The organism is Streptomyces sp. NPDC001530, assembly GCF_042894545.1.
In the GTDB taxonomy this organism is placed as follows: domain Bacteria; phylum Actinomycetota; class Actinomycetes; order Streptomycetales; family Streptomycetaceae; genus Streptomyces.
Genome location: NZ_JBIAVS010000042.1, coordinates 1 through 52,750, shown reverse-complemented (window position 1 = coordinate 52,750; position 52,750 = coordinate 1). Strand labels below are relative to the sequence as shown.

The window sequence follows — 52,750 nt, the reverse complement described above, 5'->3', positions numbered from 1 at the left end:
CGGTGAACGGCGCACTACCGAAAGCGTTTGAGGTGTCGCTATCCCTCCCCCAGCCCGAATGTGAACCGTCGCCGGCCATCACGGAACGAAGCGCGTCGGTGGAGACGGCCGGCCGGCGGCAAGGGCGTTGAGACCCGCATGGGCCTCTTCCACCATCTCGGACGGGATACGGCCTTCGAGCGTGAGCACGGTGTGGTATTCGACAGCGGCCTCGGCGCCTTCACTGAGGTGGGCGAAGGGCGTGGGCCAGGTGGAGGTGGACCTTGCCTGCCTGCCGGTCGAATCCGCGGGCGTCGAGTTGCCCGCGGATGGGACGCAGAACCTCGACCGCGTCCCGCCAGTTCCTTGGTCGAGATGGACAAACGACAAGCCACGGGGGTGAAGTCGTCTTCGGGCCCGAACGGAGCCGACGGTCGCCGTGTTCAACTCGCAGTCCTTGCGCGCCGCGTCCACCCTCAGGCCACGGGCGGCGCTCCAACCGAGGCACCTGACAGATCGAGGTGATGAACGCTACGATCACCCGTGATGATGACTCATTCTGTTGACAGATTGGGGGTCCCATCCGCGCAAGGTGAGTGCTGATGCTCACTCAGACCGCGAACAGGGATTCCCGCCTTTCCTTCTGGCTGCGCGTGCGTGAGTTCGCCGTGCCACCCTCCATGATCGAGACTGCGACCGCCCGCCGCCGTGTCGGGGACTGGGCGGGGGCGAGCGCCGCCGCAGGCATCGATGTCGACCTCAATCTGCGTTCCGTGGCGCGTACGCATGGCCAGGAACTCGCAACCCACATCCGGGCCGATCTCCGCCATCTGGCGCCTGACCTGCTGCGCTGGCACATGCCGAGGATCGCTCCTGACGGGCTCCTGCGCCCAGGTCTGACCATCACTCTGGCTCGGTACGACGCTGCGGGACGTGACGGCGCATGCCCAGTGCACCTCGTGGCCCGGACTCCCCCGGCTTGGGCGGATGCCGGTCAGCGGATCAGCCTCGCGCTGTGGGACGGATCCCACTCCGAGCCCGGCGCCTGCCGTCATCCGCATCCCCATCCCAACCGGCGCTTCCGCCTCGACCTGCACCGCCACCTGTGGGATGCGCGCAGGTCCGACGAGCTGCGGATCCGGTCGGGGGCCGATCGGCCGGCCGCCGACGGCCGCCCTGTGCCGGCCCCGGAGCTGCTGGCGATGGTGCCGCAGGGGCACCGCTGCGCCGTCGACCGGTGGGCGGCCGAGGCGGGGATTCTGCTCCACGCCGAAGGGCGGTCCACCGGTACCGTCTCCGTGCGGTTCGGGGCCCGGCAACGGCTGGTCTTGGACCAGGTCGCGGACAAGAACGGCGTAGCGCCGCCCGCACTGCGGATCGCGGCGGCCTCCACAGATGGCGACGCCTCCACGCTGCCCGTCCTGCCCGACGCGGCGACCTGGGTGCTGCCCGACCTCGAACTGATCCGCACCGGTTCGATCGAGGCCGATCGGCTGCACCCGCTGGTCGCCTCGGCACTGGTACCGGATCATTCGCCGGCCGCTCCTTCCCGGACTCCGGACCAGGCAGGACAACCGCGTCTCGTGGAGTGCCGCGGAGCTCAGCACCGGATCGGCCTGGTCAACGGGGTCTTGGCCCCGCTGGACCACGACCCGGCCGAGCTCCGGCGCGAGGAGCTGCTGGCCGCGCTGACCGGCACTCCGCTTCCCTGCCTGCGGGCCATCGACGAGGCGCACCGACATCCTGACTGCCTCACCGGCGTCCGCGAACGCCTGGTCCACGGCGACATCGCCGGTGCGCTCGCCGTCGTCGAGGGTCTGCTGGGCCCCAACGCACTGCTGCGCGACGGCGCGCTGCGGGACGAACTGGAGGCGGCCACGCTGCGGCGGATCACCTACGGGCTGTACAGGTCGGGGCTGATCGGACCTGGCCCCGGCCGCTACCGACCGGATCGTCGCCGTACCCGTGACCGCCGCACGCACCCGCGCCACGCGACCTCTCGCTGACCAAGGGACCTCCGTCCCCTCCCACTCGGCTCACCACGAACCCAAAGGTGATCAACCATGCCTTCACGCACCCCTTTCGCCGCAACCGGCACCACCTCCGACCTGGCCCACGCCTCCCAACTCGATGTCTCCGGCGAACTGTTGGCCCTGCTGCGCGACGTCACCACCGAACCGCGTCCCGACACACAACTGGAGGCCCTGACGCTGGCCGTAGCAGCCGACCTGCCGGTACTCCTGTGGGGTGAGCCGGGGATCGGCAAGACTGCCGCCCTGACACAGCTTGCCTCCGCCCTGGACCTTCCGCTGACCACAGTGATCGCCAGTGTGCACGAGCCGTCCGACTTCTCGGGCCTGCCGATCATCGGGGACGATCCCGCGGAGCACGGTGTCCCGATGGCCCCGCCGGACTGGGCCGTGCGGCTGGTACGGGCCGGCCGAGGGCTGCTGTTCCTGGACGAGCTGTCCACCGCACCACCAGCCGTTCAAGCCGCCCTGCTCCGCCTCGTGCTCGAGCGGCGAATCGGCGCCCTGCAGCTGCCGCCCGGGGTCCGGATCGTGGCTGCCGCCAACCCGCGATCCTCGGCGGCCGACGGCTGGGAGCTGAGCCCGCCGCTGGCCAACCGGTTCGTTCATCTTCAGTGGACCCACGACCACGAGGTCGTCGTACGCGGCCTCGGTGGGACCTGGCCCCGGGCAACCCTGCCGCGGCTCGCCCCGGAGAAGTTGTCGGAGGCGGTGCACTTCGCTCGGCGTGCGGTGTGCGGGCTCCTCACCGGTCGCCCCAAGCTCGTGCACCAACTGCCCAGCAATGAAGCGCGCCGGGGTGGCCCTTGGCCGTCACCCCGAAGCTGGGAGAAGGCCCTGTGCCTCATCGCCTTCGCGACCGCGGCCGGCTCCTCCCGCGACGTACTTTCCCTACTGGTCAGGGGCACCGTGGGAGACGGTCCGGGGCTGGAACTGCTGGCGAGCCTGGACCGGATGGACCTCCCGGACCCCGAGGTGCTTCTCGCCGACCCCGCGGGGGCCGCCCTGCCCGAGCGCGGGGACCTGCGCCAGGCCGTGCTGGACGGTGTGGTGGACGCGGTCCGCAAGCGGCCGGAGAAGTCCCGCTGGGACGCGGCGTGGGCGCTCCTGGTCCGGGCGGTGGAGACCGGAGCCCCGGATCTGGTGGTCGTCCCCGCGACCACCCTCGCCTCACTGCGTCAGGAGGACTGGGACGTTCCGGCATCGATCGAACAGCTCGCCGGAGTGGTGTCCCTGTCCCGGCGAGCGGACCACGCGGCGGCCCGGGCCGCGGTCGCCACGAAGGCCGGCCGATGAGCCCGGACACACCGGGGACACTGGACCTCGGCAAGCTCTTCGCCGCCCGGCTGCACGCCGCTCGGGTCCGGCCCTACTTGGCGACGGCCCTGTTCGCCCTCCACACCGTCGAGTCGCGGCGGGTCCCGACGATGGCCGTCGACCGGTACTGGCGGTGCTACGTCTCGCCGGCCTTCGTGGACCGTACGCCGGTGGAGGAACTGGCCGGGGTATGGGTGCACGAGGTGTCGCACCTGCTGCGCGACCACCACGGGCGCAGTGACCGGGTCGCGCGGGAGCGCGGGCTGACCGGCCCCGGCGAACGGCTGCGGATGAACATCGCCGCAGACTGCGAGATCAACGACGACGTGTTCGGTGACGGGCTGGTCCGGCCCGAAGGTGTGGTCGAGCCGGCGTCCTTGGGGCTGCCCGAGGGGGAGCTCATGGAGGACTACCTGCGCCAGTTCCGGCTCGGGCCGCGTATGCAGGGCGCGGCCTGGCTGGACTGCGGCAGCGGCGCCGACGGACTGGACAGGGAGTGGGACCTGGGACCGGACGGCGCGCACGGCCTCAGCGAGCAGGAACGGGACGCGGTCCGGTTCCGGGTGGCGCAAGGCATCACCGCCCGTCCGGGGAACACCTCGAAGGGGTGGCAGCGGTGGGCGGAGGAGGCGTTCCACCCGCCGCAGCCGTGGCGGGAGTTGCTGGGAGCGGCGGTCCGCTCGGCAGCCTCCGGCCCCGGCGCGGGCGAGGACTACACCTACGGCCGGCCGTCACGTCGCTCGGCCGGGGTGCCCGGCGCTGTTCTGCCGAGCCTGCGGCGCAGACCGCCTCGGGTCTCCGTGGTCATCGACACCTCCGGCTCGGTCAGTGACGCCGAACTGGGCAGCGCGCTCCTGGAGGTTGCCGCGATCTCCCGTGCCGTGGGCGGCCGTCGCGACCTGGTCACCGTGCTGCCGTGCGACGCGGCGGCGCGGATCGTGCACCCGCTGTGCCGTGCCGAGGGAATACCGCTGGTGGGTGGCGGGGGTACGGATCTGCGTACGGGCTTCGCCAGGGCCCTCCGAGCGCAGCCCCGCCCCGATGTCATCGTGGTCCTGACCGACGGCCAGACGCGCTGGCCGGGCATACGACCACCGTGCCGGACGGTGGTGGGTCTGTTCCCTCGGCAGCACGCGGCCCGGTCGTGGGACGAGGACGATCCCGATTACGTTCCGGACTCACCGCCCGCGTGGGCACGAGTGGTTGACATCGGGTCCTCCTCCGCTACTCGGTAGCCCCCTCAGGACGGCGCGAACAAGCCCTGAGTCTTGTGGTTGGCCCGGCCATGGTCACATGGCGCTGGGGTAGCCCTGCTGAGCGTGAAGGTTGGTAAGGAGACACGATCCCCAGCGAGGCCGGCACGCCAAGCCCCGACACCTTCACGCCGATAAAGCCTACGACGTCCCTCACCTGCGTAAAGGGCTCCGGGGCAGACACATCGGCGTGCGCATCGCGCGGCTCGACGAGCTGGGATCTCGCGGAGAGCTGGACTGGACGAGGTGCGCGATCGACTCGGCGAACATGCGGGCACTGAAAAAGGGGGACCTGACAGGCCCGAATCCTGCAGATCGAGGCGCCCCGGTACCGCGTTTCGTCCAGGATGCTGCGCGGTCGATGGGCGACTAGCATCTACTGGTGAGGGCCGCAATGTGGGGTACGCCCTCCGTAGGCGTCATCCCTGTTGACCAGGGAACCGACAGCCCCGCTTCTTGTACTCAGGCGGCAACACCTACGACCGCGCCGGACTTTTCGCCCTGCGGCCGCGGCCATCCGTCTCGTGCCTCGAAAGCGGCACGTGGGGGGTGGAAGGAAGGTATGTCCATGAATGCACAACGCGCGAGGCGTCTCGTCGCGGTGTCCGCGGTCGGCGTTCTCATGGCCGGCGGTACCGCGATCGGCGCAGCAGGTACGGCCTCGGCAGCCGTCCCGACCCAGGTTTCCAACGATTTCCACCGTAACTGTGGTTACGGTGGCTGGTGGAACGACTGCGACTACGACTACGACTACGGCTATGGCTACGGCCACCGGGGCGATCGTGGAGACTTCTACCGCACCAACTTCGACAACGTTCCCGTCATAGTGATCGTGGTGGGCTGAAGGCGGTACGACGGAGCATGGCTGAGGGCCGCCACCTGCACGTTTCCAGGTGGCGGCCCTCACCGTTGCACCTAACGGGAGGCTTTTGCAGGTCATCTCACTGTCGATGACTGGAGTCGGTACCCTTGCGAGGGATCCGCGGTGTGATTCCGCGGTTGCGTAACCATCGCCGCAGGTGGTCGTGGTCGTAGCCCTTGTCGCCGCGGAGCTTGGCCGGTCGTCGACGCCTCGTCCGCGGCGGCAGCGGATGGGCGGACCAGAGCGATGCTCCTGGCCCCCTTCGGCAATGCCAGGCGAATGCCGCGCTGCCGGGCCAGGCGCCGGTGCGTGTTGTGGTCGTAGCCGCGGTCCGCGAGCAGCGCGTAGGGCGGCCGACCATGGGGGCGGCCGATCACGCCGGCGACCGCGGCAATACCGTCGAGCAGGGGCAGCAAGAAAGGTCACCGTGCCCGGGGCGATCCCGGCCAGCGCCGGATATGCCGCGGCCAAGGCCGCCGAATGGTCGGTGACCAACGCCTTGTGTATGTGGCCCTTGCGGAACAGGGCACGCAGGTCACCGCCCTGCACGTCAGCCAATTGCCAGGACATGGCCGCGAATGTGACCGTTACGCAGTCCGATCCCGCCGCGGTGGCCCGCGCGACCCTCGACGGTGTCGAGGCCGGCCTGCACGAGGCTCGCCGACGACGTCAGCAAGCAGGTCCGGCAGCGCTGGCCGCGGGCCCGGAGGCGCTGTATCCGCAACTGACCGACCGCTCGATGCCCGGCGCGAGGAGCGGGGCGCGGCGGAGGTGATCCCCTTGACGAAAAGGATCGAGCACACTCTCGGAGTCACAGGCAGCTTGAAGTTCTCTCCCTCGTAAGCGAGAGAGATTCCTACCTACCTTGCGGTGGCGGGCTTGACGCGTCTCCGCGCCTGACGACTGCGCCTTCCGGCAGCCGGGATCGCCACGTGGCCGATCCGGTACAGGTGCAAGATGTTCCGGGCTGCGCTGTGGTCGGCGTTGCCCGACCATCCGCAGTCCGGGTTTTTTGGTTACCAAATACCGGCGTGCGGCATTCACCGACGCCAAATGCTGACCCGCACCGAAGAGATCAAGCGGTTTGTGTGACCCATCGCGCGGCGTGCCTCACCGTCTCCCCCAGGTTCGCGATGAGGGCGGGCAGACCCGGGTCGGCGCTTGAAAGCAGGACGTCTTGGTGTCTCGGGTTGCGATCCCAATCCGAGTGCCACAAGGCCCTGTTGCCGCTGTTGTACGCGCTCGTGTCCGCAACTCGCTTGTTTCGGCGAGTGATTGCCTCGCGCACGGATACGGGAACGCGGCCGACCGGCCGGGGCGGGTGCGGCGGTACCCGTCGGACATGACGGACACGGAGTGGGCGGTCGTGCGGCCGGTGCCGGCCTGGCTGGAAGGTCGGGGCGTGCAAGTCGGAGGGCTACTGCCAACGCTTCACGCGCGAGGACCCCGCTTCCCGAAATTGTCCCGCTCCGCGCGACGGACGCGCCGCCCTTCCCCGTAGAGCAGACGACATCAGCTCACAGGGAGGGGACTGCGACGTGGCAGGGCACAGAGTCAGAGGCACCAGGGGTGCGGCGATCGCGACGGCGGCCATGGCGGCGCTGACCGCCTCACAGGCGCCGGGGTCTGTCCCGGCACGGGCCTCCGTACCTCCACGGGTGTCGCCCGCCGAGCACGGGCCGAGCGTGTCGGGCGACACCCCGTACCGCACCGACCTCCCGCCCCTGCGGACCCGGGAACGCGAGCAAGGGGCACCGGTGGCGGGCGCCGCGCTGCCGGCGAGCGTGTTCGCCGCCTACCGGCACGCCGAGGCGGAGCTCGCGCGCACCGCTCCCGCATGCCGGCTGCGATGGCAGCTGCTGGCCGCGATCGGCCAGGTGGAGTCCGGACAGGCGCGGGGCGGTCGGGTGACGGCGGACGGTACGACCCTGGCGCCGATCCTCGGGCCGCGGCTGGACGGCGGCGCCTTCGCCGTCGTGCGGGACACCGACGGCGGCGCCTACGACGGGGACCCGGCCTACGATCGGGCGGTCGGACCGATGCAGTTCATCCCGTCGACCTGGGACCGCTGGGGCACGGACGGCAACGGCGACGGGCGGGCCGACCCGGCCAACGTCTTCGACGCGGCGCTCGCCGCCGGGCGCTACCTGTGCGCGGGCGGGCGGGACCTCTCTGACCCGGCCGGACTGGACCGGGCGATCCTCGGCTACAACCATTCGGAGGCGTATCTGCGCACGGTCAGGGCCTGGTACGCGTACTTCCTGGAAGGGCACCGGGTGGTGCCGGACGGCCCGGCAGGGTCCTCGGCGCGCCCCGAACCGTCGCGGCCGAAACCCACGCCGAAGCAGACACCGTCCCCCCGCACCAGCGCCTCCCCGTCCCGGACACCATCCACACCCGCCTCGCCGGTCCCCACCAGCTCCCGTCCGGCAACCGGGGCCGAGGAGACGGAGGAGCCCCAACTCCCCACGCCCGGCGCGGACATCGAACTGCCTGGCGACGACCTGCTGCCCAGCGGCGGTCCGCTGACCAGCAACGGTGCGGACTCGATGGGCTCCACCCCCTCCACAACCGCGGATACTGGGCGGTAATGTCGCCACCCGCCGGACGGCACGGGGCCGGCGGATGAGCGCAAAGGGGCCCTCATGGCGACTGACATGCCGGACATGCCTGCGGAGATACAGGCGGCCCACGACCGTTGGCAGCGCATGTGGAGCCACCGCGAGCAGCTACTCAAGGTGGCGCGGCGCAGGTCGATGAGCCTGGAGGACGCCGAGGACGCGGTGCACGAGGCGATGCTGCGCGCCGCGGAGCGCCCCGACCTGGACGACGAACGCCTCGGCGCCTGGCTGACGACCGTGACCATGCGGCTGTGCGTCGACCGGTACCGCCAGGTCAACCGCGAGGCCGAGGTGCGCGACAGCCCCAGGCTCACCGCGCCGGGTCCCGTGCCCGTCGAGGAGGCGGTGTGCGACCGGGCCGAGGCCAGGTGGCTGGCCGTGCGCAGCGGGGAGCTGCCCGCGCGCCAGGCCGAGGCGCTCCGGCTGAAGTCCGAGGACCTCGATGTCGGCCAGGTCGCCGTGCGCATGGGGCTGAGCTACCGGACCGTCGAGTCGCTGCTGGCCCGGGCCCGGCGCACGCTGCGCAACTCGCTGGCCGGAACGCTGGGCCTCGCCCTGTTCCTGTGGGGGCGCGGCAAGCTGCGCGCGGGCGGGCACGCGCAGGCCGTGGCGGTGGCCTCGACGGCGGCAACCCTGGTGGTGGCCGGGTTCGTGCTGCCGTACGTCCACGACGGGGACGGGCAGGGCACGGCTCCCCGTCCCTCCGTGTCGCGTATGGTCCAGGCGACCACGCAGAGCGTCCGACCCGACGGCGCCGGCCTGGCAGCCACCCCGAACGCCCGCGATCTGTCGGCCGCCTCGACGTCTCCCGGAGCGACGCCGGCTGTGCCGCCCGGCGATCACCACCAGTCGCTGCTGCCGCTGTCGGTGCCGCCGCTGCCGGAGGCCTCGCTTTCACCGGTGCCGTCCGTCCCCGACGTCCCCGGCGTGTCCGACCTGCCGAGCGTGCCCGGCGTCCCCGATCTGCCGGCCGCGTCCACGGTACCGACGGCACTTCCCGACCTCCCGGACACTCCGGCCACGCCCTCCATCCCGGTCGACGTACCGACACCGGCCGCGTTGCCGTAGCACCGCCGAAAAAGGCGCTGCCGTAGTACCGCCGGTACACCGCCGTAAGCACCCCGAAAAAAATCCGCCTCGGCCGCGACGGACGCCCCGCCCCTCCCCGTAGAGCAGATGTCGGAGCTGCTTCACGGCCGAAGGGTGGACCGGATGGGTGTCGAGATCTGTGTGGAAGGGCTGACCAAGTCCTTCGGTCACCAGGTCATCTGGCAGGACGTCTCGCTGACGCTGCCCGCCGGGGAGGTCTCGGTCATGCTCGGCCCCTCGGGCACGGGCAAGTCCGTGTTCCTCAAGACGCTCGTCGGACTGCTGAAGCCGGAACGCGGTTCCGTGAAAGTCGCGGGTCGTGACATCACCAGGCTGCGCGAACACGAGCTCTACGAGGTGCGCAAGCTCTTCGGCGTGCTGTTCCAGGACGGCGCGTTGTTCGGCTCGATGAACCTGTACGACAACATCGCGTTCCCGCTGCGCGAACACACCCGCAAGTCCGAGAGCCAGATCCGGCGCATCGTCCTGGAGAAGATGGACATGGTCGGGCTGATCGGGTCGGAGGGGAAGCTGCCCGGCGAGATCTCCGGCGGCATGCGCAAGCGCGCCGGTCTGGCGCGGGCCCTGGTCCTCGACCCGGAGATCATCCTCTTCGACGAGCCGGACTCGGGCCTCGACCCCGTGCGCGTCGCCTATCTCAACCAGCTGATCGTCGACCTCAACGCGCAGATCGACGCGACCTTCCTGATCGTCACGCACGACATCGCCTCAGCCCGCCAAGTGCCGGACAACATCGGCCTGCTGTTCCGCCGCGAGCTGGTCATGTTCGGGCCGCGCGAGCAGCTGCTGACCAGCGACGAGCCGGTCGTACGGCAGTTCCTGAACGGCCGGATGCAGGGGCCGATCGGCATGGCGGAGGAGAAGGACGCCGCCCAGGTCGAGCAGGAGCTGGCGGCGCTCGGCGACGGGGAGCACGCACAGTCTCCCGGCAGTCAGGCTCTGACTCCCCGCCTGCTGCCGGGTCCAGGCATCACCCGCCCACCCCGCTGGGAGGCGATCGCGAGACGTGAGGCGGAGCTGCACCGGAAGGAGGTGGCGGACGTATGAGCCTGTCACCGACCGGAGCGCTCAGGCACTCGGGGCACCTCTTCGCCATGGCCCTGGACGTCGTCCGGACCATACCCCGACGGCCGTTCCAGGCGCGGGAGTTCATCCAGCAGGCGTGGTTCGTGGCGAGCGTCACGATCTTGCCGACGGCCCTCGTGTCCATCCCGTTCGGCGCGGTCATCGCGCTGCAGATCGGCAGCCTGACCCGGCAGCTCGGCGCCCAGTCCTTCTCGGGGGCCGCCTCGGTGCTCGCGGTGCTGCGGGAGGCCTCGCCGATCGTCACCGCGCTGTTGATCGCGGGCGCCGGCGGCACGGCCATCTGCGCGGACCTCGGGGCGCGGAAGATCCGCGAGGAGATCGACGCGATGCAGGTCCTGGGCATCGACCCCATCCACCGCCTGGTCGTCCCGCGGGTCCTGGCGTCGATGGTCGTGGCGGTGTTGCTCAACGGCCTGGTGTCGGTGGTCGGTGTGGCAGGCGGCTACTTCTTCAACGTCATCCTCCAGAACGGCACACCGGGCGCCTATCTCGCCTCGTTCACCACGCTCGCGCAGCTCTCCGATCTGTGGGCGGCCGAGATCAAGGCGCTGGTGTTCGGGGCGATCGCGGCAATCGTCGCCTCGTACAAGGGACTTACGGCGAAAGGCGGACCGAAGGGCGTGGGCGATGCCGTGAACCAGTCGGTGGTGATCACCTTCATGTTGCTGTTCGTGACGAACTTCGTGATGACCGCGGTGTACTTCCAAGTCGTCCCGCAGAGGGGTTAGCCGATGCGACTTCTCCAGCGACCACTGCGCTCTCTCGAAGAGCTCGGCACCCAACTCTCCTTCTACGGCCGCTCGTTGGCCTGGACCGGCCGCACCCTGCGCCGCTACAAGAAAGAGATCCTGCGGCTGCTCGCCGAGGTGAGCTTCGGCCGCGGCGCCCTCGCCGTCGTGGGCGGCACGGTCGGCGTCATCGCCTTCCTGTCGTTCTTCACCGGCACGGAGGTGGGCCTGCAGGGGTACGCCGCGCTCAACCAGCTCGGCACCTCCAACTTCGTGGCGTTCCTCTCGGCGTACTTCAACACCCGGGAGATCGCGCCCCTGGTGGCCGGGCTCGCGCTGTCCGCGACGGTCGGCGCCGGGTTCACGGCGCAGCTGGGCGCAATGCGGATCAGCGAGGAGACGGACGCCCTCGAAGTGATGGGCGTGCCCTCGCTGCCGTTCCTCGTGACCACCCGGATGATCGCCGGGTTCGTCGCCGTCGTCCCGCTGTATGTGATCGGGCTGCTGTCCTCGTACCTCGCCGCCCGCACCATCACCACCGGCTACTACGGGCAGTCGGCCGGCACTTACGACCACTACTTCCAGCAGTACCTGCCGCCCGTCGACGTGCTGTGGTCCTTCGGGAAGGTGCTCGTCTTCGCCGTGCTGATCATCCTGGTGCACTGCTTCTACGGCTACTACGCCAGCGGCGGCCCGGCGGGCGTCGGCGTCGCCGTGGGCCGCGCCGTGCGGACCTCGATCGTCGCGATCAACGTCCTGGACTTCTTCCTGTCGCTCGCGATCTGGGGCGCCAACACGACCGTACGGATTGCGGGGTGAGCCGTATGAGGGTGCTGAGACTGCGGTTGTACGGCGTGGTGTTCCTCGCCGTGCTCGCTCTGCTGCTGTCCCTGTCCGTCGCCGTCTACCAGCAGGTGTTCACCCCGGCGGTACGGATCAAGCTCGAGGCCGACAGCCTGGGCAACCAGCTCGATCCGCGGGCCGACGTGAAGCTGCGCGGGCTGCTGGTCGGCGAGGTGCGCGCGGTGCACGCGGACGGGACGAAGGCGACGCTCGACATCGCACTCAAGCCGGAGTACGTCGCGTCCATCCCCTCCGACGTGCACGCGCGGCTGCTTCCCAAGACGCTGTTCGGCGAGAAGTACGTCGACCTGGTCGCGCCCGCGCACTCCCCCGCCCGCCCCATCCGAGCGGGAGACGTCATCACCCAGGACCGCACCCGCGTCGGCATCGAACTCCAGCAGCTGATGAACGACCTGCTGCCGCTGCTGCGCACCGTGCAGCCCGGCAAGCTCAACGCCACGCTCTCCGCGTTCGCCACCGCCCTCGAAGGGCGCGGCGACCGGATCGGCGACAACCTCACGCGCGTGGAGGACTATCTGCACCGGCTCAACCCTCACCTGCCGTCCCTCACCGAGGACTTCGCACGCCTGGCCGATGTCGCCGAGGTGTACGGCGACGCGGCCCCCGACCTGATGGAGATCCTGCGCAACACCGTCACCACGAGTCGCACCCTGGTCGAGCAGCGGGAACGGCTCGCCTCCGCACTCACCACGACGGCCACGGCAGCGGGCACCGCGGACGACTTCCTCGACGCGAACGGCCAGCGGCTGATCACTCTCGGCCGGGTCTCCCGCCCCACGCTCGAACTCTTCGCCCGCTACTCCCCCGAGTACCCCTGCCTCCTCGCCGGCCTGGTCCGCGAGGAGCAGGCCTCCGAGCAGGCGTTCCGGGGCGGCAAGATGCACATCACACTCGAAGTCGTCCGCCAGCAGGGGGCGTACGAACCCGGCGAGTACCCCCGCTACGGCGAGCGGTCGGGTCCCGACTGCCGCGACCTGCCCCACCCCCCGGTGCCCGCGCCCGGGGTCCACCTCAACGACGGTTCGAAGAAGGGAAGTTCGTCCAGTCCGGTCGGCGTGTCCGCCACCCGGGCCGAGCAGCGCGCCGTCGGCTCGCTCGTGGCGCCCGTCATGGGCGTCTCCGCCGACGAGGTGCCGCCGGTCGCGACCCTGCTGTTCGGACCGATGGCCCGCGGGACGGCGGTGAGCGTCGCATGAGGACCACAGGAGCCCGGCGGGCCGCTGCCCCGCTGATCAAGTTCAGTCTCTTCGCCCTGGTGACGATCCTGGCGACGGCCCTGCTCGCCGCCACCATCGTCAACATCTCCCTCACCCCCGAGCTCACGTATCGCGCGGTGTTCAGCGACGTGACGGGCCTGGAGAAGGGCGACGACATCCGGGTGGCCGGAGTACGCGTCGGCGAGGTCGAGGGCATCAGGATCAAGGACCGGACGCTGGCGGAGGTCACCTTCACGGTCGGCGCGGACCGTCCGCTGCTGAACAGCACCGGCGCCGTCATCCGCTACCGCAACCTGGTCGGACAGCGGTACGTCGCCCTGACCGAGGGCGCGGGCGACGGTACCCGAATGAAACCCGGCACCACGATCCCGCTGTCGCGCACGCAGCCCGCGCTGGACCTCAACGCGCTGCTGAACGGCTTCAAGCCACTGTTCGCGGCGCTCAGTCCGCAGGACGTCAACCAGCTCGCCACCGAGATCATCCGGACACTGCAGGGCGAGGGCGGCACCGTCAACAGCCTGCTCATGCACACGGCTTCACTCACCACGACGCTGGCCGGCCGCGACAAGCTGATCGGGTCGGTGATCGACAACCTCAACACCGTGCTGGAGACCCTGGACAAGCGCGGCGCCCGCTTCTCCGGGCTGCTCAAGCAGTTGCGGCGGCTGGTTTCGGGGCTGTCCGCCGACCGCAAGCCCATCGGAGAGTCGCTGGTGAGCATCGGCGACCTGACGGACGCCACCTCGGGGCTGCTCAAGGACGCGCGTCCGCCCCTGAAGGACGACATCGCCGAGCTGACCGATCTCACCGGAACGCTGAACAAGAACGAGAACACCGTGGAGGGCGTCCTGAAGCGGCTGCCGAACAAGCTCAACGCACTGACGGGGACGGCGTCCTACGGCTCCTGGTTCAACTTCTACCTCTGCGACTTCGACGGCCGGATCGTGCTGCCGAAGACGAAACAGGTGCTCACTCCCGAGCTGCACGTGGCGAGGGCGAGGTGCGGCGCATGATGAAGCGCTCCCGTCAGCGCCGCCCGGAGCCGCTGGTCAAGGTCCGCATCGACCCGCCGAAGCTGCCGAAGATACGGCTCCTGCCACGCCGGGCACCGCGCCCCCGCCGCCCGGAACCCCTGGTGAAAGTCCGCATCGACCCGCCGAAGCTGCCGAAAGTACGGCTGCTTCCGCGCCGGGCACCACGCCCCCGCCGCCCGGAACCCCTGGTGAAGGTGCGCGTCGACCCGCCGAAGCTGCCCCGTATACGGATACGCCGCCCGCGCCTGATCCCGTTCCGCGAGCGCAACCCCGTGGTGATCGGGGCCGTCGGTCTCACGGTCCTCGCGCTGCTGGCCGTGGCCGCGTTCAACGCCGACAGCCTGCCGCTGATCGGCGACGGCAAGACGTACAGCGCGGCCTTCTCGGAGGCGGGCGGCCTCAAGCCCGGCGACGAGGTGCGGATCGCCGGGGTCAAGGTCGGCAAGGTCGAGGACGTCGATCTGGACGGTGACCACGTCAAGGTCACCTTCAAGATCAAGGGGGATCCGGGGTTCGGCACGGAGACCGGCGCCTCGATCCGGGTCAAGACCATCCTCGGTGCGAAGTACCTCGCTCTGCATCCCAAGGGACCAGGGCAGTTGAAGCCCGGCAGTGAGATCCCGCAGAAACGGACCGTTCCCGCGTACGACGTCGTGCAGGCGTTCAGCGATCTCACCACCACGACGGAGAAGGTCGACACCGACCAGCTGGCGAAGGCTCTGGACACCATCTCCACGACCTTCCAGGACTCGCCCGCCGAGGTACGGGCGTCCATCAAGGGCCTGTCGAAGATCTCCCGGACGGTGGCCTCGCGCGACAAGGCGCTGGGCGAGCTCCTCGACCACGCGAACGGTGTCACGGGCGTGCTGGCCGAGCACTCCGGGGACTTCTCCGCGCTGGTCAAGGACGGCGACAAGCTGTTCAAGGAGATCAGCAAGCGGCGCAAGGCGATCCACAAGCTGCTCAAGAGCTCCGCCGCGCTGGGCATCGAGCTGTCCGGCCTGGTCGAGGACAACGACAAGGAGATCGGGCCCGCGCTCAAGGGCCTGGGCCGCGTGGTCGAGATGCTCGAAAGCAATCAGTCGAGCCTCGACCGGAGCGTCAAGCTGCTCGCGCCGTACGTCCGGCTCTTCAGCAACACCCTCGGCAACGGCCGCTGGTTCGACAGCTACGTCCAGAACCTGGTCGCCGCTCCGGTGGTGCCGCGCACGGGAGGCGCGCAGTGAACAACCTGAAGAGGCGCGTGGCCATGCTCACCACACTCGCCCTCGTCGCCGCGCTCACCTACGTGCTGTGGCCGCGCTCCGAACCTGTGCACGTCACCGCGTACTTCCCGCGCACCGTCGGCATCTATCCGGGCTCGGACGTCCGCGTCCTCGGCGTCCGCATCGGCGAGGTCAAGAAGATCAAACCGCAGGGCGACCGGGTGCGGGTGGAGCTGGAGTACGACGCGGGCCGCAAGGTCCCGGCCGACGCCAAGGCCGCGATCATCAACTCCTCGGTGGTCAGCGACCGTTACGTGCAGCTGCTGCCGGTGTACCGCAGCGGGCCGGCGATGCGGGACGGTGACGTCATCCCCGAGACGCGGACGGCCGTACCGGTCGAGCTGGACCGCATCTTCGACAGTCTGCACACGACGGCCGACGCGCTCGGCCCCAAGGGCGCCAACAAGGACGGCTCGCTGTCGCGGCTGCTCGGGGTGAGCGCGGACAACCTCGACGGCCAGGGCGAGAACCTCAACCAGACGGTCGAAGACCTCTCGCAGGCGGTCACCACACTGTCCGACGGCCGCACGGACCTGTTCGGCACGGTCCGGAACCTGCAGGTGTTCACGGCGGCGCTGGCCGCCGACGACACGAGCGTGCGGTCGTTCAACACCAGCCTCGCCAAGGTCGCCGGGCAGCTCGCGGGCGAGCGCAAGGACCTCGCGGACGCCCTCAAGAACCTGGGGACGGCGCTCGGCGATGTGTCGGACTTCGTGAAGAACAACAAGAAGTCGCTGACCTCGGACGTGAAGGGCCTGAGCAAGGTGACCAAGGTGCTGGTCACCCAACGAGCCGCGATGGAGGAGCTGTTGGAGGTCGCCCCCACGGGCCTGTCGAACCTGAACAACGCCTACAACCCGTCCGCGGGCACCCTCGACACCCGCAACAACCCCGACCAGCCACAGGATCCGGCCTCGCTGCTGTGCTCCGTCCTGAGGACGACCGGCGACGAAGGCGGCAAGAACCCCGACTGCAAGGAGCTGAAGGAGCTCTTCGACTCCCTGCCGAAGGTGCCTCAGGGCTCCGCGGTGACGGGAACGGCCGACCGGACGCTCGGCGGAATCCTGGGGGCGAGCGCATGAGCGCACTGCGCAAGGGCGGGGCCCTCGCCTGGGCGGCCGTCGGCACGTTGCTGCTGTCCGGCTGCGAGTTCAACGGCTGGTACGACGTCCAGCTGCCCGGCGGAGCCGCCGCCGACGGCCACGCTTACCACGTCACCGTCGAGTTCCGCGACGTCCTCGACCTGGTGCCGCAGTCGGCGGTGAAGGTCAACAACGTCACCGTGGGCGCGGTCGAGAAGGTGGAACTCGACGGCTGGCACGCGCGCGTACGGCTGCGGGTCGCCGACTCGGTGAAGCTGCCCGCCAACGCGGTCGCCGAACTGCGGCAGACCAGCATGCTCGGCGAGAAGTACGTCGCACTCTCCGCCCCCTCCGGCACGGCCCCCGTGGGCCGGCTCGGCGACGGCGACCGCATCCCGCTGTCCCGCAGCGGCCGCAACCCGGAGATCGAGGAGGTGCTGTCCGCGCTGTCCGCACTGCTCAACGGCGGCGGAGTGGCCCAGCTCAAGACGATCACCGTGGAACTGAACAAGGCCCTGGACGGCCGGGAGAACCGGGTCAGGTCGCTACTCAAGGAACTGAACACGTTCATCGGCGGTCTGGACGACCAGCGCAAAGACATCGTCCGCGCCCTCAAGGCCGTCGACCGGCTCGCGGGGCGGCTCGGAAAGGAGAAGAAGACCATCGCCCAGGCCGTCGACACGATGCCGCCCGCCCTGAAGGTCCTCGCCGACCAGCGGCGCGACCTGACGAAGATGCTCACCGCCCTGTCGAAGCTGGGCAAGACGGGCACCAAGGTGGTCACCGCCTCGCACGACGACACGGTCGCAAACCTCAGACAGCTGCGGCCGATCCTGCAGCAGCTGAACAAGGCGGGCGACGATCTGCCCAACTCCCTTGAATTGCTGACCACTTACCCGTTCCCACGCAACGCGGTCGACGCCGTCAAGGGCGACTACGTCAACCTCGACATCACCGCCGACCTCGATCTGTCGGACCTCTACGGGAACCTGACGGGCGGATCCGGCAAGGCCGGCAACGGTGAATCCCAGGAGCCCGACACCCCTGACGTACCCGATCTCCCGGACCTGCCGAGCGTCCCGACCCCCACCGCGCTGCCCAGCACACCGAGCCTGCCGTCGTCCCCCTCGGTGCCGTCGGCTCCCTCGGGCGGCGGCGGTCCGCTGTGCCCGCCGGTGTGCACCAGCAGCTACACCACCGAAAGGGGCCTGCCCGAGGGGATCGACCTCGCGCTCGCAGAGCTGATGCTGAAGGGGGTTCAGCCGTGATCACACGTACGGTCAAGGCCCAGCTACTCGCCTTCGCCACCGTCACCGCCGTCGGGGTGTCGTACGTCGGCGCCGAGTACACCGGCCTGGTGGACGACGTCCTGGGCCGCGGTTACACCGTGCAGGCGGACTTCGCCGACTCCGGGGGCATCTTCCCCGGCGCCGAGGTCACCTACCGCGGGGTGCCGGTGGGCCGCGTCGGCGCGCTGCAGCTGACCGGCTCCGACGGGGTCTCGGTCTCCCTCGACATCAAGGACGGTGCGCCGCGCATCCCGGCGGACACCCTCGCCGTGGTGGCGAACCGTTCGGCGGTGGGCGAGCAGTACGTCGATCTGCAGCCGCGCAGGGCGGGCGGTCCGTATCTGCTCGATGGCAGCGCCATCCCGCGCGACAGCACGCGCGTGCCGCTGCCCACGACGGACCTGGTCCTCAGCCTGGACCGGCTGGTGAACTCGGTCGGCAAGGACGATCTGCGAGTCACCGTCGACGAGTTGGGCAAGGCCTTCTCCGGCACGGGGCCGAACCTGAGCCGACTGGTGGACTCGGGCAACGCGCTCGTCGAGTCGGCATCCGACTCGCTGCCCCAGACGATCTCGCTGATCGAGGACTCGCGGAAGGTCCTCAAGACACAGGCCGACCAGGGCTCGTCCATCAAGTCGTTCGCGCACGACCTGGCGGCGCTCACCGCACAGCTGAAGTCGAGCGACGGGGACCTGCGCAAGCTGATCGGCAACGCGACGCCGGCCGCGCAGCAGGTGAACTCGCTGCTGAAGTCGACCGGGCCACGGCTGTCGGTCCTGCTGGCCAATCTGATCAGCGGCGGCCAGGTCACGCTGGCCCGCCTGCCGGGCGTGGAGCAGGCCCTGGTCACCTTCCCGGCGCTGGTCGCGGGCAGCTACACGGTCGTCCCGGGCGACGGCACCACCCACTTCGGCCTGGTGGTGAACGCCGACGACCCGCCGCCGTGCACCCAGGGCTACGGCACCGCACGGCGCGACCCGGCGGACACCGGCACGCGCGAGGCGAACACCGACGCGCGCTGCACCGCCCCGCGCGGGAGCAAGACGTCGGTGCGGGGTGCGCAGAACGCCCCCGGCGCGCAGGGCGCTGCCGGCGGTGCGAACCAGACGGCGTACATCACGCCGTACGACCCGGAGACCGGCACCGCCACCGGCCCGGACGGAAGGGCCGTCGAGATCGGCTCGACGGGCGGCCAACAGGCCGTGTTCGGAAAGGAGTCGTGGCAATGGCTGCTCGTCGGACCGATGGCATGAGCGCAAGCGTGCCCGTCAGGCGCGGACGCCCCCTCGCGCGCGCGGGGAACTCCAGGGCGCTCACGGTGGGGCTGGTCGTGGCGACCGTCCTCACGACCGCGCTGACGATCTGGCTGAGCCTTGGCCTCAACGATCGGCGCGAGGCGGAGCAGCGGCGCCAGGACATCCTGGCCGCGGCCCGCCAGTCGGCGCTGAACTTCACCTCGCTCGACTACCGGCACTACGACCGGGACAGCGCGAACGTCCTCGAGGACGCCACCGGCGACTTCAAGAAGCAGTTCGCCGCGCAGACCGAGGAGCTGACCAAGCTGGTCGCCGTGAACAAGTCCGTGTCCGAGGGCCAGATCCTCGAAGCGGGCATCGTCCGCTCCGACGAGCACTCCGCCCGCGTCCTGGTGGTCGCCGACAGCAAGGTGACCAACACCGCCGTACCCAAGGGCGAGGCGCGCACCTATCGGCTGCAGCTCGACCTGGCGTACCGGGACGGCCGCTGGCTGACCTCCGACGTCGAGTTCGTCGGCTGACCGCACCCTCCCCGCCGTACCACCCATGAGGAGTAAGACCGTGGCGAAGACGACCACCCGAGGCCGAGGCTCCGGTCCCGGCACCCGGCGCACCATGACCGCGGCCGCCCGAGCGGCGGCCAAGCGCACGGAGCGCGGCCACCGCGAGCCCGGCCGCCCGGCTGCCACCGACGAGGAGGCCCCGGGGCGGCCCGAGGAACACCGCTCCGGACGCACCGTGCTCATCGAGGCCGAGAACGAGAACGGCTGGGACGACCCGCCGGAGCCCTCGCCGGAGTCCTTCGATGCGGACGCACCGCAGGAGGAGGACGAGCCCGGCCCCGCTACCGCGCCGCGGCGCGGTCGCCGTCGGCTGCTCATCGCCGTCCTGTGCGTCCTGCTCGTGGCCGGCGTGGTCGCGGTGGCCGTGCTCGGGTGGCGGTACCGGGAGGGGGTGCGGGCCGAGCAGGCTCGAGGGCAGGCGCTCACGGCCGCACGGCAGGCGGCGCCCGTCGTGCTGTCGTACGACTACCGGCATCTGGACCGCGACTTCGGCGCGGCGCGCGCCAGGCTCACCGGGCACTTCCGCGACGAGTACCACAAGACGACCACGACGGTGGTCGGGCCGACGGCCAGGAAGTACCACGGGGTGGTGAAGGCGACGGTGGCGGAGCCCACCAGTGGCTCTCCGGCGGCGTCCGTGGTCTCAGCCTCGGCGGACCGGGCCGTGGTCCTCCTCTTCGTCAACCAGGTGACCACGAGCACTCAGGTCTCGGGCTCCCGCGTCGACCTGAACCGGGTGCGGATGACGCTGACCCGTACGGCCGACGGGTGGAAGGTGAGCGGCGTAGACGCGCTCTGACATGCCGTTCTCTCCGGGAAGTCCGTCGTGCCGACCCCGACCGCGCAAGGCCCGTCACTTGCCTGACCAGTGACCGGCCTTGCCCGTCACTTGCCTGATCAGTGACGACCCTTGCACGATTCAATGTCACCCGTCAAGATGGTGACGTGAATCTGGATCACGTCTTTCTGTGCGGAAATCCCGCTCTCGACTTTGTTGCCACACTCCGCGCTCGCCGCTCGCTCCGGTTCGAGATGTTCGCATCCCCGGACCGGCTGGACCTGGTATCTCGAGTCCGGAGTCGTTGACGCCATCTCCCCCAGCCAGGAGGCGGACGTCGAACAGGCAATCGCCATACGGGAAGCCATCTACGATCTGGTCACCGCCCGGCGTCTCGGCGAGGCTTATGGCGATGAGGCGCTCGCCGAGGTGAACCACGCGGCCCGCAGGCCATCTGCGACACCACAGCTCACCGCGACGGGGCGATGGACGGACGCAACGCCCGAAGAAGCGCTGGCCACTGTGGCACGCCACGCCGTCGAACTCCTGAGCGGGCCTGATGTTCCGCTCCTCAAGGAGTGCGGCAACCCTGAATGCACCCGCGTCTACATCGACCGGTCGCGAGGCATGCGCCGACAGTGGTGCGAGTCGTGCGGGAACAAACTCAAGGCTGCGGCCTACCGCGCCCGCAAGAAGCAGGCACAGGCACCCGCCCCTCGTTGACACATGCGTCGCGGCCACGACTCGGGCCGCTTCGGCACACTCCACGCATGGCGGCTGGAAGAGCGCCATCAGTCAGGAGCGGGCACAGTGAGGGCCCGGGCCGATCCCGAACGACAGGCTCAGCCGGGGCTGTCGCGCTCCTGTGTAGTGCCCAGGACCTGCTCCGCGCCACCTGTTACGGCCAGAACCCCACCAGCCGGGGTGCGCCGTGACGTCACCCGCCCACATCCTCGACCCGGACAAGGCCACCCACCTGCGGCAGTTGCCCACCGACCTGCCGGCCCGCCGAGTGAGCGGCCGCGCGCCGGCCGGCACCACATCCTGGGCGTCGACACCGACGCCCCCAGTGAGTTGACGGTGCATCAGGAGCACACACTTCCCGGCCACCGCCGACGGCTGCGGGTCATTGCCGTCTCCCACGACCGGGTAGCAGCCAGCGCCATCCCGCCTCACCCGGCTGGACAGCCACCGCCGACGTGCGTCACCGGTTTGACAGGTGACGCCACCATGCGAGGGTCAGTTTGCAGCTGAGCCATGGCGCGGACGGCGTTCCGCAGCACGGAGCGGGCAGGTCGACCCGAACGCGCATGGACGGCGAAGCGGCGGCGAAGGGAAGGGTTGAGATGTTCGACAGGCGGAGTTTCGGCAAGATCATGGGCGCGGGTGCGGCCGGCGCGTCGCTGGCCGGTGTGCCCACCATCTCGGCGGCGGCCCCAGCGGCGGCATCGGACGGTACGCAGTCGGCGGCTCCGTCGGCGGCGACGCCGGGGCGCACGTCCTTCGGACCGCTGAAGCAGATCCGCGCCGGTGAGCTCAACGTCGGCTAGGCGGAGGCCGGCCCCTCCCGCGGCCCCGCGGTCATCTTGCTGCACGGCTGGCCGTACGACATCCACAGCTTCGCCGACGTCGCTCCGCTGCTGGCGGCGCGGGGCTATCGCGTGATCGTGCCGCACCTGCGTGGCCACGGCACGACGACGTTCCTGTCGAGCGACACGTTCCGCAATGCCCAGCAGTCGGTGGTGGCACTCGACATCATCGCGCTGATGGACGCGCTGAGGATCGACAAGGCGGTCCTTGCCGGGTTCGACTGGGGATCACGGACGGCCGACATCATCGCCGCACTCTGGCCGGCGCGCTGCAAGGCCCTGGTCTCCGTGACCGGCTATCTGATCACCAACCGCGAGCGCCAGCGGCAGCCGTTCCCGGCCAAGGCCGAGTGGGCGTGGTGGTACCAGTACTCCTTCGCCACGGAACGGGGTCGACAGGGGCTGCACGACAACAAGCGCGATCTGGCGCGGCTCATCTGGACGTTCAACTCCCCGACCTGGCACTTCGACGACGCCACGTTCGAGCGCACCGCGACGGCTTTCGACAATCCGGACTACGTCGTCATCGTGATCCACCCTACCGCTGGCGGCTGGGCCTGGCCGAAGGCGATCCGCGCTACGACCGCCTCGAGAAGCAACTTGCCGCCGGACCAGTGATCGGTGTGCCCACGGTGACCCTCGACGGGGAGAAGGATCCGTTCACCCCTGCCGGGGAGGGCTCGTCCTATCGCGACAAGTTCTCCGGCCCGTACGCGCACCGGACCCTGAAGGGCATTGGCCACAACGTGCCGCAGGAAGCCCCTGAGGCCTACGCCGAAGCCGTCGTTGAAGCGGACGGCTTCGACCGCCGCTAGCCGGCCCCGACTTCGATCCGCGTGACCTCGCACGTGGACGGGCAGGGCACCAACCCGGTGGACGACACCATCCGCGCCGGGGCCCGGCATCAAGCTGAGCGCGCAGTGAAGATCGCCTCGCGGCTCAAGGCCGCCTGATCACCCCGCCACACCACCGGACACAGACCCAACACGTCGGCGTCGCCGTGCCAGCGCGGCATTCGGGCTAGCGCCGACCGCCGGCCAGCCCCACCGGGTATGGCTGCAGGTGCCAGAGGCAGCACCCGGTGCGATGGCCAGAGATCGAACGAAATCAATGGCCAGAGATCGCTCGTCATCAACAAACAGGAGCAAGCCATCGTGGACATGAAACTTGAGGTCGTGGTGGTGCCGGTCGCCGACGTCGACCGGGCCAAGAATTTCTACGAGAAGCTGGGGTGGCGGCTCGACGCCGACTTCGCCAATGGTCAGGACTTCCGGGTCGTGCAGTTGACCCCGCCGGGTTCGCCCGCCTCGGTCATCTTCGGCACCGGAGTCACCTCGGCTGCACCCGGCTCTGTTGAGGGCCTGCACCTCGCCGTCTCCGACATCGAGGCGGCCCGGGCCGAGATCGCCGACCGCGGCATCGAGGTGAGCGAGGTGTTCCACGACGCCGACGGGGTGTTCCATCGCGCCGGGACCGAGGGCCGGGTGCCCGGCCCGGACCCGGAACGCCGCACCTACGCCTCGTTCGCTTCGTTCAGCGACCCGGACGGCAACGGCTGGGTGCTGCAAGAGATCACGACGCGGCTGCCGGGCCGGTGACGGAATCCCCGACATACCGACTCGCCCATGTGGTCGCAGCGAGCTGCCGGACCGCGATCGACGTTCGGACCGGCGGCCCTGCGAGTGCCATGCGATCCCCAGTCGCCACGTAGTGCCCGGGCGCGGGTCGGGGCCGCTGATAGGGCTCTCCCAACGTGCGAGCGCGGGGGCGGCGACCTTAGCCGTCATGGGGAGCCGGGGGCCGCATTCCGCGCTGGACGTCCGCCCGCCTTCGTCCACCGCAACCGGCTTCCGCACTCGAACCCGGTGATGCGACGACGGCCGCACCGAGGAACAGCCCCATCCGGCGTCCGTGGTCGCGCCCGGTGTCGACGGGACGTTTCCTCCAGGCCGTCGAGAGGTTTCGCAGCAGATGCCGACGATCAGCCATCAGCGGTCACGGCACACGATCTCAGCATCGGGTGCTCGTGGAGCCAGCCGGCAACCGAGCTGGTCTCGCGATGACTCGGCTACGCCAATATCGGCTGTGAACCCGCGACGCAGGGTGCTCGCACCACTGTGGACAGCCCCCGGTGGCCCGCAGCCCGCCGCATCGACCACCACGTGGCAATCGACGGTCATCAGCTGCCGCATGTTGAGATTCGTGCCCGGCAAAGGACATCCTCCAGCGTCTCCACTCGCATGACTGAGGGATCCCCTGGTGGAACGGTCCTGCAGTCCCAGGCCCTGCCGGCCCGGAGGGGACTTCAGCGGGGGGCCAGACCGTGGACCAGGTGATGGACGACCTCGTCGAGGCCCTCCACGGCGGCGTCCGGGAATGAGCGGTGTGCCACGAGAGTCGCGATTCCCTGCAGGGCGGCGACCACGACGAGCGAGACCCGGGCGGGATTCCCCGGGATCACTTCGCCCCGGCCCTGCCCGTCCGCGATCATCCGCAGAAAGGCCGCCATGATGCGGTCGAGCGCCGCGGTCAGCTCCTCCGGGGCGTCCGGGTCGTGCTTGCGGGTCTGCATCACGTCCACACCCGTGACTACGACCCGCCGCGCGCATACGCCCAGTCCAAGCTGGCCAATCTGCTGTTCACCCTGGAACTCCAGCGCCGTCTCAACCTTGCCGGATCCCCCTTACGCGCCCTGGCCGCACACCCCGGCTGGGCCTCGACCAACCTGCAAAGTCACGTCGGCAACCCGCTGGCTCGGCTGTCCATGCTCCTCGGCAACAAGCTGCTGGCCCAGGACCCCAAGGCCGGCGCGCTGCCGACCCTGTACGCCGCCATCCAGGATCTGCCCGGCGCGTCCTACGTCGGCCCGAAGGGCTTTGGCGAGCTGCGCGGCGCCCCGACCCTGATCGGTCGCACCCCCGCGGCCAGCGACCCTGAAGCCGCCAAGCGCCTTTGGACGATGTCCGAGGAACTCACCGGCACACCGTTCCCCCTGGCTTCTCAGGACGCAACCGCGAGTAGCCAGAGTCCGGCGTATCCATCACGGAAGCGCGGTCACAACCCCTCAGTTGGCCTTACTCGGCGCGGTAGTTGGCCATGGTGGCCGCTCAGTTTCGCGGGGAGGAAGGGACCAGGCGCGGCGATTCGTGCCCGCGCAGGCCGCCACCGCAGCCTGTGCGGAGCGGGTATGCCAGACAGTCGATCTTCTCCGACCACAGCGTCGCGCCACTTACTCAGCTCCCCTATCGCGCTGGCCCGACTCTCCTCGGTAACGCCCGCTCCAATGGTCTTCAACCCATCTTGGAAGACCTGAGCCAGCCTGGAGGGTGTGGGAAAATGGAATATGGAAGGAATAAATCATTAGAGCATGCGGTTGGATTTCAACCCGCCTTCAGGGGAAATGCGGCGTGAGATTCCAGCGCTGCAGCAATCTGTCACAGACAGAAAAATACGGAGGCGTTTGGCGTGTGGTCGCCAAGGGCAGCCAGGTGCCCACATGAGCTTGCGGAGACAAGTTCTACGCGTCTCGGTGCGGCTTGCGCCGCTGGCGAACCTGAGCGGCGCGCGTCGTCCTCGGCCGAACGCAGCACGACGGGTCCGGCGGTACGCGGCCGGAAGGAGCAGATGCGGGAAGAGAACGATGCGTACATATGGCACCACCCCAGGGGCAGAGGTAGCGGCCGCTGCCGTTGACGCGCAGGGTGTCGTGACCGCATGGAGTCGTGGTGCCCGGCTGCTTCTGGGATACGCACCAGGGGACGTCGTAGGGCGACCGGCGTCGGATCTACTGGCCGTTGGCCTTCCGGATTCGGCCTTTCGGAGCCTCGCGCGGCGGGAATCGTGGCTCGGACGGGTGGCACTGCGTAGCCAGGCGGGTCGTCCGGTGGAAGCCGATCTGCGGGCCTGCCCACTGATGGACGCCGAGAAGCAGGTCCACTGGTTTCTCCAGGCCGCCATTCCGCAGGAGGGCGACGCGATCGACCTGGCACTGCAACACAGCCTGCTCCCGCACCACCGACCCGTCCAGCTGGCGGTCGAGACGGCGTCGCGTTATCTGCCGGCGGATCCTCAGGCCGGTGTCGGCGGCGACTGGTTCGATGTCATCCCTCTCTCGGGCGCCCGCGTGGCTCTGGTCGTCGGCGACGTCGTGGGCCACGGCGTTCATGCCTCCGCCACCATGGGACGTCTGCGCACCGCGGTGCGCACCCTCGCGGATGTCGACCTCCCCCCCGACGAGCTGCTGACCCAGCTCGACGATCTCATCCTGGAAGAGATCGAAGAAGGGATCGAATCGGTCGGCGAGGTGGGCGCAACCTGCCTCTACGTGGTCTACGACCCGGTCTCCCGCCACTGCACGCTGGCCAGCGCCGGCCATCTCGTCCCCGCAGCCGTCACTCCGGACGGCTCCGTCGACTTCCTCCCCGTGACACCAGGACCCCCGCTGGGCGTGGGCGGCCTGCCGTTCGAAGCCACCGATGCCCAGCTGCCCGAAGGCAGCCTGCTCGTTCTGTACACCAACGGACTGGTCGAAGCCCGCGACCGCGACATCGACTCCGGACTGCGGACGCTTCTGCATGTGCTGGCCGGACCTGCCCCTGTATTGGAGACGACCTGCGACAGCATCCTCAGGGAGCTGCTGTCCGGGCGACCGGATGACGATGTCGCCCTCCTCATCGCCCGCACGCACGCGCTGGGTCCCTCCCACGTGGCCTCCTGGGACCTGCCCGCCGACCCGGCCGTCGTGGCCGACGCGCGTCGGCGTGCCGCCGACCAGCTCATGACATGGGGTCTGCAGGAGGCCGCACCCACCACAGAGCTGATCGTCAGCGAACTGGTCACCAACGCCATCCGCCACGCCAGCGCCCCCATCCAGCTGCGCCTCATCCGCAACGCCGCCCTGATCTGCGAGGTCTCCGACTCCAGCAGCACTTCACCGCACCCGCGCCGAGCGCGTGACCTCGACGAGGGCGGCCGCGGCCTGTTCCTTGTCGGCCAGCTCAGCGAGCGTTGGGGCACCCGCCACACACTCACCGGAAAGACCATCTGGGCAGAGCAGCCCCGGCCCTTCCGCGCCCATGTCCAGCCCTGGCGCCTACCCGCGGCACGAACCCCGCTGGGGACGCCCGCGTGAGAGACCGGGAATGACCCGCCGCTCTGGCCGCGCCATGGGTGCCGACCAGCCATTTCCCGGAGTGAAGCCGCGGCGGCGAGTCGGCAGCAGCAGCGTCTGCGGCAGCCATGGCGCGTCGAGCACCGAGCCAAGTGGATCTCAGTGCCGCTGGTGGACCACGATCGGCAAGGTGGGGATCCAGTCGGTGGGCTCAGCTGTGATCCACGAGTTGCGCGAAGCCCTTCTGACGCGCGCAATGAGCGCAGCAGAAGAACTGGCCGTCCGCCTGAAGGCCGTGGCCGAGGATGCGGCACTGGCAGTTCTCGCAGATCGGCGCCAACCGCTGGGCGGCGCACTCGATGCTGTCGAAGGTGTGAACAGCTCCTGCGGCATGAACCTCGAACGCCATCTCGTAGTCGTTGCTGCAGACCTCGCACACGGCCATGAACGTCAACTCCTCATTATCGGGTGCATGGAAAAGACAGGGCCATTGGCCGATGTTCCTGGACGGCAGCGAGGAACCGCGCCAGACCTGCCGCGGCACGTTTCACCGGTACCCGACCGGCATACATCAATCACTCTGCTGGGCGCGGCTCCAGGCGGGCCGCCACCTGGAGCTCGTGCGCACGGCCAACCCCAGCAGTACACGATCGCCGGCCAGTTCCGGATTCAAGGAGAGCCTCCAACCCGCTACTGTCACCGACACGCCAGCGCTGCATGGTGCCTTCAGGCTGGTCCGCCGCTGCGGGACTGCCCGGCAGCAGGGTGGGACTGCTCGGCTGGTGGGTGGTGCTGAATGCGGGCGATGAGCAGGACGACGTCATCGTCGTCGTTCGGGTCGCGCAGCGTCTGGAGGAGGTGGTCGCAGGTTGCTTCCAGTGGTTGCTCGGGTTGGTCGAGGCAGTCGAGGAGGGCGTCGAGGCGTGCGTCGATGGGCTGGTCGCGGGTTTCGACGAGGCCGTCCGTATAGAGGACGAGCTGGTCGCGAGGGAACAGCTTGACGCGTGTCGTGGTGAAGGGGACGCCGCCGACGCCCAGCGGTACGCCGGTGGGCAGGTCCAGCAGTTCCGGGGCGCGGCCGGAGCGCCGCAGGGCTGGCGGCAGGTGGCCGGCGAGGGAGATACGGCATTCACCGCGATGCGGGTCGTATACGGCGTAGAGGCAGGTGGCTATGGACTGGACGAGGCTGGTCGCGCTGTGGTCGAGGTGTTGCAGGACCTCGGCCGGGTCGAGGTCCAGGTCGGCCAGTGCGCGTGCGGCGTTGCTCAGCTGGCCCATCGTTGCCGCGGCCGGGATGCCGCTGCCCATGACGTCGCCGACGACGAGGGCGGTCTTGTCGGCGGTGAGGGGGATGACGTCGAACCAGTCGCCGCCGACTTCGCTGGCAGCCCCCGCGGGCTGATAGCGGTAGGCGATCTCCAGACCGGGCCGGTCCGGGGGCTGCTGGGGCAGGAGAGAACGCTGGAGGGTGAGTGCGGCGTCACGCTCGTGCTGGTACCAGCGGGCGTTGTCGATGGACACCGCGGCACGCGCGGCCAGCTCACGGGCCAGGACGAGGTCGTCGCCGTCGAAGGGCAGCGGGTTACGGATGCGTTTGAGGTCGAGCACACCGAGCACGTTGCCGCGGGCAACGAGAGGTACGGCCAAATAGGAATGGAGGCCGGCCCGGGTGAGGATGGCCGCTGCCTCGGCATCCCGGGCGATGGCCTGCACATCACGGTCGTTGACCTGCGGCACGAAGACGGGGTTGCCCGAGGTCACGCACTGAGTCACCAGACGGCCCGCATCGTACTGGGCTAGCTCGCCCACGCGGTCGGCCGCTCGGACGGCCTCGGAGGGATGGGCCGCCTTCACTGCCAGGGCGCGGAAGACAGCAGGCCCCTCAGTCGGGGCCGTGCATGTGCCGCGGCCGCTGAGGACTGTGTCGAGGATGTCGACTGCGGCCAGGTCAGCAAGGTCGGGCACGACGATGTCGGCCAGTTCGCGAGCCGTCTGATCGAGGTCGAGCGTGGTGCCGACCAGCACGGAGGCTTCCGCGATGACGGCGAGGCGTTGTCGTGATTGGTGGGCTTCGGTGATGGCGCGGTGCCGCTCGGTGACATCGATCACGGTGACGGCCAGCCCCAGGACCGTGCCTTTGGGGGCTTCCAGCCGGTAGTAGGAGACGGACCATGCGTGATCGCTGCTGGGATCGGCGGGGGTACGGCCAAGCACGTACTGGTCGAGAAGGGGGATGCCGGTGGCGAGGACCTGACGCATGGAGGATTCGATCACCTCGACGTCGAGGAATGGCAGGGCTTCGTGGACGTGTCGGCCGATGTGCTTGTCGGCGGGCAACCCGTTGATGCGTTCCAGCGCCGGATTGATGAGGACGTACCGCAGGTCGGTGTCCAGAATCGCCAGCCCGATCGGCGCCTGGGAGATCAAACGCGTGGACAGGGCGAGATCCCGCTCCACCTCCTTCAAGGTCGCCTGGTCGGTGGCCAGGCCCAGCGCATACAGAATCTTGCGGTCATCGGTCAGCCGCATGTTGCGGAATTCCAGCAACCGGGTACTGCCGTCCTTGTGGCGGACCGGGAAGACACCGCCCCAGTTCTCCCCGCCCTCCATGACATGGGCAAACAGCTCGATCACCAGATCCAGGTGCTGCTCGTGAACCAGGAGCCGACCAGCCAGCTGCCCCAGGGCCTCCTCGGCGCTGTAACCGAACAACTCCTCAGCCTGCGGACTCCACAACACGATCCGCCCGTCCGCGTCCAGCACGACAGCGGCCACCTTCAACGCGTCCAGTAGGCCACCAGGCGTCGAGGGAGTCCCAGCCCCGCCGGGTCCGTCCCGGAAAGGTTTCGTTGCACTCATCCCGGGCACTCCCTCCGCCCGCCGTCACAGCTCCACCTGCCGGTGCTGGTTCAGGCCCGCGTTGCTGTGCTCAGTATCTCCCTGTTCACCCATGTTCACCTTGAATCGACTCAGTATGGGTTTGGAGCTGCTCCGTGACCTGCCGCTCCTGGTCGGCTCGCCAGGGGGCGACGGTGGCGTGAGTGAGAGCCACGAGCTGGTTCCTGCCGTCGGCCTCCCGCTCGCGGGGCGCTCTACTCGCCGCCGTGGGCCTCCCCTCCACCGCTCCATTCCTCGGCGACTTGCCTTGTGAGGGCGGAAGTCGCCTGCTGTGCACGGGCGTTGAGGTCCTGGAGGGTCCGTCGCCCTTGAGTACGTACGAGGTCGAGGGCCTCGGTGCGGCGGTCGCCGAGCGCGTTCAGGTGCTCGCGCAGGTCCTGGGCGTAGCTGCGGATCAGGTCGGCCCTGTTCAGGACGACGATGGTGTGGACGGACGCGCGGGCGGCCAGGCGTAGCAGGTCGTGCTCGGCGGCGGAGATCGGTGGGTCGGCGGTCAGCACGAACAGTGCGGCGTCCATCGTGCGCAGGGGTGCCAGGGCCTCGTCGGTGTCCTGGCCGTGGACGGATCCGGTGGCCGGGGTGTCGACGAATTCGACGCCGTCGGACAGCAGCGGGGCGCGCCGTCGCAGGACCACGTCCGTCACGCCCAGCCTGTGGCCCGGGTTGGCGGCCTGCGTGACGTAGTCTCCGAGCGCCTCCGAGGTGCGTTCCTCCCTGCGGCCGTCCGCGAACGGCACCGTGAGTACCTCGGGTTCGCCCTCCCGCAGCGTGGTGGCGAGCGCGGTGACCGGTACGGCTCCGGTGGGCAGGACGTCGCGTCCGAGGAGCGCGTTGAGGAGTGTGCACTTGCCACGTTTGGCCTCGACGGTGACCAGGACGCGGAAGCGGTTCTGGTCCAGCTGGTCGCGCAGGGCGGCGAGGAAGCGGCGGCCGTCCGGCTGGTCGGCACCGGCCGCGGCGAGCCGGTCGAGGAGCCGGTGCGGCCGCTCGTGCGATGCGGATGAGGACATCGTGGTCCCCTACCTTTCGGTAGGCACCGTTGGCGGCACGTGATGCCGCGGTGGGCGGTGGGCCCCTCCACCATCCGTCTCTTCATCAACCGTACGAGTGCTCTGCGCCGGTCGCCGGTGAGACGCCGCAGAAGGGCCTCGCTGCCGTCCGCCCCAGGCACGTCGTCGCTTCCGCGAGGTCCGCTCACCTGATGGGCGACGTGGTCTTGGTGACCCACTGAGACAGCGTGAGCTGCATGGTCAGGGTCGCTCGGTGCGGCCTGCGGTGACGGGGTGACGCGTGGCTGCTGTCGGCCCGGGTGCCCGCATGCGTCCGCGTGTTGGGGACTTTGCCGCAGGCCAGGGCGTCGCGCAGAAGAGAGAGGTGTGCGGGCAGGGCTGTGAGGCAGTCGTACTCGTCCCGGCATGTGTTGCAGGTTGCCAGGTGAGCCCGCACCGCGCTTGCCTCATCGAGTGCGAGGGTCTTGAGTTCGTGTCCGGCCAGTAGTTCACGGATCGTGCGGCATTCCTCGACGGTCGACTTCTCGTCGGACTTCTTGGTCAGGCAGTGGACTTTGGTCATGGCGAAACCTCCGTTCAGGGTTTCACCTTCGCCCAGGAACTGCCCTCAGCGCGTCGTCCCCGCGCAGCGACTTCCGACTACCACGGCTGCGGTATGCGGTACGTCGGGCTACGGCTGGGACAGAAGACGGACGCACTGTGCCGGCGATTATGCGGGGTGCTGGGAGCGATCTGGTTCCGTAGCCGGACTGACCAGCCCGCACTGGTAGGCGATGACCACGAGCTGGGCGCGGTCACGAGCTGCCAGCTTGGTCATGGCCCGGTTGATGTGGGTCTTGGCGGTCAGCGGGCTGACGAACAGGCGCTCGGCGATCTCGTCGTTGGACAGGCCCAGTGCGACGAGGCTCGTGACGTCACGTTCCCGCGGCGTCAGGCTCTTCAGCCGCTCATGTACGGCCACCGGGCACGGATCCGGCTGGGCCAGAAAACGAGTGATCAACGCTCGCGTCGCTGACGGGGACAGCAGCGCCTCACCGTCTGCGACCGTGCGGACGGCATCGAGGAGTTCCTCGGGTCGCGCGCCCTTGCCGAGAAAGCCGCTCGCACCCGCACGCAGTGCCTCGGCGACGTGCTCGTCATCTTCGAAGGTGGTCAGGATGAGCACTTTCACACCTGCGAGGTCCTCACACTCGCTGATGAGCCGTGTCGCCTCGAGGCCGTCCATCTCCGGCATGCGGATGTCCATCAGGACCACATCGGGGCGCTGTGCGCCGGCCAGCTCGACTGCCTCGCGGCCGTTGGACGCCTCGGCCACGGTCTCCATGTCATCCGTGGCGTCGAACAGCATGCGGAAGGTGCCCCGCAGCAGGGCCTGGTCATCGGCAAGCAGTACGCGAATCGTCACGCTCATCTCTCCGATCCCGTGCCGAGCTGGGGCGCAGCGGCAGTTCGGCGGTCACGGTGAAACCGCCCTCGGGGCGCGGTCCCGCATTCAGCGTGCCCCCGATCGTGGTCGCCCGCTCACGCATCCCGATCAGCCCGTGACCGGCCCCCGGGTGAGGATGGTGCGGTCCGGCGCACCCGTCGTCCTCGACGGTGATCGTCAGCCGTTCACGGTCGTAGTGCAGGAACAGCCGGGCATGGTCGGCCCCGGCGTGCTTGCGCACATTGGTCAAGGACTCCTGCACGATGCGGTACGCGGCCAGGTCGACCGCCGGCTCCAGCGGTTCGGTGGTGCCCCGCCGCGTGTGGCTCACGGCCAGCCCGGCGCGTTCGAACGACGCCAGAAGTGCTGGTACTTGCGCAAGGCCCGGCATCGGGTCGCGGGGCGCCACCGGCTCGTCGGACTGCCGCAGCAGGCCTACGGTCACCCGTAGTTCGTCCAGCGCGGAACGGCTGGTGTCCCGGATGTTCTCCAGAGCCGTCAGGATCTGTTCCGGGCGCTGGTCCACCAGATGGACGGCGACGCCTGCCTGAGCGTTGATCAAGGCGATGTGGTGCGCGACGATGTCGTGCAGCTCGCGTGCGATCCGGACGCGTTCGGCCGCCACTCGCTGCTGTGCTTCCTGCTCGCGGGTGCGCTCGGCGTGCTCCGCCCGTTCCTCCACGGCCGCCACATAGGCGCGCCGTGAGCGCAGCCCGTCCCCGACGGCGGCCGGCAGAGCCGTCCAGGCCAGCGTCGCGACATTGTCCGGGTCCAGCCACGAGTTCGAGGACCACACCGCGACAGCGCCCACCATGACGGCGGCCGAGACAGCTGCCGCGGTCCAGGCGGTGCGCCGGTCGGTCCGCACGGCGACGTTGTAGACGGACACCAGAACCGGGCTTGTCACCAGTGGACTCTCCCGAAACCCGAGCACCGGAAAAACCACCCCGCAGCCAACGGCGACGGCCAGTACGCCGAACGGGTGGCGACGCCGCCAGAGCAACGCGGAGCAGCCGACGGCAGCCAGCACCACGGCGGGCCAGCGCAACAGGAACTGGTGCTGGTGCGGGTCGACCGAGGCAGCCACGACCGAGAGCACGCACAGCACAGCCACGCCCAAGGCGTCGACCGCGCGGATCCGGGCTCGCCCTTGCCGCCTCCAACTGCTGAGCACCGTCATGCCATCACCGTAGGGTCGATGGCCGGGTCGGGCATCGTCTCGCCACGGCACGGGGTGCCCCGGGGCGCCATTGCCTGATCCGCGGATTCGGGCTGTGTCCCCGCGGGACGTGGTGGGGCTCAGAGGCGGACCGAGGCTGAGCCGTGCGGTCATGGCGACAAGCGCCCAGGACCGGGTATGGATGCGTTTGCCGATCCGCCGCCCGCCGGACCAGACCGGTTGCGCAGGGCAGTGCGTTCACTGCCCGCTCTGCGGACCATCGCTTCCAAGACGAAGGCCAACCGGGTCACTTGCTGAGCGCTGCGTTCACCCGCTTCATGAGCGTCGCCGAGGCACAGTTGGCGGGACTGCGCAGCCAGGTACTACCCCAGCCCGTCCAGGCCGTCGCCCAGCAGACCTAGACCATGGTCAGGAGGTGATCCGTGGGGCCGTAGTCGATCTTCCAGTCGGCATAGACCCCGGAGAATCCGTCCTTGATACACCGCAGGCCCACGGTCACCCAGCGGACCGATCCGTCGTCGCCGAGTGAGAACGCGACCGCAGCCTCGAACTCCTCGCTCCCACACGGGCAGCCGGCCGCACCAGGCTCGTCGTCCTCCCAGGACTCCTCGTTCCAGTACTCCTCGCTGTCCGCGATGAACGCACGGCTGCCGCAGCCAGAACACTCCCGTTCCGCTCCAGAGGCATTGACCAGCACGAAGAACACCCGGCCACCGCACCCCTCACAGACGGAAGGAGCGATCTTCGCCGGGCGGCCGTCGACAGCGCCCCGGAGGAACACCGCGAGTTCCGCAGGAACACCCTCGCCAACCTGATCATCAGCATGCACGAGCACATCGTTCCAGACGCCCTGAACGACCACCCGTCCAACTTGACCAAAGACACAGGGGCACCTCCCCGGGGCCCACCTGGGGCAGATGCCCTTTGGGCGCTCTTCCTGGACGCGGCAGCGGCGAACGGCCCGGGTGTCAGCCGTCGGACGGCCCGTGGGCGGGTCGAACGCTCCGACCCGCCCACCTTTGCCGATGGGCTGCTGGGCGTAGGACGTCGTCGAGGTCCGCAGATACGTCTCCGTGCCGCCGAAGCTCTTCACGCCGATCGCCACCTCCTCACCGGCGGTGGCCACCTTGGCCCAGGCGGCCAGCAGATAGGTGCCACTGGAGGTGAGGCCGCTGACCGTCTGGATGGCGCCGCTGGCGCTGACCCCGGTCTGCAGGGAGTACGTGTCGGAGCGGGCGTTGGACGCGACCGCACTGGACGCCGTACCCGTGCTTTGGACCCAGGGCGTCAGGGCACCGGCCTCGAAGCCCGGGTTGGTGACGGCGTTGGTGGCAGACGACACGGCTTCCACCGCGAGGTCGTCGCAGTAACCCGCGCCGCTGCCGCCGGTGTTCTTCCAGCAGTACACGGTGGCCACGGTGTTGGAGGATCCGGTGGTGAACAGTACTGCGGACTGGGAGTAGGAGGTCGTGGCGACGTTGGTGAACGTCTCCGTGCCGCCGTAGTTCTTGACGCCGATGGCGAGGGTCTCCCCGGCGTTCGCCACCTTGGCCCAGCCGGTCAGCAGGTAGGTGGTGTTGGGGCTCAGCCCGGTCAGGGTCTGGTTGGCGCCGCTGCCGCTGGCCTGGGTGGTCAGCGCGTAGCCTCCGGTGCGGGCGTCCGATGAGGTGACGGACGGGGCAGCACCGCTGTTCACCCAGGGGCTCATCGAGCCCGACTCGAAGCCGGCGTTGGAGACGAGGTTGCCGCCGGTGCCGTTGTAGGCGCCGATGTTGGGCGCGGCTGTGGCGGAGACCGCGTTGCCGAAGGCGTCCTTGCCGCCGTTGTTGCTGATGACGGTCCCGGCCCGGATCACCGGGGAGGACGGGTGGACCTGGTAGGCGTTGATGCCAGTGAACGAGGAGGAAGTGTTCGCGTTGCCGGGGTTGCGGACCTCGGGGTCGGTCACGACCTTCGCCGAGTCGGCGGGCTCGGAGGACGGGTGGGCGCCGTAGAAGAGGTTGTTGGAGTAGATGGAACCGGAGCTGGTGGTGAAGTAGCCGCCGGTGCCGTAGTTGAAGACCGCGTTGTTGCGGAAGGAGAGGGTTCCCGTGACGCTGCTGCCCCGGCGCGAGTACAGGATCGGGGTGTTCAGGCCGCTCTTGTTGACGTAGACGCTGTTGTTGTAGATGAGCGGGACGGCGACGGAACTGCCGCTCTGATTGGGGATGTTGCCCACGAAGTGGAAGACGCCCGTGCCGTGGGTCGGAGTGCCGGCGGCGGGGCAGCCGGAGTTCGTGCCGTCGTTCTCGCTGATGTTGTAGCGGATCACCGTGCCGTCGCTGGGGACGGTCGAGGTGGGCTCGTTGGCGATGGTGAACGGCGGCATCACCAGCATGAAGCCGCCGAGGTTCTGGTGGCTGTAGTTGTACTGGAACGTGGTGTTGTGGTTGCCCCAGTCCACGTCGTAGCCGGTGCCGTCGGCGCCGTTGACGTGGCAGTAGACCTCGTTGTTCTGGACCACGGTGTTGGAGCTGCCGGACATCCAGATGCCGGCCGAGGCGCCGTTGCAGTACTGGCCGGAGGGCGGGCAGGTGTTCTTCGCGCCGCCGTAGCCGGCCTTGTTGCCGTCGATGAGGGCGCCGTCGTTCTTGACCACGAGGATGTCGTCGGCGCCGTCGTAGGTCATGGTGTTGTTGCGGATGACCGTGCCGGTGGTCAGGCCGGTGCCCTGGCCGTCTCCGTCCGGGGTGACGGCGACGGCGATGCGGTCGACGTGGTCGAAGGTGTTGTTCTCGACCACCACGTCGTCCCAGGTGGAGACCGGTGTGGCGTGGTCGGTCTGGACGCCGACGCCCGCGTTGGTGGAGTACCAGCCGCCTGCCCAGCCGCTGATGTGGTGGATGTTCATGTCGTGCACCCGGATGTGGTGCAGGACGCCGCCCGCGCTGTTCTCCGCGAGGACGCCGGAGCGGTACGCGGGCGAGGACGCCGCGTTGGTCAGCTCCAGGCCGCCGATCTCCCAGTACTGCTGGTTGAGCAGGTGGATGACGGGGCCGGTGGCGCCGTTCGCGTCGATCGCCGGCTTGGCGCCGGTGCCGTACGCGCCCATGGTGATGGGGCTGCCGGAGGCGCCCAAGCCGCCGGGGGTGAGCTGGCCGGTGCAGGTGGTGCCGGCGGCGAAGAGGATGCTGTCGCCGGCGGCGAAGGTGGTGCCGTTGACGCTGCTGACCGAGTTCCAGGGGCTGGCCTGGGTGCCGCTTCCGTTGGTGGCGGCCGAGCAGTTGACGTAGTAGGTGGTGCCCGCCGCCAGGGCGGTGTGGGCCGGGAGGAGGAGGGCGCCCGCCAACATCGCGAGCAGGGTGAGGATGCGGGACGCCCGGACTCCCGGGCGGTCCGATCTGCGACGCTTCATTGCGACGCTCCTTGGTGGGTGATGGTGTAATCCGCGCCGCGGGATGCGACGCGGATCTTCCTGCACCGGGCGGACCGGCCGACGCGGATACGCCCGGGGTCTGTGGCGGGGCGGTCACGGTGCTCGGCCATGCGCGAGCGGTTCAGGAGACAGGGGCTGAGCCCCGGCAGACCGTGCAGGACTCGCCCGACCGCCATGAGCGGTCGTCTCACTGCGGTGGGAGTGATGCCAGAAGAGGCGCTTCGAGGACGGAGGCGTGTCGCATGCCCGGCGGCAGAACCAGGGAGACGGGCTCCCAGTCCACGCCATCCTTGCTGTGGGCCGCTCCGTACCTCCCTTCGAGGAAATGGTCGAAGATCATGACCAACTCGTCTCCGCGGCGGAAGATCGACGGTCCTTCCACCACTGAGGGAGTGACCGGTCCTACGGAGGAGGTGCACGGACCGCCAGGGGTGTCGAAGGTGATCAGGTGGATGTCCTTGTGGGCGGTGGCGAGGTCATTGGTGCCGCGTTCGTCCTTGTAGGCCATGAGGAATCCGCCGCCGTCCAGCTCCTGCACGGTGGCGTCGATGACCGAGTGGCCGGGGTCGAAGAAGACATCGGGGGCCGAGAACGTTCTGAAGTCCTCGGTGGTGCAGTGCCAGATGCGGTGGTTCTGGCCGACGTGCTCGAAGTCGCGGCCCTCGGCCGTGCTCCCTGCCTCGACGACCGATGACCAGATGAGGTGGTACAGCCCGGTCCTGCGATCCAGGAAGAACTCCGGCGCCCAGGCGTTGAGTGCTCCCTCCACGCCGACCATGACCGGGAGGAGTTCCTGAGCCGACCAGTTGAGAAGGTCAAAGGAGGTGGCGTGGACGATGCGGGGGCTCGTCCAGCCATCGGTGGCCAGCAGATGGAACAGGCCGTCGGGGCCCACCCCGATGAACGGATCCCGCAGTCTGCCGGTGCCGACCGTGCCCCGCAGGACGGGCCGACCGCCGTTCACCGTCGCGAAATCCTCGCCGTCGTGGCTGTAGGCCAGGTGTAGCGCCTCGTCGGCGTTGGTGAAGTAGGAGACCACGTACATCGGAGGATGGTCCTTCCGGGACATCGGGGCAGGGGGCGCCCCTGGACGGTGAGGTCGTCGTGTGCCTTGGAGGCCGCGGATCACCAGGCAGGCGCGTGGATGACCGAGGGAACGGGTGCGGTCGGACAGGCCGGTTGAGGGGCCGGGTATTGAGGACGCGGGCCGCGGAGCGGAGCCGCTCTTCTCAATGGCTGGTTCTCCGGGTCGCCCGCGCATGGTTCGGCCGGGTGTCGGGTGGCACAGGCGTGTACTGCTCCCACCGAGTGCAGACCGATCCGGGCGGAATGCCGGTCCGGCCATCCGTGGCGGAGGGCGGAGGTACCTGCGGTGCCCGGTGTGATCCCGGCCCGCCGAGTTCAGGACCGCGGCTCCCTGGGCGAGTTGCCCAGACCCCTGGGCTCGTCGGACCGGCGGGCGGCCATGGCCCGGCTGTGTCTCGACCGCCGTCCAATGGACATGGACGGGCACGGGTTCATGACTTGACCGCCCCGGCGGACATGCCGGCGACCACCTGGCGCTGGAAGAAGACGAAGATGACCAGCAGCGGCAGGACGCCGAGCAGCGCGGCCGGGAACAGGGTGGTCGGCTGCACGGTGTGCGGGTCGATAAAGGAGTACGCGTTCACCATGACGGTCCGCTTGCCCGGGTCCTGCAGGAAGACCAGCGGGACCAGCAGGTCGTTCCAGATCTGCAGGGAGACGAAGGTCAGGAGCGTGCTGGTGACCGGCCGCAGCAGCGGCAGGATGATCGTGAAGAACGTACGGAAGGCGCCGCAACCGTCGAGTGCCGCCGCCTCCTCCAGGTCGGCCGGGATCGAGCGGATGAAGCTGGTGTAGAAGAACACGGCGACCGGAAGGTTCAGAGCCGTGTAGATAAGGACGACGCCCGCGTAGCTGTCCAGCAGGTTCAGGTCGCGCATCAGCAGGTACAGCGGAGCCACCACGACGAACACGGGGACAGACGTGCCGAGGATGAACAGCCGGTACACCGCGGTGGACCAGTGCTGGGTGATCCGGGCGAGCGGATAGGCGGCGAGCGAGCCGATCACGGTGATCGCCACGCACGAAAGGCTGGTGACGAGCAGGGTGTTGAGGGTGCTGGGACCGTAATGGATCTGGCTGAAGGCGTCGAAGAAGTTCTTCAGGGTCAGCGAGTGCGGGATGCCCAGCGGGGAGCGCGCCACGTCCGCCGCCGTGCGCAGCGAGGTGACGACCGTGAAGAGGAACGGCAGGACGAACAGCAGCGTGCCCAGGCAGAGCAGGACGGTGCCGAAGCCGCCGGTCAGACGGCGCAGCGGGCTGCGGGATGTCCCGGATGCCGTACGGGGGCGGGTGGGGACCCGGTGCTTGCCGACCGGGGAGGGTCGGGTCTCGACCGGCGGCGAGGAGATGTCTGAAGTCATGGTGGCGATCCGTCAGCTTCCGTCAGATTCGTCGCTCGCGGAGCCGGAGCAGGGAGGAGGTGGCGCTGGACAGGACGACCACGGTCACGAGGAGGACGACCGACAGCGCGACGCCATAGGCGAACTTCCCGCCGCCGAAGACGTTCCGGTACACCAGCACCGTCAGCGTGTCCGTGGCGCCGGCGGGACCGCCGTTGGTCAGCACCAGGGGGAACTCGAAGACCTTCAGCGAGCCGATCAGGCTGAGCGTCACGTTGACGGTGAGCGCCGGGGCGAGCAGCGGCCATTCGATGCTGAGGAAGCGCCGCCAGCCGCTCGCGCCGTCCAGCGCGGCCGCCTCGAGCAGTTCGGTCGGCATGCTCATGTAGCTGGCGAGGAAGATCGCGCAGGAGTAGCCGGTGAACATCCAGATGTTGACGGCGGCCACCGAGTACAGCGCGGTGGAGGTGTCGCCGAGCCAGACGTGGTTCAGGCTGTGCAGGCCGACCAGGTCGAGGAGCGTGTTGATGCCGCCGGTCGGGGCGAACAGGTACGACCAGATGAAGGCGGCCATCACCGGTGAGATCAGCGTCGGTGTGAGCAGCACGACGCTGAGCACTTTGCGGACCCTGGGGCGGCGGAACAGCATGCTCGCGAAGAGCAGCCCGAGGCCGTTCTGCACGACCACGACGACCGCCGCGTACAGCACGGTGTGCCACAGGGCGTCGGTGACGGTCGGGTCGTCGGCCATGGCACGGTACTGCTGGGTGCCGACGAAGTTCGCGATCGGGCCGCCGAGGCTGTCGGTCATGCTCAGATAGACGCCTCGGGCCAGCGGATACAGCATGAACACGCCGTACACGACGATCGCCGGAAGCAGGAAGGCGGCCATGGTGGCACGCCGTCGGTGGAACACGGGATCCTCCTCTTGCCCGGATGGCCGTGGCGGGGACGGTCAGGAGCCGTTCATCGCGCCCCCACCACGGCTGACCAGGGGTGGCCGGGTTACTTCGCGGACGCCGCGGTCTGGATGTCCTTCAGCGTCTGCGCGGCGGACGCCTTGCCCAGCAGATAGGCCTGGATCTTGGAGCCGGTCGCGGTCTCGGCGGCCGCGGCGTACCAGGAGTTGGAGGGGAGGATCCGGTAACGGCCGTCCTTGAAGGCCGTGGTGAAGGCCGTCGTCTCGGTGCTCTCCGGCGTCGTGCCGCCCGTGAAGGGCGACTCCGCGTGCTCGGCCTCCAGGTACTTGGCGAGGTTCGCGGTCTGCGACCAGAACTTGACGTACTCACGTGCCGCGTCGCCCTGCTTGGACTGGGAGTTGACGGCCCACATCGTGCCGGAGAAGAGCATGCCGTTGGGCTTGGTGCCTTCGGCGCCGCCCGGCCAGGGCGCGAAGGAGACCGGGAAACCTGCCTTCTTGACGTTGGAGACCTGCCAGGCGCCCTGGTACCAGAACGCGCTCTTGCCGGCGCTGAAGTCCTGCGGGCCCTGAGCCCACTCGTCGATGCCGAGCTGGTTCTTCCAGTTGACGTACCCCTTGTCCTCAAGGGTCTTCAACTGTTCCAGCGACGTCTTCCAGTCGGGGTCGAAGGAGGCCTTGCCGGCCAGGAAGTCGGAGTCCCACTGCTTGCTCTTCTGGTAGACCAGGGTCGATCCGGCGGCCTGGAAGACGGAGCTGCCGGTCCAGCCGCTCTTGTCGGGCAGTGCGATGGGGTTGATGCCGGCCTTCTTGACCTTGGCGAGGTCCGCGAGGAACGTCGGCCAGTCGGCGGGGACTTCGGTGATGCCCGCCTTCTTCAGCAGGTCCATGTTGGCGTACAGGCCGATGCCGATCAGCTCCATCGGCATGGCGAGCGTCTTGCCGTCGGACTGCGCGAAGGGCTTGGCGTCGGGAGCGATGTGGCTCGCCCAGGACTCCCCCGACAGGTCGGCCAGGTAGCCCGAGGCACCCCACTTCTTCATCTTGTCCGTGTCGACCATGATCACGTCTCCGGCCTTGCCGCCGAGCAGCTCGGGCTGGAGCTTCTGGACGTAGGTGTCGTTCGCGGTGATGTACTCGAAGTCGACCTTGATCTTGGGGTGGGCCTTCTCGAACGCCTTGTTGATCTCCGCGACGTTCGCCGGCTCCGCGCCGCCGCCCTTCCAGGCCTCCACGTGGATGGTCACCGTTCCGTCGCTGGAGGCACTGGACGACCCGCCTCCGCACGCGGCCAGCGATATCGCCATGGCAGCGACCGTGGTGGCGACCGCGAGACGTCTCCCAGAGCGCTTCATTGCACACCTCACCCATCGTCGGTACGAACCGACTTGTCATGTCTGAAGGGGATTTGAATCGATCAGCCTGTGCCGCGTGGGTGCAGAGCTGATACGTACGGAAAGGGTCCGGTCGACCCGAGTTGCGGCGAGCTTTACGCGCCGGTGTCGGGGACTGTAACGCAAAACTTAGAGGACATCTATACGTAACTTTCCGTGGCCGACTCGCCCGGTTGAGGTTGCCCCACCTATCCGGGCTCCACAGGGCGAGACCCGCACGCACGCCGCGTACGCAGGGGTGAGACTCACCCCACGGATGGCTTCGTTGACACTCCATGCAACTTATCGTTAAAGTTTTCTTGGGTATGTGGCGAAGGTGAGGAAGGGCAGGCTCTAAGGTCTTCGCGTGCCGGGCGGCCGCGCGCGGCTCGACAAGGCGGCACCTCGCCCAGGGATTTGATGACCGGATTCGGTTCGACCGAAGCCGGCAGGCAGAAGGAGTTGGGGTGGCAGGGCGGGTGACCATCGCGCAGGTGGCCGAGGAGGCCGGCGTCTCCGCGATGACCGTGTCCAATGTCGTGAACGGCAAGCCGGGGGCCTCCGAGGAGACCCGACGCCGCGTCATGGAGGTGGCCGGGCGACTCGGGTACCGGCCAAACGTCTCGGCCCGCAACCTCAAGGCCGGCCGCAGCGGACTCGTCGGCCTCATTGCCCTGGATCTGACCAGCCAGTACGGACTGGAGATCCTCCGCGGCGTCGCCGACGAGCTGGCCAGCGCCGAGCAGGAGCTGCTCGTCAACGCCTCCTACCACGACGCGATGCGGGAGAAGGACCGGATCGAGTTCCTGGCACGTGGCCTCGTCGACGGTGTACTCATGATCGCACCCGTCCTGGAGGACGAGACGGTCGAGCTGCTGCGCAGGCAGAAACTGCCCTGCGTCATCATCGATCCTCGACGCCTTGACGTACCACTGCCCCGGCTGAGCGTCGACAACTACCACGGGATGCGCGAGGGCACACAGCACCTGATCGACCTGGGGCACACCCGGATCGCCTACCTCCGCGGCGAGGAGGACCTCGAGAGCACGTCCATCCGCTTCCAGGGCTTCGAGGACGCGATGCGGCTGGCCGGGCTGGAAGTCGACAAACAGCTGGTCGCCTCGTGCGACTTCTCCTATGCCAGCGGCTTTCGCGCCGCCTCTCACCTGATCGCCGATCACCATCCGACGGCGATCGTCGCCGGTGCCGATCTGATGGCGCTCGGCGCCATCGATGCCGCACGGGCGTCCGGCCTCAATGTGCCCACGGACTTCTCAGTCGTCGGCTTCGACGACCTCCCGCAAGCGGCGCAGAGCTTTCCGGGTCTGACCACCGTGCGTCAGCCGCTGCACGACATGGGACAGAAGGCAGCCCGCGCGCTGCTGTCCGTCATCGATGGGCAGCGGTTGCTCATGGAGCACATGGAGGTGGGCACCAATCTCGTGATACGCAACTCGACCGCCCCGCCACCCGGCGGCGGTGCGGCGTGACCCGCGCGGTGTCGCACCAGCTCCTTCCGGTAGACCAGGGGTGGGCGCTTCTCGAGGACCGGGCGTCGCGGCGCATCGGTGCAGAACCTGATCGGACTTGAAGTTCCGCCTTGTCCGTCACCGCCCCTGCTGGCCGACGCAGTTCGCTCGGGACGCCGTCCCTTCCGCCCGTTCACACGGTCACGGACCACCTCAACAGCCTTGCCATCGCCCCGGCTCCCCCGAACGAGACCTGCCAACTGCCTCGATCGCCGTGCGCCGCCGTGTAGTTCCTTCCGCAGGGTCCGGAAGCGGGTCGCCGGTTCTCAGTGCTGGGCATCAATAATCCGGGCCCGCGCCAGCGGATCCTCACATCGAAAACGACGGAGACAACCTGGCCGACATCGCCTTCTCCTTCGTGTTCTCCGATGCGGAGCATATGCACCTTGACGATCTCGCCCACCACCTGCTCAACAGGCCTGACGAGCCGCATCGCTGGTTCAACGCTGTGGCCCACGGGCCGCGCGTCGACCCCGGGAGCGATGATGCGGGCACGGGTCGCGGAGACCGCGACCTCCTACCCGGTAAGCCAGGACGTGCTTCGGAAGGAGCGTTGCCGTGACCACTGATCAGATGTGGGGATCCGTGTACCCAAGGGGACAGGGTCGCGTCTCCGATGCTTGGGGGCCCTGTGCCGGGTCCTTCATGGAAGAGACCCCGATCGACGAACTCGCGATGATGCTGCTGAGCGCCGCAGCCCTGACCGGAGAGTCTCCGGAGGATCTGGCGGCCAGGCTGTCGGATGCCGACCTGGCCTCCCTGTACCTGAACTGCGCCCACAAGGTTTGCGCGGTGCGTGGGCCTCAGGCGACATGCCCCGTCGGCGCACGGTGCGACGGCTTTTGGGCGACGACCGCCAGCCAGGCGTCCGCGGAGGGCTGATCGGCGTCGCGTCCAGGCGGGTCGTCAGTTGCTCCGCGCCGCCGGACGCGAGGTGTCCGCCAGGATGCCGGCGGCGTCGGCGGCCAGGTTCGCCACCTCGGTGGCCGCCCGGGCGGCCCGTCCGGACGCTCGCCAGGCGAGCATGCGCAAGGCGGTGGCCGGGGTCGGGGGGAAGACGCCCAGCTGGCCGAGCATGGCGATGTCGTCCCGCAGTGCCTCGTGCCGGACCACCTTCCCGTCGCGGACGTCGAGCAGGTGGATCTGTGCGAAATCGATCTCGCGTCCGGTCGGTGGGATGGCCTGGTCGAGCGCACCGTCCCGGAAACGCACGAACGGGCCGGTGTGTCGGCCCTGCATGCGCAGCTGGATCCAGACCTGATCGTCGTTTCGGGCCATGCCGAGAACCGGGAAGCGCAGGTCGCTGAAGGCCGAACGCAACCACGCCCCTGAGGCCAGAGTGCCCGCCGGTCCCGGAATGGCGCAGGCCGGGGGTGCGACAGCGGCCTCGCGGTTGTAGTTGTCCTCGCCCACGACGTCGACAGCCAGAGCCGGGTCGCCCGTCTCGAGTATCCGGAAGAGCCCGTGCGCCAGTTCGGCGGTGTCCAGTGCCATCGTTTCCACCTCTCCGCTGTGCGGTCCCTCGCTGCTGGAGGACGCTGCCTCGGCTGCCGTGACGGCTTCCGTTCGGTCGCACCGGGCTTGCGAGATTGAAGTTATAGATGACCTATTCAATACGTCAAACGCTCATCGGTAGGATGGCCCCATGGCCTCCAAGCGCGCGTACTCCTCGCCCTTGCGTGAGAAGTCCGCGGCTCAGACGCGCGCGCTGATCCTGCAGCAGGCCACCGAGTTGTTCGCCGACCGCGGTTACGGGCGAGTGACCGTCGCGGACATCGCGGCGGCGGCCGGGGTCGCATCGAAGACCGTCTTCGCGAGCGTGGGAAGCAAGCGCGACATCCTGGACCGGATCGTCGACGAGGGCGTTGCCGCGTCTGGCTACGAGCGCGCCATGGAGCAGGTGCTCGGCCGGCGGACGCCCGAGGCGATCCTCGAAGCCCTCGCTCGCGGAACGCGGTTGGGCAACGAGGGGCAGTTCACCGTGCACGAGGCGATCCGCAAGGCCCTGCCGTCCCACGAGCACGGCGAGGCGCTGTGGGAACGTGCGACCGCGGACTACCGTGGCGCACTCCACGCCGCTGCCCGTCACCTCCACACTCTGACTCCACCGCCCCGCTACACGGTGGAGGAGACAGCGGACCTGCTGTGGTTCTGGTTCGGCCCGAGTGGCTGGCGAACGTTGGTGGTCGAGGACGGCTGGTCGTGGGACAGAGCCGAGGAAGTCCTGTACCGGACCGCCGTCGCCACCCTGTACTGAGGCTGCTGCGCGGCGTGTGCGCTGCGTGCGGTGGGGAGGACGGCCCAAACCCCGTCGGCAGGGACGGCGTCCGGCCACCACGGGCTCAGCCGCCTGTCCTCGTCGGCGTCAGGAAGGCTCGGATCCGCTGGGCGGCCACGTCGGCGCAGGTGTCCATGACGAAGTGGCCGCCGTCGAGCAGGTGGACCTCCGCATCGGGCAGGTCGGCGTGGTACGAGTCGGCCTCCTGCGTCTGGAACGACGCGTCGTCCCGTCCCCAGAGCACCAGCGTGCGGGGCTGGTGCCGGCGCAGCCACTGCTGCCAGGCCGGGTACGCGGCGACGTTCGTGCGGTAGTCGTAGAACAACTCCACCTGGATCTCCGCCTGCCCTGGCCGGTTGAGAAAGGCGAATTCGTCGGTCCACAGGTCGGGGTCGTAGCGGTCGGTCGCCGGGTCATTCCCGAGGTGTCGTGCGCGCGTGGCGGCCAGGGAAAGGAAGTTCTCCCGCAGTGCCGCCTCGTGGGCGGCTCGTTCGGCCCAGAAGGCGCGTCGCGTCTGCCACAACGGCCCGAGCCCGCTGTCGTGGGCCACCGCATTCTGGATGATCAGCGCCTCCAGCCGCTCCGGGTGCGCCATGGCCATCCGGAACCCCACCGGCCTGCCGTAGTCCTGCACGACGAGCGTGTAGCGGTCGACGCCGAGCGCCTCCACGAAGCCGTTCATCACCTCCGCTACGTGGTCGAAGGTGTACGCGAACTCGGCCGGCGCCGGAGCGCTGCTGTGCCCGAACCCGGGATGGTCGGGCGCGATCAGCCGCCACCGGTCGGCCAGACGCTGCAGGAGCGGTTCGAACATCCGCGACGAGGACGGGAATCCGTGCAGGAGCAGCAGGGCGGGCGCGTCCGCCGGTCCGGCTTCGCGGTAGAAGGGGCCAAGGCTCTCGATCCAGCTTCACATCGGCAGTGGTGGCGCCGGCCAGGTCCGGGGTGCGGGTGCTGTGACCTCACTTGGCATAGTTGACCCCGCCAACAGGGCTGCAGGAAAGGAAGGGGCATGGACGAGGAACCGGAGCGCTACCAGGTCGAGTTCGCGAGCGGTACTGCCGCCTCGGTGGAGAAGCGACGCTCCTTCCGCGACCACGAGCGCAACGACATCGAACCCGACCTGCCCGGCTGGCCCCCTGGACAGGCCTTCGCTGTGCGGGGTTTCTTCGGCGAGCTCGGCCGACACGTCCATACTGTCGTCACCGGGCTCCTGATGTTGCCGCTGTACATCATCGCCAGCGCCCTCGGCAGTCCCGCGTCGCCCGACAGGCGGGGGAAGCTGGAGGAGCGTGAGAACGAGGTCGACGACTTCCCCGTCATGTGGGCGGGCGTGGGCGAGACGGCTCGTACGCTGCCCTGGCAGCTCGATCCCTCCCGCCGGTCGTGGCGAATGGTGACCGAGATCGAACTGGCCGAGTCTGATGGGCTCGTGCGCATTACGTCCTACGAGGACACGGCGCGGGGCAGTCGGTTCCTCGCATGGGGCGGCGGCGAGAAGGTTCCGGGATCCGAGGCCATCCTCTGGGAGGTACCTCGGAAGGAAATCGTCGGCGCGGAGATCAAGCGGTTCAGCATGGACGAGGCCGACTTCAAGATCTCCTTCCGGGATGGGTCGTGGGCCCGGCTGACGACGACTTCGTCGCACGGTGCGCAAAGAATCGTGGCTCTCCTCTGCGAGGGATCGTTTTGACCCGGCCCCCGGCTGCGCTGCCCAGCCGCCGGGAGGGAAGGCCGAGGCCCGTCTCCCAACGCGCCAGGTATTCGACAGGGTGTTCCATTTGCGGCGGGTAGAGGGTCAGGGTCGTTCCGGACGATCTTGTACGGAGGTGCCCCGGATGGAGTACGCAGCGCCCGCCCGCCGGGGCCGTCCCCCGGGTTCCCGTACCGCCGAGGGGGAGCTTACGAGCCGCCAGTCGGCCATCGTCCGCTACATCACGGAGTCGGTCGAACGGCGGGGCTACCCGCCGTCGATGCGGGAGATCGGCCAAGCCGTGGACCTCGCCAGCACGTCGTCGGTCGCCCACCAGATGGTGGCCCTCGAGCGCAAAGGCGTTCTATACCGCGACCCGTACCGGCCCCGGGCCTACCGTATCCGCCCTTCGTGGGCACCTGATCTGGGCAACAGGAGCGAGGCGCCGGTCGACGTGCCGCTCGTTGTTCGGATCGCCGCCGGCGCGCCCCTGCTCGCCGAGGAGATGGTCGAGGACGTCTTCTCCATGCCCCGCCAAGTCGTGGGCGACGGGGACCTGTTCGCCCTTACGGTGTCCGGCGACTCCATGATCGACGCCGCGATCTGCGACGGCGACATCGTGACCGTCAGACGGCAGGACAGCGCCGACCACGGGGACATCAGTGGTTCTCTCGGGCAGCAACTGTGGCGCGAGGCAAGCCGATAGGGCTTTGCGCAGCTCAGTGCCGGTTTGGTTGACGCTAGCAGGTGCAACAGGTGTGGCGGTATCGCTGGTTCGGATGACGCCCCGGCGGCAGTCGGAGGCCGCCGGGGAAGGCACCATTCGGTCAGCCGCAGCAGGAGGTCTGGCGATCATCGCCAGGAGCACGCCCATCATCGCGAAGGTCTTCCATGCGGTGACGGTTCGTGGGGCCGGCGGCTTCGGCGTTCATGCGGTGTCCTGCCGGGCGGCGATACGGGTCACCGTGACCGCGATGGTGACCGGCTCCGCGACACCGTGGGTGGCGAGGTGGGAGATGACGGCGGTCCGTACCCGGTCGTGGACGTTCCTGGCGGTGTCCAGCGTTCGGTGGCCCTCGGCCAGGACGCAGCGCACCTCGATGTGCCATCCCGAACCGTCCGGCGCCCGGTCGGCGCGGATGCCTGCCTCGGGCGGCGTGCGGTGAGGCGTGGTGTCCTTCCGGGTAGGCGCGGCGGCTGCCGCGAGGCGGTGGGCGAGGCGGGGTTGCAGGCCGGCCACGCCGGGAACCGCGAGGGCTGCCTCGGCCGCGACGCCGAGGAGCGTGGTCGTGCCGGTGGCGGTCATCACGTGCCACCACCTGTGGGGTGGCCGGGGCCCGAGGAGCCGAGGGGCGGCCACGGCTCCATTACGTCGACCACGGTGATGTCGACAGTCGTCACGGCGAGCCCCAGGTCCTGTCCGGCCGAGTGGAGGACCGATCGGCGTACCTGACGGACCGTGTCGGGCAGCGGGCGGTCGAGGGCGGCGGCCAGGGTCATGGTCACCCGCACGTCGGTGCCCTCGCCCGCGGGTACGAGCCGGCAGGTCGCGGCCCTCGCACCGGGGACCGTGTCCGCGGCCTGCCGCAGTACCTTCGCCGCGGCACTCTCGGCGATCCGCAGGTCCCGGTCCGGGTCGGCCAGTGGCAGCAGCCGTCCGAGCCGGACCTCGGCCCTGACGACGTTCATGACGCGGTCGGCGAGTGCGTGCAGGCCGGAAGAGTCCTCGGCGCGCAGCGCCCGGGTGGCCGCGCTCACCGTGGCCAGTCCCTCGACGGCCTCGCGGCAGTGGGGACAGGACGCGGTGTGCGGGTCCGCGGCCGGAGCCGCGTCCTGCGCCTGTTCCCAGACCCGGCTGAGCAGACGGGAGCAGGGCAGTACCTCATCCCCCTCGAACGGGAGCACGTCGGCGGCGGCTCGGCCGTTGCGGGGCTCGTCGGTTCCGGGCGGTTCGGAAGGCCGCGCGTGCGGGTCGTCTAGCGCCATGGGCCCATCGCCTCCTGCAGGGATCGGCGTGCCCTGAACAGTCTGCCGCGCACCGTCTGCTCACTCGTCCGTGTCACGTGGGCGATCTCCTTGTAAGACAGGCCCTGCAGTTCCCGCAGGATCCAGCAGACCCGCTGTCCGGCGTCCAGCTCGGCGAGCGCGCGGGCCAGGGCGGCCGTGGCCGCGTCCTGCTCGGCGGTCCGGGCGGGCTGGCTCCACGCGTTGCCCGTCTCGGGTTCGACGATGCTGTCCAGGGGGAGGGGCGGCGGTCGACGGCGGCGCATGGTCAGACAGCGGTTGACGGTGATCCGGTACATCCAGGTACGGAACTCCGCACCGTGGCGGTATTCCGGCAGTCGTCGCCAGGCGCTGACGAAGGCGTCCTGAACGGCCTCCTCCGCGTCCTGGGGGTTGCCGAGCATGCAACGGGCCAGGGCCAGGAGGGACCGGCTGTGCCGCTGGACGAGGACGGCGAAGGAGTCCTCGTCTCCCTCGGCCGCCCGTACGGCCAGCAGTCCGTCCGGCAGGTCGCATCCCAGCCGTGGGGAAGCAGCGCGTTCGATCATGACGCTCCCGCGCAGGGCCTGGAACGAGCGTGTACCCCGGCACGTACATGTGATGCACATCACATTCCATGTGTGTGAGAAGTGCGCCGCCCCATATGTCCAACTTTTCGATGGGCATCACGCCGGTGCCCGACCGACCGATCGAGGCGACCGCCATGACGGAGAACATCACCAGCGTCGGCGGGGGCAGCCGGCCCGATGCGGGCGTGAGCGCGCTGAAGGGCCGTACCGGGGCCGGGGCTCCGGCCGAGACACGGGGGAAGACCACCATCGCGGACGGCGTGGTGGCCAAGATCGCGGGCATGGCCGCCCGCGAAGTACCGGGCATCCACAACCTCGGGGCGGGCATGGCCCGCGCCTTCGGCGCCATGCGGGAACGCATCCCCGGCGGAGGCGGAGGCAGCGGCGTCACCCAAGGAGTGAAGGTCGAGGTCGGCGAGCGCCAGGCCGCGGTGGACCTGGACGTCGTCGTCGAGTACGGCGTCTCCATCGTCGATGTCGCCGGCGACGTGCGCACCAACGTGATCAGCGCCGTGGAGCGGATGACGGGACTGGAGGTCGTCGAGGTGAACATCGCTGTCGACGACGTCCACCTTCCCGACGAGGAGGAAGAGTCCGAACCGGGCGAGGGCCGCGTGAGGTGACCCTCTGCCGTGACCGCCGCCGTGTCCCCGGGCACGAGCGGGTGATCACACGGACGAAGACGCTCGCGAGACGGGTGAGTGAATGATGAACGCAGCGGCGACAGGCCTCGCGGCCGGCATGGCCCTGGGCTTCGCCGGTTACTTCGGCGGCTTCTGGGCATTCCTGCTGGTACTGGTCCTGGGTACGGCGGGGCTGATCGTCGGCCTCGTCGTGCAGGGCGACCTCGACCTCCGCACACGGAGGCAGCGGTGAATACCCGCCCCGGTTCCCCACCCCTTGGCGAACGGCCCGGCCCACCGGGGCGATCCGGCGGCCTGCCGCCTCCGGCCGAGCGGGGCGCCACCGTCATCCCGGACAGGGTGGTCGCCCGTATCGCCGCCCAGGCCGCACGCACGGCCCAGTCCCGGCGCGCAGCCATACCGCCCGACCGGAGCGGACCGGCGGCACCCAGCGCTTCCGCCGCCATACGTACCGGATCGGTGCGCCTGCACCTGAGCATGGACCTGCCCTACCCCACCGACATCCCCTACGTCTGCAAGCGGATCCAGCGTGACGTCGCCGAACAGGTGGCTCAGCTGACCGGCTTGGAGGTGGGAGAGGTCACCCTCACCGTCCGGCGACTGGTGACCGCCGCCGGCACGAACCGGGGACGGGTCCGGTGAGCCGCCACACAGCCCGGCACGCCGCGCAGGCATGCCACACGGCCCGGTACGCCGGCACCCCACGCAGGAAGGAGGACCGGAATGACACCCGACCCGGCCCCTCCCGCCCGCAGCTCCGCGCCATCCGCGCGCCACGCCACAGTGCCGCTGACGAAGGAGCCCAAGGAGCCGAGGGAGCTGACAGAGCCCGGTCCGCCCGAACACGACGCTCCCCCTCCGCCGGAACTGGCAGCCGGCGAGCACGACAGACAGCACCCGACCCACCGCCCGTGGTCCGCGCGCCGGCTCCCGGCCGCGCTGGTCGCCTCTGTGGTACTTGTTGCGGCGGGCGCGGCACTGTTCGACGTCGTCGCCGTGCGAGCGGGACGCGCAGCGGCAGCCTGGCGACGGAACCTGGCCGACGAACTGGCCACCCGCCCCGTGGACGACGTGTGGATGCTCACGGGAGCCGCCGTGGCCGCTGCCGCTGGCATCTGGTTGATCGTCCTGGCCCTCACCCCTGGCCTACGCCACTGGCTGCCCCTGCGCTCCCCCGCGCCCGGGCTGCGGGCCTACCTGGACCGCGACGGCGCCGCCGACTTGCTGCGCGACGCCGCCATGCGGGTTCCCGGAGTGAGCAGGGCTCGCATCCGGGTGCGACGCCACCGCGTCAAAGCCCGCGCTGACGTCCGCTTCCGCGACCCCCGCCAGGTGAAGGACGACCTCACCGCCGTCCTCGACGAGGAACGCGACGGGCTAGCCCTCGCCCGCCCTCCCCGAATCGTCATACGAGTGCGGCAACGCACCGACTGACCGACCCCCCAGCACCGGAGCCCGCACCATGACGCCGCGACCTGTACTCAACCGCAGTCTGCTGGCCCTCGCCGGACTGGTACTGCTCGGCGGCGGTCTGCTGATCCTCTTCGCCGGGCTCGACATCTACCAGCGATACGACTTGGTCCCGCCCGTCGGCTGGCCCCTGACCACCCCGGACGACGTCCTCCTCAGCTCCGCCGACCGGGCCCGCTGGAGCAGTCAGGGCTGGTGGTGGTGGCCCGCGGTCATCGCCGCCCTCGCCCTCGTCGCCCTGCTCGCCCTGTGGTGGCTGCTCGCCCAACTGCGCCGACGCCGCCCCGGAGCTTTGCCCGTCGGCGGCACACCCCCGCAGGAAGGCGTCGAACTTCGCGACCTCGCGCTCAGCGACGCGATCGCCACCGAAGCCGATGCCCTGCCGGGGATCGAGAATGCGGCCGTACACATCGCCAGCCGGCCTGCCCACCCCCGCACCCACGTCAGGCTCACTCTCACCCCTCAGGCGGCACCCGGCGCCGCCCTCGATGCCCTCTGCGAAGGCCCGCTCCGCACCGCCAGTCGGTCCACCGGCTCCCCTCCCATGCCCACCGAGGCCCGCCTCCAGGTCGCTCGCCACAAACCCCACCGCGCGGAGTAAGGAGAAACCGCCCCTTCCCGGGTCCCCCCTTGCGCCCTTTGGCAGTTCACAGGGGAACCGGCGCTACTCCCCAAGGGAGAGACCATGATCATCCTGGGTGTCATTCTGCTCGTCGTCGGCTTCGTCACCGGGATATCCATCCTGTGGACCATCGGAATCGTCCTGGCGGTCATCGGAGCGATCCTGTGGGTCCTCGGCACGATGGGACACGCCGTCGCCGGACGACGCCACTACTGGTGACCAATCCCGCGCGGCTGGCCGCCGCCGATCCCCCGAAAACAT

The 52,750-nt window shown here is 69.4% G+C and carries 46 protein-coding genes and 7 pseudogenes; 35 read left to right on the top strand and 18 right to left on the bottom strand.

The window, feature by feature from the left end; all coding sequences use genetic code 11:
* Positions 1–581: 581 nt before the first annotated feature.
* From ACFY0T_RS47665 to ACFY0T_RS47640, 6 genes and pseudogenes are all read left to right on the top strand, one after another.
* Positions 582–1,985, top strand: a complete 1,404-nt coding sequence (locus ACFY0T_RS47665) for a hypothetical protein (RefSeq protein WP_388884873.1) — start codon at positions 582–584, stop codon at positions 1,983–1,985.
* A 57-nt stretch (positions 1,986–2,042) separates the two neighbouring features.
* Entirely contained in the window at positions 2,043–3,305 is a 1,263-nt protein-coding gene (locus ACFY0T_RS47660; RefSeq protein ID WP_388884871.1) for an AAA family ATPase, read from the top strand.
* On the top strand, positions 3,302–4,561 hold the full coding sequence (locus tag ACFY0T_RS47655; protein WP_388884869.1) for a VWA-like domain-containing protein: 1,260 nt from the start codon (positions 3,302–3,304) through the stop codon (positions 4,559–4,561). The genes ACFY0T_RS47660 and ACFY0T_RS47655 overlap by 4 nt, the downstream gene beginning before the upstream one ends.
* 223 nt (positions 4,562–4,784) lie before the next feature.
* Positions 4,785–4,901, top strand: a pseudogene (locus tag ACFY0T_RS47650) (IS5/IS1182 family transposase); the annotation flags it as partial.
* A 246-nt stretch (positions 4,902–5,147) separates the two neighbouring features.
* Positions 5,148–5,423 carry a hypothetical protein gene (locus ACFY0T_RS47645; protein ID WP_388884867.1) on the top strand — a complete coding sequence of 92 codons (276 nt, stop codon included), beginning with the start codon at positions 5,148–5,150 and terminating at the stop codon, positions 5,421–5,423.
* 586 nt (positions 5,424–6,009) lie between these two features.
* Positions 6,010–6,216 carry a hypothetical protein gene (locus ACFY0T_RS47640; protein WP_388884865.1) on the top strand — a complete coding sequence of 69 codons (207 nt, stop codon included), beginning with the start codon at positions 6,010–6,012 and terminating at the stop codon, positions 6,214–6,216.
* A gap of 85 nt (positions 6,217–6,301) precedes the next feature.
* Here ACFY0T_RS47640 and ACFY0T_RS47635 read toward each other — a convergent pair.
* Positions 6,302–6,454, bottom strand: a pseudogene (locus tag ACFY0T_RS47635) (RNA-guided endonuclease TnpB family protein); the annotation flags it as partial.
* A 525-nt stretch (positions 6,455–6,979) separates the two neighbouring features.
* On the opposite strand from ACFY0T_RS47635, the gene ACFY0T_RS47630 reads away from it, so the two are divergent.
* The 16 genes and pseudogenes from ACFY0T_RS47630 (at position 6,980) to ACFY0T_RS47555 (ending at position 23,521) form a co-directional block, all read left to right on the top strand.
* Entirely contained in the window at positions 6,980–8,032 is a 1,053-nt protein-coding gene (locus ACFY0T_RS47630; protein WP_388884863.1) for a lytic murein transglycosylase, read from the top strand.
* Positions 8,033–8,086: 54 nt separating this feature from the next.
* The gene (locus ACFY0T_RS47625; RefSeq protein ID WP_388884862.1) at positions 8,087–9,130 is read left to right on the top strand and encodes a sigma-70 family RNA polymerase sigma factor; all 1,044 of its coding nucleotides are present in this window, start codon (positions 8,087–8,089) and stop codon (positions 9,128–9,130) included.
* Positions 9,131–9,274: 144 nt separating this feature from the next.
* On the top strand, positions 9,275–10,219 hold the full coding sequence (locus tag ACFY0T_RS47620; RefSeq protein ID WP_388884883.1) for an ABC transporter ATP-binding protein: 945 nt from the start codon (positions 9,275–9,277) through the stop codon (positions 10,217–10,219).
* Positions 10,216–10,986, top strand: coding sequence for an MlaE family ABC transporter permease (locus ACFY0T_RS47615; RefSeq protein ID WP_388884860.1), 771 nt, complete (start codon positions 10,216–10,218; stop codon positions 10,984–10,986). The genes ACFY0T_RS47620 and ACFY0T_RS47615 overlap by 4 nt, the downstream gene beginning before the upstream one ends.
* A gap of 3 nt (positions 10,987–10,989) precedes the next feature.
* The gene (locus ACFY0T_RS47610) at positions 10,990–11,805 is read left to right on the top strand and encodes an MlaE family ABC transporter permease (RefSeq protein ID WP_388884858.1); all 816 of its coding nucleotides are present in this window, start codon (positions 10,990–10,992) and stop codon (positions 11,803–11,805) included.
* A gap of 5 nt (positions 11,806–11,810) precedes the next feature.
* Complete coding sequence (locus ACFY0T_RS47605) at positions 11,811–13,046, top strand: MCE family protein (RefSeq protein ID WP_388884856.1); 1,236 nt, start codon at positions 11,811–11,813, stop codon at positions 13,044–13,046.
* Positions 13,043–14,080 carry an MCE family protein gene (locus ACFY0T_RS47600; RefSeq protein WP_388884854.1) on the top strand — a complete coding sequence of 346 codons (1,038 nt, stop codon included), beginning with the start codon at positions 13,043–13,045 and terminating at the stop codon, positions 14,078–14,080. The genes ACFY0T_RS47605 and ACFY0T_RS47600 overlap by 4 nt, the downstream gene beginning before the upstream one ends.
* Before the next feature lie 266 nt (positions 14,081–14,346).
* Positions 14,347–15,327: an MCE family protein gene (locus ACFY0T_RS47595; protein WP_388884881.1), complete on the top strand. Its 981-nt coding sequence runs from the start codon at positions 14,347–14,349 to the stop codon at positions 15,325–15,327.
* Positions 15,328–15,350: 23 nt separating this feature from the next.
* The gene (locus tag ACFY0T_RS47590) at positions 15,351–16,448 is read left to right on the top strand and encodes an MCE family protein (protein WP_388884879.1); all 1,098 of its coding nucleotides are present in this window, start codon (positions 15,351–15,353) and stop codon (positions 16,446–16,448) included.
* On the top strand, positions 16,445–17,716 hold the full coding sequence (locus ACFY0T_RS47585; protein WP_388884852.1) for an MCE family protein: 1,272 nt from the start codon (positions 16,445–16,447) through the stop codon (positions 17,714–17,716). The genes ACFY0T_RS47590 and ACFY0T_RS47585 overlap by 4 nt, the downstream gene beginning before the upstream one ends.
* The gene (locus ACFY0T_RS47580; RefSeq protein ID WP_388884850.1) at positions 17,713–18,990 is read left to right on the top strand and encodes an MCE family protein; all 1,278 of its coding nucleotides are present in this window, start codon (positions 17,713–17,715) and stop codon (positions 18,988–18,990) included. The genes ACFY0T_RS47585 and ACFY0T_RS47580 overlap by 4 nt, the downstream gene beginning before the upstream one ends.
* Positions 18,987–19,514 (top strand): hypothetical protein, encoded by a 528-nt coding sequence (locus ACFY0T_RS47575; protein ID WP_388884848.1) that lies wholly within the window; start codon positions 18,987–18,989, stop codon positions 19,512–19,514. Before ACFY0T_RS47580 ends, ACFY0T_RS47575 begins: the two co-directional genes overlap by 4 nt.
* Before the next feature lie 40 nt (positions 19,515–19,554).
* Positions 19,555–20,355 (top strand): hypothetical protein, encoded by an 801-nt coding sequence (locus tag ACFY0T_RS47570; RefSeq protein WP_388884846.1) that lies wholly within the window; start codon positions 19,555–19,557, stop codon positions 20,353–20,355.
* Between the two features lie 146 nt (positions 20,356–20,501).
* A pseudogene (locus ACFY0T_RS47565) lies at positions 20,502–21,057 on the top strand (CGNR zinc finger domain-containing protein).
* A gap of 623 nt (positions 21,058–21,680) precedes the next feature.
* Positions 21,681–22,738, top strand: a pseudogene (locus ACFY0T_RS47560) (alpha/beta fold hydrolase).
* Between the two features lie 339 nt (positions 22,739–23,077).
* Positions 23,078–23,521 carry a VOC family protein gene (locus tag ACFY0T_RS47555; RefSeq protein ID WP_388884844.1) on the top strand — a complete coding sequence of 148 codons (444 nt, stop codon included), beginning with the start codon at positions 23,078–23,080 and terminating at the stop codon, positions 23,519–23,521.
* Between the two features lie 707 nt (positions 23,522–24,228).
* Here ACFY0T_RS47555 and ACFY0T_RS47550 read toward each other — a convergent pair.
* Positions 24,229–24,495 carry a WHG domain-containing protein gene (locus ACFY0T_RS47550; protein WP_388884842.1) on the bottom strand — a complete coding sequence of 89 codons (267 nt, stop codon included), beginning with the start codon at positions 24,493–24,495 and terminating at the stop codon, positions 24,229–24,231.
* A 9-nt stretch (positions 24,496–24,504) separates the two neighbouring features.
* Here ACFY0T_RS47550 and ACFY0T_RS47545 point away from each other — a divergent pair.
* Positions 24,505–24,918, top strand: a pseudogene (locus ACFY0T_RS47545) (oxidoreductase); the annotation flags it as partial.
* A 711-nt stretch (positions 24,919–25,629) separates the two neighbouring features.
* Positions 25,630–27,054 (top strand): annotated as a pseudogene (locus ACFY0T_RS47540) (SpoIIE family protein phosphatase); the annotation flags it as partial.
* A 190-nt stretch (positions 27,055–27,244) separates the two neighbouring features.
* Here the strand turns inward: ACFY0T_RS47540 and ACFY0T_RS47535 are convergent.
* The 11 genes from ACFY0T_RS47535 to ACFY0T_RS47485 form a co-directional block, all read right to left on the bottom strand.
* Entirely contained in the window at positions 27,245–27,478 is a 234-nt protein-coding gene (locus ACFY0T_RS47535; RefSeq protein ID WP_388884840.1) for a hypothetical protein, read from the bottom strand.
* A gap of 281 nt (positions 27,479–27,759) precedes the next feature.
* Positions 27,760–29,892, bottom strand: a complete 2,133-nt coding sequence (locus ACFY0T_RS47530) for a SpoIIE family protein phosphatase (protein WP_388884838.1) — start codon at positions 29,890–29,892, stop codon at positions 27,760–27,762.
* Between the two features lie 233 nt (positions 29,893–30,125).
* A complete protein-coding gene (locus ACFY0T_RS47525) occupies positions 30,126–30,941 on the bottom strand; it encodes a dynamin family protein (protein WP_388884836.1) in 816 nt (271 codons plus the stop codon).
* A 184-nt stretch (positions 30,942–31,125) separates the two neighbouring features.
* Positions 31,126–31,503, bottom strand: coding sequence for a zf-HC2 domain-containing protein (locus ACFY0T_RS47520; RefSeq protein ID WP_388884834.1), 378 nt, complete (start codon positions 31,501–31,503; stop codon positions 31,126–31,128).
* 147 nt (positions 31,504–31,650) lie between these two features.
* The gene (locus ACFY0T_RS47515; protein ID WP_388884832.1) at positions 31,651–32,346 is read right to left on the bottom strand and encodes a response regulator; all 696 of its coding nucleotides are present in this window, start codon (positions 32,344–32,346) and stop codon (positions 31,651–31,653) included.
* Positions 32,318–33,547: a sensor histidine kinase gene (locus tag ACFY0T_RS47510; protein WP_388884830.1), complete on the bottom strand. Its 1,230-nt coding sequence runs from the start codon at positions 33,545–33,547 to the stop codon at positions 32,318–32,320. Before ACFY0T_RS47510 ends, ACFY0T_RS47515 begins: the two co-directional genes overlap by 29 nt.
* Before the next feature lie 397 nt (positions 33,548–33,944).
* Positions 33,945–36,941 carry a carbohydrate binding domain-containing protein gene (locus ACFY0T_RS47505; RefSeq protein WP_388884828.1) on the bottom strand — a complete coding sequence of 999 codons (2,997 nt, stop codon included), beginning with the start codon at positions 36,939–36,941 and terminating at the stop codon, positions 33,945–33,947.
* A 208-nt stretch (positions 36,942–37,149) separates the two neighbouring features.
* Positions 37,150–38,007: a glycoside hydrolase family 43 protein gene (locus ACFY0T_RS47500; protein ID WP_388884826.1), complete on the bottom strand. Its 858-nt coding sequence runs from the start codon at positions 38,005–38,007 to the stop codon at positions 37,150–37,152.
* A 472-nt stretch (positions 38,008–38,479) separates the two neighbouring features.
* On the bottom strand, positions 38,480–39,409 hold the full coding sequence (locus tag ACFY0T_RS47495; RefSeq protein WP_388884824.1) for a carbohydrate ABC transporter permease: 930 nt from the start codon (positions 39,407–39,409) through the stop codon (positions 38,480–38,482).
* A gap of 22 nt (positions 39,410–39,431) precedes the next feature.
* Positions 39,432–40,304 carry a carbohydrate ABC transporter permease gene (locus ACFY0T_RS47490; RefSeq protein WP_388884822.1) on the bottom strand — a complete coding sequence of 291 codons (873 nt, stop codon included), beginning with the start codon at positions 40,302–40,304 and terminating at the stop codon, positions 39,432–39,434.
* An 89-nt stretch (positions 40,305–40,393) separates the two neighbouring features.
* Complete coding sequence (locus tag ACFY0T_RS47485; RefSeq protein WP_388884820.1) at positions 40,394–41,614, bottom strand: ABC transporter substrate-binding protein; 1,221 nt, start codon at positions 41,612–41,614, stop codon at positions 40,394–40,396.
* Between the two features lie 533 nt (positions 41,615–42,147).
* On the opposite strand from ACFY0T_RS47485, the gene ACFY0T_RS47480 reads away from it, so the two are divergent.
* Together ACFY0T_RS47480 and ACFY0T_RS47475 are read left to right on the top strand one after the other, a co-directional pair.
* Entirely contained in the window at positions 42,148–43,170 is a 1,023-nt protein-coding gene (locus tag ACFY0T_RS47480) for a LacI family DNA-binding transcriptional regulator (RefSeq protein ID WP_388884818.1), read from the top strand.
* Between the two features lie 684 nt (positions 43,171–43,854).
* Entirely contained in the window at positions 43,855–44,091 is a 237-nt protein-coding gene (locus tag ACFY0T_RS47475; protein WP_388884816.1) for a hypothetical protein, read from the top strand.
* A gap of 24 nt (positions 44,092–44,115) precedes the next feature.
* Here the strand turns inward: ACFY0T_RS47475 and ACFY0T_RS47470 are convergent, their stop codons facing one another.
* Positions 44,116–44,703 (bottom strand): ester cyclase, encoded by a 588-nt coding sequence (locus ACFY0T_RS47470; RefSeq protein WP_388884814.1) that lies wholly within the window; start codon positions 44,701–44,703, stop codon positions 44,116–44,118.
* A gap of 151 nt (positions 44,704–44,854) precedes the next feature.
* On the opposite strand from ACFY0T_RS47470, the gene ACFY0T_RS47465 reads away from it, so the two are divergent.
* The gene (locus ACFY0T_RS47465) at positions 44,855–45,466 is read left to right on the top strand and encodes a TetR/AcrR family transcriptional regulator (RefSeq protein ID WP_388884812.1); all 612 of its coding nucleotides are present in this window, start codon (positions 44,855–44,857) and stop codon (positions 45,464–45,466) included.
* Positions 45,467–45,551: 85 nt separating this feature from the next.
* Here ACFY0T_RS47465 and ACFY0T_RS47460 read toward each other — a convergent pair whose 3' ends face one another.
* Positions 45,552–46,334 (bottom strand): alpha/beta fold hydrolase, encoded by a 783-nt coding sequence (locus ACFY0T_RS47460; protein ID WP_388884877.1) that lies wholly within the window; start codon positions 46,332–46,334, stop codon positions 45,552–45,554.
* Positions 46,335–46,499: 165 nt separating this feature from the next.
* On the opposite strand from ACFY0T_RS47460, the gene ACFY0T_RS47455 reads away from it, so the two are divergent.
* On the top strand, positions 46,500–47,180 hold the full coding sequence (locus ACFY0T_RS47455) for a hypothetical protein (protein ID WP_388884810.1): 681 nt from the start codon (positions 46,500–46,502) through the stop codon (positions 47,178–47,180).
* A gap of 145 nt (positions 47,181–47,325) precedes the next feature.
* Positions 47,326–47,853: pseudogene (lexA, locus tag ACFY0T_RS47450) on the top strand (transcriptional repressor LexA); the annotation flags it as partial.
* 255 nt (positions 47,854–48,108) lie between these two features.
* Here lexA and ACFY0T_RS47445 read toward each other — a convergent pair.
* From ACFY0T_RS47445 to ACFY0T_RS47435, 3 genes are read right to left on the bottom strand one after another with little or no spacing between them, the layout of a single operon-like run.
* Positions 48,109–48,486 carry a hypothetical protein gene (locus ACFY0T_RS47445; RefSeq protein WP_388884808.1) on the bottom strand — a complete coding sequence of 126 codons (378 nt, stop codon included), beginning with the start codon at positions 48,484–48,486 and terminating at the stop codon, positions 48,109–48,111.
* Entirely contained in the window at positions 48,486–49,166 is a 681-nt protein-coding gene (locus ACFY0T_RS47440; protein WP_388884806.1) for a hypothetical protein, read from the bottom strand. Before ACFY0T_RS47440 ends, ACFY0T_RS47445 begins: the two co-directional genes overlap by 1 nt.
* On the bottom strand, positions 49,157–49,732 hold the full coding sequence (locus tag ACFY0T_RS47435; protein ID WP_388884804.1) for an RNA polymerase sigma factor: 576 nt from the start codon (positions 49,730–49,732) through the stop codon (positions 49,157–49,159). Before ACFY0T_RS47435 ends, ACFY0T_RS47440 begins: the two co-directional genes overlap by 10 nt.
* Positions 49,733–49,887: 155 nt before the next feature.
* Here ACFY0T_RS47435 and ACFY0T_RS47430 point away from each other — a divergent pair, with 155 nt between their 5' ends.
* The 6 genes from ACFY0T_RS47430 to ACFY0T_RS47405 all read left to right on the top strand — a co-directional run bounded on the left by ACFY0T_RS47430 (position 49,888) and on the right by ACFY0T_RS47405 (position 52,708).
* Positions 49,888–50,376: an Asp23/Gls24 family envelope stress response protein gene (locus ACFY0T_RS47430; RefSeq protein ID WP_388884875.1), complete on the top strand. Its 489-nt coding sequence runs from the start codon at positions 49,888–49,890 to the stop codon at positions 50,374–50,376.
* A gap of 82 nt (positions 50,377–50,458) precedes the next feature.
* Positions 50,459–50,629: a hypothetical protein gene (locus tag ACFY0T_RS47425; RefSeq protein WP_388884885.1), complete on the top strand. Its 171-nt coding sequence runs from the start codon at positions 50,459–50,461 to the stop codon at positions 50,627–50,629.
* Positions 50,626–51,039 carry an Asp23/Gls24 family envelope stress response protein gene (locus tag ACFY0T_RS47420; RefSeq protein ID WP_388884802.1) on the top strand — a complete coding sequence of 138 codons (414 nt, stop codon included), beginning with the start codon at positions 50,626–50,628 and terminating at the stop codon, positions 51,037–51,039. Before ACFY0T_RS47425 ends, ACFY0T_RS47420 begins: the two co-directional genes overlap by 4 nt.
* 81 nt (positions 51,040–51,120) lie before the next feature.
* Entirely contained in the window at positions 51,121–51,831 is a 711-nt protein-coding gene (locus tag ACFY0T_RS47415; RefSeq protein ID WP_388884800.1) for a DUF6286 domain-containing protein, read from the top strand.
* A 28-nt stretch (positions 51,832–51,859) separates the two neighbouring features.
* Positions 51,860–52,468: an alkaline shock response membrane anchor protein AmaP gene (locus ACFY0T_RS47410; RefSeq protein WP_388884798.1), complete on the top strand. Its 609-nt coding sequence runs from the start codon at positions 51,860–51,862 to the stop codon at positions 52,466–52,468.
* A gap of 84 nt (positions 52,469–52,552) precedes the next feature.
* Positions 52,553–52,708, top strand: coding sequence for a DUF6131 family protein (locus tag ACFY0T_RS47405; RefSeq protein WP_388884796.1), 156 nt, complete (start codon positions 52,553–52,555; stop codon positions 52,706–52,708).
* Positions 52,709–52,750 lie beyond the last annotated feature (42 nt).

What these genes read in the sequence shown, in the direction of transcription:
- ACFY0T_RS47605 (WP_388884856.1), top strand. Translation starts at nt 11,811, where the DNA reads ATGAGGGTGCTGAGACTGCGGTTGTACGGCGTGGTGTTCCTCGCCGTG.
- ACFY0T_RS47655 (WP_388884869.1), top strand. Translation starts at nt 3,302, where the DNA reads ATGAGCCCGGACACACCGGGGACACTGGACCTCGGCAAGCTCTTCGCC.
- ACFY0T_RS47430 (WP_388884875.1), top strand. Translation starts at nt 49,888, where the DNA reads ATGACGGAGAACATCACCAGCGTCGGCGGGGGCAGCCGGCCCGATGCG.
- ACFY0T_RS47500 (WP_388884826.1), bottom strand. Translation starts at nt 38,007, where the DNA reads ATGTACGTGGTCTCCTACTTCACCAACGCCGACGAGGCGCTACACCTG.
- ACFY0T_RS47535 (WP_388884840.1), bottom strand. Translation starts at nt 27,478, where the DNA reads ATGGCCGTGTGCGAGGTCTGCAGCAACGACTACGAGATGGCGTTCGAG.
- ACFY0T_RS47640 (WP_388884865.1), top strand. Translation starts at nt 6,010, where the DNA reads ATGGCCGCGAATGTGACCGTTACGCAGTCCGATCCCGCCGCGGTGGCC.
- ACFY0T_RS47475 (WP_388884816.1), top strand. Translation starts at nt 43,855, where the DNA reads ATGGAAGAGACCCCGATCGACGAACTCGCGATGATGCTGCTGAGCGCC.
- ACFY0T_RS47585 (WP_388884852.1), top strand. Translation starts at nt 16,445, where the DNA reads ATGAGCGCACTGCGCAAGGGCGGGGCCCTCGCCTGGGCGGCCGTCGGC.
- ACFY0T_RS47530 (WP_388884838.1), bottom strand. Translation starts at nt 29,892, where the DNA reads ATGAGTGCAACGAAACCTTTCCGGGACGGACCCGGCGGGGCTGGGACT.
- ACFY0T_RS47665 (WP_388884873.1), top strand. Translation starts at nt 582, where the DNA reads ATGCTCACTCAGACCGCGAACAGGGATTCCCGCCTTTCCTTCTGGCTG.
- ACFY0T_RS47495 (WP_388884824.1), bottom strand. Translation starts at nt 39,409, where the DNA reads ATGACTTCAGACATCTCCTCGCCGCCGGTCGAGACCCGACCCTCCCCG.
- ACFY0T_RS47660 (WP_388884871.1), top strand. Translation starts at nt 2,043, where the DNA reads ATGCCTTCACGCACCCCTTTCGCCGCAACCGGCACCACCTCCGACCTG.
- ACFY0T_RS47425 (WP_388884885.1), top strand. Translation starts at nt 50,459, where the DNA reads ATGATGAACGCAGCGGCGACAGGCCTCGCGGCCGGCATGGCCCTGGGC.
- ACFY0T_RS47465 (WP_388884812.1), top strand. Translation starts at nt 44,855, where the DNA reads ATGGCCTCCAAGCGCGCGTACTCCTCGCCCTTGCGTGAGAAGTCCGCG.
- ACFY0T_RS47525 (WP_388884836.1), bottom strand. Translation starts at nt 30,941, where the DNA reads ATGTCCTCATCCGCATCGCACGAGCGGCCGCACCGGCTCCTCGACCGG.
- ACFY0T_RS47615 (WP_388884860.1), top strand. Translation starts at nt 10,216, where the DNA reads ATGAGCCTGTCACCGACCGGAGCGCTCAGGCACTCGGGGCACCTCTTC.
- ACFY0T_RS47600 (WP_388884854.1), top strand. Translation starts at nt 13,043, where the DNA reads ATGAGGACCACAGGAGCCCGGCGGGCCGCTGCCCCGCTGATCAAGTTC.
- ACFY0T_RS47505 (WP_388884828.1), bottom strand. Translation starts at nt 36,941, where the DNA reads ATGAAGCGTCGCAGATCGGACCGCCCGGGAGTCCGGGCGTCCCGCATC.
- ACFY0T_RS47415 (WP_388884800.1), top strand. Translation starts at nt 51,121, where the DNA reads ATGACACCCGACCCGGCCCCTCCCGCCCGCAGCTCCGCGCCATCCGCG.
- ACFY0T_RS47625 (WP_388884862.1), top strand. Translation starts at nt 8,087, where the DNA reads ATGGCGACTGACATGCCGGACATGCCTGCGGAGATACAGGCGGCCCAC.
- ACFY0T_RS47470 (WP_388884814.1), bottom strand. Translation starts at nt 44,703, where the DNA reads ATGGCACTGGACACCGCCGAACTGGCGCACGGGCTCTTCCGGATACTC.
- ACFY0T_RS47520 (WP_388884834.1), bottom strand. Translation starts at nt 31,503, where the DNA reads ATGACCAAAGTCCACTGCCTGACCAAGAAGTCCGACGAGAAGTCGACC.
- ACFY0T_RS47550 (WP_388884842.1), bottom strand. Translation starts at nt 24,495, where the DNA reads ATGCAGACCCGCAAGCACGACCCGGACGCCCCGGAGGAGCTGACCGCG.
- ACFY0T_RS47590 (WP_388884879.1), top strand. Translation starts at nt 15,351, where the DNA reads ATGCTCACCACACTCGCCCTCGTCGCCGCGCTCACCTACGTGCTGTGG.
- ACFY0T_RS47645 (WP_388884867.1), top strand. Translation starts at nt 5,148, where the DNA reads ATGAATGCACAACGCGCGAGGCGTCTCGTCGCGGTGTCCGCGGTCGGC.
- ACFY0T_RS47435 (WP_388884804.1), bottom strand. Translation starts at nt 49,732, where the DNA reads ATGATCGAACGCGCTGCTTCCCCACGGCTGGGATGCGACCTGCCGGAC.
- ACFY0T_RS47575 (WP_388884848.1), top strand. Translation starts at nt 18,987, where the DNA reads ATGAGCGCAAGCGTGCCCGTCAGGCGCGGACGCCCCCTCGCGCGCGCG.
- ACFY0T_RS47405 (WP_388884796.1), top strand. Translation starts at nt 52,553, where the DNA reads ATGATCATCCTGGGTGTCATTCTGCTCGTCGTCGGCTTCGTCACCGGG.
- ACFY0T_RS47445 (WP_388884808.1), bottom strand. Translation starts at nt 48,486, where the DNA reads ATGACCGCCACCGGCACGACCACGCTCCTCGGCGTCGCGGCCGAGGCA.
- ACFY0T_RS47455 (WP_388884810.1), top strand. Translation starts at nt 46,500, where the DNA reads ATGGACGAGGAACCGGAGCGCTACCAGGTCGAGTTCGCGAGCGGTACT.
- ACFY0T_RS47510 (WP_388884830.1), bottom strand. Translation starts at nt 33,547, where the DNA reads ATGACGGTGCTCAGCAGTTGGAGGCGGCAAGGGCGAGCCCGGATCCGC.
- ACFY0T_RS47485 (WP_388884820.1), bottom strand. Translation starts at nt 41,614, where the DNA reads ATGGCGATATCGCTGGCCGCGTGCGGAGGCGGGTCGTCCAGTGCCTCC.
- ACFY0T_RS47610 (WP_388884858.1), top strand. Translation starts at nt 10,990, where the DNA reads ATGCGACTTCTCCAGCGACCACTGCGCTCTCTCGAAGAGCTCGGCACC.
- ACFY0T_RS47410 (WP_388884798.1), top strand. Translation starts at nt 51,860, where the DNA reads ATGACGCCGCGACCTGTACTCAACCGCAGTCTGCTGGCCCTCGCCGGA.
- ACFY0T_RS47440 (WP_388884806.1), bottom strand. Translation starts at nt 49,166, where the DNA reads ATGGCGCTAGACGACCCGCACGCGCGGCCTTCCGAACCGCCCGGAACC.
- ACFY0T_RS47620 (WP_388884883.1), top strand. Translation starts at nt 9,275, where the DNA reads ATGGGTGTCGAGATCTGTGTGGAAGGGCTGACCAAGTCCTTCGGTCAC.